This window comes from Rhizobium cerradonense (genome assembly GCF_030182455.1).
Classification (GTDB): Bacteria; Pseudomonadota; Alphaproteobacteria; order Rhizobiales; family Rhizobiaceae; genus Rhizobium.
The window spans coordinates 511627-566508 of sequence record NZ_JAQJCK010000004.1 but is presented as its reverse complement, the minus strand read 5'-3'; the positions used below and the strand labels follow the sequence as shown (position 1 = coordinate 566508).

The 54882-nt window shown below is 60.7% G+C and carries 59 protein-coding genes and 1 tRNA gene (2 of these 60 cut by a window edge); 31 read left to right on the top strand and 29 right to left on the bottom strand.

Annotated elements, in window-relative coordinates; genetic code table 11:
* From PH547_RS13405 to ubiG, 4 genes are all read left to right on the top strand, one after another.
* A protein-coding gene (locus tag PH547_RS13405) for a TetR/AcrR family transcriptional regulator (protein ID WP_285168430.1) crosses the window boundary here: on the top strand, positions 1-406 show its 3' portion. 212 nt of this gene lie to the left of the window's left edge; 406 of the gene's 618 nt are visible here — the last part of the coding sequence; the start codon falls outside the window, past its left edge; its stop codon occupies positions 404-406.
* 82 nt (positions 407-488) lie between these two features.
* Complete coding sequence (locus tag PH547_RS13400) at positions 489-1733, top strand: YbfB/YjiJ family MFS transporter (protein ID WP_285168429.1); 1245 nt, start codon at positions 489-491, stop codon at positions 1731-1733.
* Between the two features lie 87 nt (positions 1734-1820).
* A complete protein-coding gene (locus PH547_RS13395; RefSeq protein ID WP_285168428.1) occupies positions 1821-2318 on the top strand; it encodes a cytochrome b in 498 nt (165 codons plus the stop codon).
* 134 nt (positions 2319-2452) lie between these two features.
* Positions 2453-3199 (top strand): bifunctional 2-polyprenyl-6-hydroxyphenol methylase/3-demethylubiquinol 3-O-methyltransferase UbiG, encoded by a 747-nt coding sequence (ubiG, locus tag PH547_RS13390; protein WP_283047632.1) that lies wholly within the window; start codon positions 2453-2455, stop codon positions 3197-3199.
* A gap of 34 nt (positions 3200-3233) precedes the next feature.
* On the opposite strand, the gene PH547_RS13385 is transcribed toward ubiG, so the two are convergent.
* From PH547_RS13385 to PH547_RS13365, 5 genes are read right to left on the bottom strand one after another with little or no spacing between them, the layout of a single operon-like run.
* Entirely contained in the window at positions 3234-3818 is a 585-nt protein-coding gene (locus PH547_RS13385) for a DUF3291 domain-containing protein (protein WP_285168427.1), read from the bottom strand.
* On the bottom strand, positions 3818-4246 hold the full coding sequence (locus PH547_RS13380) for a DUF1178 family protein (RefSeq protein WP_104824482.1): 429 nt from the start codon (positions 4244-4246) through the stop codon (positions 3818-3820). The genes PH547_RS13385 and PH547_RS13380 overlap by 1 nt, the downstream gene beginning before the upstream one ends.
* Positions 4243-5100, bottom strand: a complete 858-nt coding sequence (locus tag PH547_RS13375; protein ID WP_104824483.1) for a carbon-nitrogen hydrolase family protein — start codon at positions 5098-5100, stop codon at positions 4243-4245. Before PH547_RS13375 ends, PH547_RS13380 begins: the two co-directional genes overlap by 4 nt.
* A gap of 23 nt (positions 5101-5123) precedes the next feature.
* A complete protein-coding gene (gene grxC, locus PH547_RS13370) occupies positions 5124-5381 on the bottom strand; it encodes a glutaredoxin 3 (RefSeq protein ID WP_104824484.1) in 258 nt (85 codons plus the stop codon).
* A 31-nt stretch (positions 5382-5412) separates the two neighbouring features.
* Positions 5413-6189 (bottom strand): ComF family protein, encoded by a 777-nt coding sequence (locus PH547_RS13365; protein WP_104824485.1) that lies wholly within the window; start codon positions 6187-6189, stop codon positions 5413-5415.
* A gap of 96 nt (positions 6190-6285) precedes the next feature.
* Between PH547_RS13365 and PH547_RS13360 the strand changes: the two genes are divergently transcribed.
* Positions 6286-7170: a class I SAM-dependent methyltransferase gene (locus PH547_RS13360; protein ID WP_104824486.1), complete on the top strand. Its 885-nt coding sequence runs from the start codon at positions 6286-6288 to the stop codon at positions 7168-7170.
* 37 nt (positions 7171-7207) lie between these two features.
* On the opposite strand, the gene PH547_RS13355 is transcribed toward PH547_RS13360, so the two are convergent.
* From PH547_RS13355 to PH547_RS13330, 6 genes are all read right to left on the bottom strand, one after another.
* Positions 7208-7384: a Flp family type IVb pilin gene (locus tag PH547_RS13355; RefSeq protein WP_104824487.1), complete on the bottom strand. Its 177-nt coding sequence runs from the start codon at positions 7382-7384 to the stop codon at positions 7208-7210.
* A gap of 77 nt (positions 7385-7461) precedes the next feature.
* A complete protein-coding gene (locus tag PH547_RS13350) occupies positions 7462-7776 on the bottom strand; it encodes a hypothetical protein (protein WP_028754944.1) in 315 nt (104 codons plus the stop codon).
* 396 nt (positions 7777-8172) lie between these two features.
* Positions 8173-8586: an 8-oxo-dGTP diphosphatase MutT gene (mutT, locus tag PH547_RS13345; protein ID WP_104824488.1), complete on the bottom strand. Its 414-nt coding sequence runs from the start codon at positions 8584-8586 to the stop codon at positions 8173-8175.
* A complete protein-coding gene (locus PH547_RS13340; RefSeq protein ID WP_104824489.1) occupies positions 8583-9392 on the bottom strand; it encodes a GNAT family N-acetyltransferase in 810 nt (269 codons plus the stop codon). Before PH547_RS13340 ends, mutT begins: the two co-directional genes overlap by 4 nt.
* Positions 9373-10614: a bifunctional glutamate N-acetyltransferase/amino-acid acetyltransferase ArgJ gene (argJ, locus tag PH547_RS13335; RefSeq protein WP_104824490.1), complete on the bottom strand. Its 1242-nt coding sequence runs from the start codon at positions 10612-10614 to the stop codon at positions 9373-9375. The genes PH547_RS13340 and argJ overlap by 20 nt, the downstream gene beginning before the upstream one ends.
* Positions 10615-10777: 163 nt before the next feature.
* The gene (locus PH547_RS13330; protein ID WP_104824491.1) at positions 10778-11680 is read right to left on the bottom strand and encodes a peptidylprolyl isomerase; all 903 of its coding nucleotides are present in this window, start codon (positions 11678-11680) and stop codon (positions 10778-10780) included.
* A 244-nt stretch (positions 11681-11924) separates the two neighbouring features.
* On the opposite strand from PH547_RS13330, the gene secA reads away from it, so the two are divergent.
* Positions 11925-14645: a preprotein translocase subunit SecA gene (gene secA / locus PH547_RS13325; protein WP_104824492.1), complete on the top strand. Its 2721-nt coding sequence runs from the start codon at positions 11925-11927 to the stop codon at positions 14643-14645.
* An 86-nt stretch (positions 14646-14731) separates the two neighbouring features.
* Here secA and PH547_RS13320 read toward each other — a convergent pair whose 3' ends face one another.
* A complete protein-coding gene (locus tag PH547_RS13320) occupies positions 14732-15625 on the bottom strand; it encodes a LysR family transcriptional regulator (protein ID WP_285168424.1) in 894 nt (297 codons plus the stop codon).
* A gap of 124 nt (positions 15626-15749) precedes the next feature.
* On the opposite strand from PH547_RS13320, the gene PH547_RS13315 reads away from it, so the two are divergent.
* The 3 genes from PH547_RS13315 to PH547_RS13305 all read left to right on the top strand — a co-directional run bounded on the left by PH547_RS13315 (position 15750) and on the right by PH547_RS13305 (position 18833).
* A complete protein-coding gene (locus PH547_RS13315) occupies positions 15750-15959 on the top strand; it encodes a 4-oxalocrotonate tautomerase (protein ID WP_104824494.1) in 210 nt (69 codons plus the stop codon).
* 184 nt (positions 15960-16143) lie between these two features.
* Positions 16144-17559 (top strand): lipopolysaccharide biosynthesis protein, encoded by a 1416-nt coding sequence (locus tag PH547_RS13310; protein ID WP_104824495.1) that lies wholly within the window; start codon positions 16144-16146, stop codon positions 17557-17559.
* Between the two features lie 2 nt (positions 17560-17561).
* Complete coding sequence (locus PH547_RS13305) at positions 17562-18833, top strand: GNAT family N-acetyltransferase (protein WP_285168422.1); 1272 nt, start codon at positions 17562-17564, stop codon at positions 18831-18833.
* A 29-nt stretch (positions 18834-18862) separates the two neighbouring features.
* Here the strand turns inward: PH547_RS13305 and PH547_RS13300 are convergent, their stop codons facing one another.
* Both PH547_RS13300 and lepB read right to left on the bottom strand, forming a co-directional pair.
* Entirely contained in the window at positions 18863-20509 is a 1647-nt protein-coding gene (locus tag PH547_RS13300) for an AMP-binding protein (protein ID WP_104824497.1), read from the bottom strand.
* Between the two features lie 105 nt (positions 20510-20614).
* A complete protein-coding gene (gene lepB, locus PH547_RS13295) occupies positions 20615-21559 on the bottom strand; it encodes a signal peptidase I (RefSeq protein ID WP_104824498.1) in 945 nt (314 codons plus the stop codon).
* A 241-nt stretch (positions 21560-21800) separates the two neighbouring features.
* Here lepB and PH547_RS13290 point away from each other — a divergent pair, with 241 nt between their 5' ends.
* Complete coding sequence (locus PH547_RS13290; RefSeq protein WP_104824499.1) at positions 21801-22781, top strand: aldo/keto reductase; 981 nt, start codon at positions 21801-21803, stop codon at positions 22779-22781.
* Positions 22782-22858: 77 nt separating this feature from the next.
* Here PH547_RS13290 and PH547_RS13285 read toward each other — a convergent pair whose 3' ends face one another.
* Positions 22859-24532, bottom strand: coding sequence for an arylsulfatase (locus tag PH547_RS13285; RefSeq protein ID WP_104824500.1), 1674 nt, complete (start codon positions 24530-24532; stop codon positions 22859-22861).
* 334 nt (positions 24533-24866) lie between these two features.
* Between PH547_RS13285 and PH547_RS13280 the strand changes: the two genes are divergently transcribed.
* Entirely contained in the window at positions 24867-25661 is a 795-nt protein-coding gene (locus PH547_RS13280; protein ID WP_104824501.1) for a class I SAM-dependent methyltransferase, read from the top strand.
* Between the two features lie 14 nt (positions 25662-25675).
* Here PH547_RS13280 and PH547_RS13275 read toward each other — a convergent pair whose 3' ends face one another.
* Positions 25676-26245 carry a TetR/AcrR family transcriptional regulator gene (locus PH547_RS13275; RefSeq protein ID WP_104824502.1) on the bottom strand — a complete coding sequence of 190 codons (570 nt, stop codon included), beginning with the start codon at positions 26243-26245 and terminating at the stop codon, positions 25676-25678.
* 235 nt (positions 26246-26480) lie between these two features.
* On the opposite strand from PH547_RS13275, the gene PH547_RS13270 reads away from it, so the two are divergent.
* Both PH547_RS13270 and PH547_RS13265 read left to right on the top strand, forming a co-directional pair.
* Positions 26481-27779 carry an MFS transporter gene (locus tag PH547_RS13270; protein WP_104824503.1) on the top strand — a complete coding sequence of 433 codons (1299 nt, stop codon included), beginning with the start codon at positions 26481-26483 and terminating at the stop codon, positions 27777-27779.
* Positions 27780-27939: 160 nt separating this feature from the next.
* A tRNA-Leu gene (locus PH547_RS13265) sits at positions 27940-28024 on the top strand.
* Between the two features lie 64 nt (positions 28025-28088).
* Here the strand turns inward: PH547_RS13265 and PH547_RS13260 are convergent.
* Positions 28089-28532: a YbjQ family protein gene (locus PH547_RS13260; RefSeq protein WP_245463902.1), complete on the bottom strand. Its 444-nt coding sequence runs from the start codon at positions 28530-28532 to the stop codon at positions 28089-28091.
* A gap of 229 nt (positions 28533-28761) precedes the next feature.
* Here PH547_RS13260 and PH547_RS13255 point away from each other — a divergent pair, with 229 nt between their 5' ends.
* A complete protein-coding gene (locus PH547_RS13255) occupies positions 28762-29355 on the top strand; it encodes a YqaA family protein (RefSeq protein ID WP_104824505.1) in 594 nt (197 codons plus the stop codon).
* A 15-nt stretch (positions 29356-29370) separates the two neighbouring features.
* Positions 29371-29880 (top strand): disulfide bond formation protein B, encoded by a 510-nt coding sequence (locus PH547_RS13250; RefSeq protein ID WP_104824506.1) that lies wholly within the window; start codon positions 29371-29373, stop codon positions 29878-29880.
* Between the two features lie 103 nt (positions 29881-29983).
* On the opposite strand, the gene PH547_RS13245 is transcribed toward PH547_RS13250, so the two are convergent.
* Entirely contained in the window at positions 29984-30541 is a 558-nt protein-coding gene (locus PH547_RS13245) for an HNH endonuclease (RefSeq protein ID WP_104824507.1), read from the bottom strand.
* A gap of 111 nt (positions 30542-30652) precedes the next feature.
* The gene (locus tag PH547_RS13240; protein WP_104824508.1) at positions 30653-31297 is read right to left on the bottom strand and encodes a DNA-3-methyladenine glycosylase family protein; all 645 of its coding nucleotides are present in this window, start codon (positions 31295-31297) and stop codon (positions 30653-30655) included.
* Between the two features lie 43 nt (positions 31298-31340).
* On the opposite strand from PH547_RS13240, the gene gluQRS reads away from it, so the two are divergent.
* Positions 31341-32222 carry a tRNA glutamyl-Q(34) synthetase GluQRS gene (gene gluQRS, locus PH547_RS13235; RefSeq protein ID WP_104824509.1) on the top strand — a complete coding sequence of 294 codons (882 nt, stop codon included), beginning with the start codon at positions 31341-31343 and terminating at the stop codon, positions 32220-32222.
* Here gluQRS and PH547_RS13230 read toward each other — a convergent pair.
* Positions 32187-33119: a YihY/virulence factor BrkB family protein gene (locus PH547_RS13230; protein ID WP_104824510.1), complete on the bottom strand. Its 933-nt coding sequence runs from the start codon at positions 33117-33119 to the stop codon at positions 32187-32189. The genes gluQRS and PH547_RS13230 overlap by 36 nt on opposite strands.
* A 98-nt stretch (positions 33120-33217) precedes the next feature.
* On the opposite strand from PH547_RS13230, the gene PH547_RS13225 reads away from it, so the two are divergent.
* From PH547_RS13225 to PH547_RS13215, 3 genes are read left to right on the top strand one after another with little or no spacing between them, the layout of a single operon-like run.
* On the top strand, positions 33218-34051 hold the full coding sequence (locus PH547_RS13225) for an SDR family oxidoreductase (RefSeq protein WP_285168419.1): 834 nt from the start codon (positions 33218-33220) through the stop codon (positions 34049-34051).
* A 19-nt stretch (positions 34052-34070) separates the two neighbouring features.
* Positions 34071-34274, top strand: coding sequence for a twin transmembrane helix small protein (locus PH547_RS13220; protein WP_283047667.1), 204 nt, complete (start codon positions 34071-34073; stop codon positions 34272-34274).
* 13 nt (positions 34275-34287) lie between these two features.
* A complete protein-coding gene (locus PH547_RS13215; protein ID WP_285168417.1) occupies positions 34288-34866 on the top strand; it encodes a cob(I)yrinic acid a,c-diamide adenosyltransferase in 579 nt (192 codons plus the stop codon).
* A 64-nt stretch (positions 34867-34930) separates the two neighbouring features.
* On the opposite strand, the gene PH547_RS13210 is transcribed toward PH547_RS13215, so the two are convergent.
* Complete coding sequence (locus PH547_RS13210; RefSeq protein WP_285168414.1) at positions 34931-35065, bottom strand: hypothetical protein; 135 nt, start codon at positions 35063-35065, stop codon at positions 34931-34933.
* Here PH547_RS13210 and PH547_RS13205 point away from each other — a divergent pair.
* The 3 genes from PH547_RS13205 to PH547_RS13195 all read left to right on the top strand — a co-directional run bounded on the left by PH547_RS13205 (position 35064) and on the right by PH547_RS13195 (position 37804).
* Positions 35064-35813 carry an electron transfer flavoprotein subunit beta/FixA family protein gene (locus tag PH547_RS13205; RefSeq protein ID WP_285168412.1) on the top strand — a complete coding sequence of 250 codons (750 nt, stop codon included), beginning with the start codon at positions 35064-35066 and terminating at the stop codon, positions 35811-35813. The genes PH547_RS13210 and PH547_RS13205 overlap by 2 nt on opposite strands.
* 22 nt (positions 35814-35835) lie before the next feature.
* Positions 35836-36777, top strand: a complete 942-nt coding sequence (locus PH547_RS13200) for an electron transfer flavoprotein subunit alpha/FixB family protein (protein WP_285168411.1) — start codon at positions 35836-35838, stop codon at positions 36775-36777.
* A gap of 148 nt (positions 36778-36925) precedes the next feature.
* Positions 36926-37804 carry a 3-hydroxybutyryl-CoA dehydrogenase gene (locus PH547_RS13195; RefSeq protein WP_104824516.1) on the top strand — a complete coding sequence of 293 codons (879 nt, stop codon included), beginning with the start codon at positions 36926-36928 and terminating at the stop codon, positions 37802-37804.
* Positions 37805-37979: 175 nt separating this feature from the next.
* On the opposite strand, the gene PH547_RS13190 is transcribed toward PH547_RS13195, so the two are convergent.
* Together PH547_RS13190 and tlpA are read right to left on the bottom strand one after the other, a co-directional pair.
* Entirely contained in the window at positions 37980-39833 is a 1854-nt protein-coding gene (locus PH547_RS13190; RefSeq protein WP_285168410.1) for a tetratricopeptide repeat protein, read from the bottom strand.
* A gap of 121 nt (positions 39834-39954) precedes the next feature.
* Complete coding sequence (gene tlpA / locus PH547_RS13185) at positions 39955-40620, bottom strand: thiol:disulfide interchange protein TlpA (protein WP_104824518.1); 666 nt, start codon at positions 40618-40620, stop codon at positions 39955-39957.
* A 23-nt stretch (positions 40621-40643) separates the two neighbouring features.
* On the opposite strand from tlpA, the gene argH reads away from it, so the two are divergent.
* From argH to PH547_RS13165, 4 genes are all read left to right on the top strand, one after another.
* The gene (argH, locus tag PH547_RS13180) at positions 40644-42044 is read left to right on the top strand and encodes an argininosuccinate lyase (RefSeq protein ID WP_104824519.1); all 1401 of its coding nucleotides are present in this window, start codon (positions 40644-40646) and stop codon (positions 42042-42044) included.
* A 100-nt stretch (positions 42045-42144) separates the two neighbouring features.
* On the top strand, positions 42145-42339 hold the full coding sequence (lptM, locus tag PH547_RS13175) for an LPS translocon maturation chaperone LptM (RefSeq protein ID WP_028754825.1): 195 nt from the start codon (positions 42145-42147) through the stop codon (positions 42337-42339).
* Between the two features lie 13 nt (positions 42340-42352).
* Positions 42353-43624, top strand: coding sequence for a diaminopimelate decarboxylase (gene lysA, locus PH547_RS13170; RefSeq protein ID WP_104824520.1), 1272 nt, complete (start codon positions 42353-42355; stop codon positions 43622-43624).
* A gap of 250 nt (positions 43625-43874) precedes the next feature.
* Positions 43875-46646, top strand: coding sequence for a TIGR02302 family protein (locus tag PH547_RS13165; protein ID WP_104824521.1), 2772 nt, complete (start codon positions 43875-43877; stop codon positions 46644-46646).
* Positions 46647-46704: 58 nt separating this feature from the next.
* Here the strand turns inward: PH547_RS13165 and PH547_RS13160 are convergent, their stop codons facing one another.
* The 3 genes from PH547_RS13160 to PH547_RS13150 all read right to left on the bottom strand — a co-directional run bounded on the left by PH547_RS13160 (position 46705) and on the right by PH547_RS13150 (position 48546).
* Positions 46705-47064 (bottom strand): response regulator, encoded by a 360-nt coding sequence (locus PH547_RS13160; protein ID WP_104824522.1) that lies wholly within the window; start codon positions 47062-47064, stop codon positions 46705-46707.
* Positions 47065-47250: 186 nt separating this feature from the next.
* Positions 47251-47793, bottom strand: coding sequence for a hypoxanthine phosphoribosyltransferase (hpt, locus tag PH547_RS13155; RefSeq protein ID WP_104824523.1), 543 nt, complete (start codon positions 47791-47793; stop codon positions 47251-47253).
* A gap of 87 nt (positions 47794-47880) precedes the next feature.
* Positions 47881-48546, bottom strand: coding sequence for a hypothetical protein (locus PH547_RS13150; RefSeq protein ID WP_104824524.1), 666 nt, complete (start codon positions 48544-48546; stop codon positions 47881-47883).
* Positions 48547-48756: 210 nt separating this feature from the next.
* On the opposite strand from PH547_RS13150, the gene ftsE reads away from it, so the two are divergent.
* The 4 genes from ftsE (at position 48757) to PH547_RS13130 (ending at position 52147) form a co-directional block, all read left to right on the top strand.
* Positions 48757-49416: a cell division ATP-binding protein FtsE gene (gene ftsE, locus PH547_RS13145; RefSeq protein WP_199773495.1), complete on the top strand. Its 660-nt coding sequence runs from the start codon at positions 48757-48759 to the stop codon at positions 49414-49416.
* Positions 49409-50455 (top strand): cell division protein FtsX, encoded by a 1047-nt coding sequence (locus PH547_RS13140; protein ID WP_483315542.1) that lies wholly within the window; start codon positions 49409-49411, stop codon positions 50453-50455. The genes ftsE and PH547_RS13140 overlap by 8 nt, the downstream gene beginning before the upstream one ends.
* A 69-nt stretch (positions 50456-50524) precedes the next feature.
* Complete coding sequence (locus PH547_RS13135) at positions 50525-51247, top strand: YdcF family protein (RefSeq protein ID WP_104824527.1); 723 nt, start codon at positions 50525-50527, stop codon at positions 51245-51247.
* Between the two features lie 99 nt (positions 51248-51346).
* Positions 51347-52147 carry a lysophospholipid acyltransferase family protein gene (locus tag PH547_RS13130; protein ID WP_104825232.1) on the top strand — a complete coding sequence of 267 codons (801 nt, stop codon included), beginning with the start codon at positions 51347-51349 and terminating at the stop codon, positions 52145-52147.
* Here PH547_RS13130 and PH547_RS13125 read toward each other — a convergent pair.
* Positions 52144-52677 (bottom strand): gamma-glutamylcyclotransferase, encoded by a 534-nt coding sequence (locus tag PH547_RS13125; protein ID WP_104824528.1) that lies wholly within the window; start codon positions 52675-52677, stop codon positions 52144-52146. The two genes, PH547_RS13130 and PH547_RS13125, sit on opposite strands and share 4 nt — an antisense overlap.
* 51 nt (positions 52678-52728) lie before the next feature.
* Between PH547_RS13125 and PH547_RS13120 the strand changes: the two genes are divergently transcribed.
* Entirely contained in the window at positions 52729-53742 is a 1014-nt protein-coding gene (locus tag PH547_RS13120; RefSeq protein ID WP_104824529.1) for a DUF2125 domain-containing protein, read from the top strand.
* 44 nt (positions 53743-53786) lie between these two features.
* On the opposite strand, the gene PH547_RS13115 is transcribed toward PH547_RS13120, so the two are convergent.
* Positions 53787-54716, bottom strand: coding sequence for a prephenate/arogenate dehydrogenase family protein (locus PH547_RS13115; protein WP_104824530.1), 930 nt, complete (start codon positions 54714-54716; stop codon positions 53787-53789).
* Positions 54713-54882 carry the end of a histidinol-phosphate transaminase gene (gene hisC / locus PH547_RS13110; protein WP_104824531.1) on the bottom strand. Its footprint extends 940 nt past the window's final position, so the window shows 170 of its 1110 coding nt (coding positions 941-1110); its start codon lies beyond the right edge, outside the window; its stop codon occupies positions 54713-54715. The genes PH547_RS13115 and hisC overlap by 4 nt, the downstream gene beginning before the upstream one ends.

Sequence of the window (54882 nt, the reverse complement as noted above, 5' to 3'; positions counted from 1 at the left end):
CGCACGGATGGAGGCAGCCTATTCGCCGGGCCTTAGCATTGTCGGCTACTTCCAGGAAGTCGTCGAGCGTTCCCTGGCCGATACCGAACATCGCGGCTGCATGCTGGTCAACACGACCCTGGAGGCGCGTTCCGACGATCCGGAAATGCGGCGTGTCGTTGCCGACGAGACGGCCGTGATCGAAGCCTTTTTCCTTCGTTCAATCATCGCCGCCCAGAAAAACGGTGAAATTCCCGCAAACCTGCCACCGGAGGACGTCGCCAAATTGCTGCTCTCCGTACAGTTCGGTTTGCGCGCCCTTGTCCGCGTCCGTCCCGAGCGCGAATTGCTGGACGGCATCCTGCGGCCGGCAATGGCCATGCTGACCTTGCCCTGGCCGCTGCCTGGAAGCAATCCGGATGGATAAGCCTCCTCCATAACCCCTCTCTTTAGGAAACATCGAAACCGGAGGCGGCAAAGCCCGCTCCGAACAGGGAAGCTTTTGCGCCATGTCCGCCCCCTCACGTCATTCGAGCCAGTCTCTTTCCACTACCGAGCCAGCGTCCCTTACCGCAGGCGCCTGGTATGCCACTATCGCCGGCCTCTGCGGCAGCCTCGTCGCCATCGGTCTTGCCCGCTTCGCCTATACGCCGCTCATCCCGCCGCTCATTAGCGCGCACTGGTTTTCGGCTGGCGATACGGTGACGCTGGGCGCTGCCAATTTTGCCGGATACCTCGCCGGTGCGTTGCTCGGGCGGCCGTTGGCTGCCGGCCTTGGTAATCGTCTGGCGCTACGGCTGCTGATGGTCGCCGCGACCGCCGCCTTTTTCGCCTGCGCCTTCCCAGTTTCCGTCACCTGGTTCTTTGCCTGGCGCTTCCTCTCCGGTCTTGCCGGCGGCGCCATCATGGTGTTGGTCGCGACCAGCATCCTGCCGCACATCCCGGTCGCCCGCCGCGGCTTTGTCAGCGGCATAATTTTCCTCGGCCTCGGTCTCGGCATCGCCGCCTCGGGTACCCTGGTGCCCGCATTGCTGCGTCTCGGTCTTCGCGAAACCTGGATCGGCCTGGGCGTCCTTTCGCTCATCCTGACCGCCGTCAGTTGGTTCGGTTGGCCTGCGACCAATCCGCCGCTGCCGGCTTCACATGCTGCGACCCACCATCATCCCGCCGCAAAGACTGAATGGTCGCTGCGCATCCTCTATGGCCAATATGCCGCCAATGCCCTCGGCCTCGTGCCCGTCATGGTTCTGCTGGTCGACTATATCGCCCGCGGTCTCGGCCGCGGCGCCGATATCGGAGCGGCCTGCTGGGTGCTCTACGGTGTCGCCGCCATCACCGGTCCGGTATTGACCGGCTATGCTGCCGACCGCATCGGCTTCGCCTCCGCCTATCGCGGCGCTCTGCTGCTTCAGGCGGTCGGCGATGCTATTCTGGCGACATCCGGCAATCCCTGGCTGGTCGGCTTTGCCACGGTGCTGCTCGGCGTCTTTACGCCAGGCATCGTACCCTTGGTGCTCGGTCGTATCCACGAAATCCTGCCGCACAGCCATGTCGCCCAACGCGCAGCCTGGAGCCGAGCAACGACGGCTTTCGCTCTTTGCCAGGCGCTCGGCGGCTATGGCTATTCCTATCTCTTCATCCATACCGGCGAAGATTACAGCATCATCTTCCTTTGCGGTGCGGTAGCACTCGTCCTTGCTTTGCTGGCTGACGTCTTGAACAGCGTGAAACGTCGCAAAAACCGGGCACAATGAAAAATTGAACCTGGCAATGCCTGCTTCAGGCCCATGTCAGACAGGAAAAGGATAGTCCGCGCACGTTAACTTCAGAGAGCAACCCTCATGACTTCAAATCGTGCCCTTGGCTATTCCACCATTCAAATCTCATTGCATTGGATCATTGCCGCATTGGTTCTGTTTCAGCTCCTGTTTGGAGAGAGCATGACCACGGTAGTCGATGCGCAGGCAACGGGTGCCAAAGTTTCGTCGGCGGACATGTCGATGGGTACGGCGCATTATTGGGTGGGAATCACAGTTCTATTGCTCGTTCTTCTGCGCCTTGTCTTGCGCGTCGCATTCGGAACGCCCAAGCCTGCCGGCGCCTCCGCACTGTTGGTAAAGCTTGCCGCTGCGGCGCATTGGCTATTCTACGCGCTTCTGCTGCTCGTTCCCCTGACCGGCCTGCTGGCCTATTATTTCTCCGATCCCTTTGGCGATATTCATGGCCTGGGCAAGCCCGCATTCATCATCCTCATCGGCCTGCATGCCGCCGGCGCCCTCTACCATCAGTTTCTGCTGAAAGATGGAACGCTGCGCCGCATGCTCGTTCCAGCGCGCTGACGATAGCGGCCCATAGCCGCTGAGACAGTCCGACCCTTGACATCGGCTTCCGATCGTCCGACTTCACATCTACCAGGGTGTCACCTGCATAATTGTGCAGGCAGGTGACGCAGCGTAGACCAAGGAGCGAGACCATGACCGAAGCGGCGAAAAGCACGATCGACCAGAGCGAAGTGGATCGCTTTTCCGCAATGGCGGCGGAATGGTGGAGCCCGACCGGCAAGTTCAAGCCGCTGCACAAGTTCAATCCGGTGCGGCTCGCCTATATCCGCGACCATGCCTGCGAGAATTTCGGCCGCGACCCGAAGAGCGCTCGGCCGCTGGAGGGCCTGCGCGTGCTCGATATCGGCTGCGGCGGCGGATTGCTCTCGGAGCCCGTGGCACGCATGGGCGCCTCGGTCGTCGGCGCCGACCCTTCCGAAAAGAACATCGGCATCGCCTCAACACATGCGAAAGCCTCCGGCGTTCCCGTCGACTATCGCGCCGTCACCGCCGAACAACTGGCCGAAGCCGACGAGACCTTCGATATCGTGCTGAACATGGAAGTGGTCGAGCATGTTGCCGATGTCGAATTTTTTCTCTCGACCTGCGCCAAGATGGTGCGCCCCGGCGGCCTGATGTTCGTTGCCACCATCAACCGAACCATGAAGGCGGCGGCGCTCGCCATCTTCGCTGCCGAAAACGTCCTGCGCTGGCTGCCGCGCGGCACGCATCAATATGAGAAGCTTGTCCGCCCCGAAGAGATCGAAAAACCGCTCGCCGCAAACGGACTCGACATCATCGCCCGCACCGGCGTCTTCTATTCGCCGCTGCAGGACCGATGGAACCTGTCGAAGGACATGGATGTGAACTACATGCTGCTGGCGAAGCGGGCGGGGTGAAATCGTCTTCTCGCCGGAAGCTGGGAGTTTTGCGTTAGGCTTTCAGCGCCAGGACATGCGCCAGCAAATCACCCTGGCGCTCAGCATTTTTCGCCGCGATCTCCTTTACCCTGCCGCGGTCGATCGCCGCCGGCCGACCGTCAGCAACAAAGGGCTGCTTGAACGAAAAGGCGGCCGCACTCGGCCCTTCGTCGTGAAGCCGCTCCAGCCGCTCGACTCCATCCTTCCATTCCGGAACGACGTCGGCATCCACCCACCATAGAACCAGCGGCGGCCAATCTTGTTTCACGTTCCAGTACCGCGCATGCTTCAGCGCATCGGCGTGGACGCCGTTATAGCTGAAAGCCATCAGGGATTCGATATCGGTCCAAAGAGACAGGGAAGACGGGGCTGTCGCAAAGCCACTGCCTTCGATGAAGCGTGGGAAAACCTGCCTGCCCCAGCATGCCGGTCCCGGGTCGCCATCGTAACCGGAGCGGCCGATAAAGCCATGGGCGCGGGCGGCAGCCTCAAAGTTTGCCGCTTCCCGCAGGCGAAATCCTTCGACCGCGGGGCTGTTATAGGGCGCGACATGCAGCCCGAAATTATACATTGCGAGATGTTTGCCGTGCTGCGGCATCAGTTGATATCGTCCGGCAATACCGGGATAGCGGCGATCTCGATGCCCTCTTCGACCAGCGACTGCGCCTCGTCCGGCGTCGCCTTGCCGATGATGCCCCTCGCATCCGCCTCGCCGTAGTGGATCTTGCGGGCCTCTTCCGGGAACTTCGTGCCGACGTCCTCGGCATTCGCCTTGATGGCGTCGACGGCCTCCTTGAGTTTGTTCAAGGCTTCCTTGCGCGCAGTGTCCATGGCAAGCGTCTGCAGCTCCTCCTTCTTGCGCGCGGTGGAAACCGACGGCGCCATCAGAAGTTTGGAGATCGCACCTGAATTGCAGACGGGGCAGGTCAGGAAACCGCTTGCAACCTGCCGGTCGAAGTCGGCGCTTTCCGAAAACCAGCCCTCGAACTCATGGGCACTGTCACATCTCAGCGAATAACGGATCAAGCAGCGACGCCTCCAGCCGCCGGCGTCGCGATCTTCTCCAGCGAGAATTCGCGCGCATTCTTAAGATTGGGGATTTTGTCGTGGGCGGATTTGACAGCGGCGACGTCGATCTCGGCGATGACAACTGCCTCGCCCGTGCCTCCAGCCGATGCCAGTATCTTGCCCCAGGGGTCGATGATCATCGAGTGACCAAAGGTCTCGCGGCCATCCTCATGCAATCCCGCCTGGGCGGCGGCAATGACGAACATGCCGTTTTCGATAGCGCGCGCCCTAAGCAGGATTTCCCAATGCGCCTCGCCTGTCTGTCTGGTGAAGGCGGCCGGCACCGTCATCACTTCGGCGCCTGCAACGGCCTGGGCGCGGAAGAGCTGCGGGAAGCGCACGTCGTAGCAGATGGAGAAACCGAGCTCGGCAAAGGGCAGCGACACGATGCGCGCCTCGGAGCCGGGACGATAGACCGCGCTTTCGCGCCAGCTCTCGCCATTGTCGAGATCGACGTCGAACATGTGGATCTTGTCGTAACGGCTGAGCAGCTTGCCATCGGGGCCGAAGAGAAAGCCGCGATTGGCGATCTTGCCATCATCGAGCGCGATCGCGGTCGAGCCGACATGCACGTAGATGCCAAGCTCCTGGGCCAGCTCCGCGGCCGTCTTGACGATAATATCATTGGCTTCGTCACGCAGCACCGCCCGCAGGCCCGGCCGATCCTTCTGCACCGCCCCGGTCATTTCCGGCGTCTGCACATAGACGGCGCCTTTTGCCGCTGCCTCGCGGACCAGCCGCGCCATGTCGGCGGCGTTCCTCACCGGATCGACACCGGAGCACATCTGAATGGCGGCGGCTTTGAAGGTCATCATTTTCTCCCGTTTGACTTGGTTCAGGCAGCGAGCAGCGGATCGAGCTTGCCGGCCCGGTCGAGCGCATGAATATCGTCGCATCCGCCGACATGCTCGCCATTGATGAAGATCTGCGGAAAGGTCGACCGACCCTTGGCCTTCGAAATCATCTCCTGGCGCAGCTCGGGCGAATAGGTGGCATTGTGCTCGACATAATCGACGCCCTTGGAGTCGAGCAGCGATTTTGCCCGGGCGCAATAGCCGCAGAATTCACGCGTATAGATGACAACGGATGCCATGCTTCACTCCAGAAAAAAGACAGGTTTACTGTCATATAAGATCACCGACAGCCCTTGCAAAGGTCAAAACCGTAACGTCAGCCGCACCGGCTTTTTTCAGCACTTTCGTCGCCGCCGCAACCGTTGCGCCGGTCGTATAGACGTCATCGATCAGCACGATGCGACGACCGAAGACATCGCCGGCACGGCCGTCGGGGATGGCGAAAGCGCCACGCACATTGTCCTGGCGCGCCCTCGCCCCGAGGCCGACTTGCTGGGTCGTCCGCTTGATGCGCAACAGCGTCGCGGCAAGGAGCGGCTTGCCGGAAAGCCGCGCCAAGTGGCGGGCAAGTTCCGCCGCCTGATTATATTTGCGCGAGAAGAGCCGTGCCCGATGCAGCGGCACCGCAATGATGGCATCACAGGCGGCGACCGTGCCGTCGCTGGCGCGCAGCATCCAACCGGCCATCATCGGCGCCAGATCGGTGCGGTCGCGATATTTCAATCCGAGCACAAGATCGCGAACCACCCCGTCGTGAATGGCGGCCGAGCGCAACCGATCGAACACCGGCGGATCTGCGATCGCCTCGGCGCTCAGGATTCCCGTACCGAGATCATGGGAAAACGGACTGCCCAGCACTTCGCAATAGGGCCGCTCGATGAAGCGGATGCCGGACCAGCAGGCGGGGCAAAGGCTACGATGTGCGCCCGTCGAAACGCCACAGCCGGCGCAAGCCGGCGGATAGACGAGATCGGCCAGCGCCGACCACGGCTTCATCAAGCCGGCCCGCAACATCGATACCGTGATTTCGCGTCCCATCATCCCCATATGGTTGACACTAGCTTTTTCCTGACGCCTTTGCGAAGGAAAACACGCGTGGCCGCCAGGCTCCATCAAATGAAATAGTGATCGCAGGAAATCGCCATGGAAATCGTGTTCGACCAATCGTTGCTCGCCGCCCGCAGGCGTCGCGCGCTTGCCCAGGGGGACCAGAAGGCGGCTTTCCTGCTGGAGATCGCCGCCCGCGAACTGGCGGAACGGCTTGCCGTCATCGAACGGCATTTCAACGAGGCGGTCGAACTGCACGGCGCAACCGGGATTGCCGCGCGTGAAGCCTTGGCGACCGGCAAGATCGGCCATATCAGGCGCATCGAAAGCGAGACGGGCTTTGCTGCCCATGGCGAAGAGCTGATCCAAGCACCATTGGAGGAAGTGCCGCTGGAGGCGGACTCGGTAAACCTCGTGCTATCGCCGCTCAGCCTGCATATCACCAACGATACGCCGGGCGTCTTCATCCAAATCCGCCGCGCGCTGAAGGCCGACGGCCTGTTTCTGGCCGCGATCCCAGGCTTCGGCACATTGCGGGAACTGCGCGACGTGCTGCTCGCGACCGAGATCGAGCTGACCGGCGGCGCCAGCCCACGCGTCATTCCCTTTGCCGAGGTTCGCGATGTCGGTGGGCTGCTGCAGCGCGCAGGGTTTACCCTGCCTGTGATCGACGCCGAAACCTATACAGTGCGCTACGACAATCTCTTTGCGCTGATGCGCGATTTGCGTGCCATGGGCATGACCAATCCGCTGGCCGACCGCAGCCGCAAGCCGCTGACGCGCGCCTTCTTCCTGCGCGCCGCCGAACTTTATGCCGAACGCTATTCCGATCCCGACGGGAGAATACGGGCGACCTTCTCGATCATCTACGCATCCGGCTGGACGCCGCATGAAAGCCAGCAGAAACCGCTGCAGCCCGGCTCAGCCAAGGCACGGCTTGCCGACGCGCTAAGGGTCGAGGAGCACAAACTGAAACAGTGATCGGATGAGAGCCGGTTCGCTTACCCAGGCGACCCCGTCAATTAGCCGGCGAATTAGTGACCGTGTTGGAGATGTAATTGAACATCGTCGACAGGCTGCCGCCGAAAGCGCCGACGCCGCTGATGATCGCCACCGACATCAGCGCGACGATCAGGCCATATTCGATGACCGTGGCACCGGTCTTGTCACGAAAAAAACGCCGTACGGAACGCATACGCTTCAAACTCCCAACATCTGAAAACGAGCGTATCCGGCGCCTTCATGCACCCAATAGGCTTTACCAGTATAATGTCAGCAACCGCTGTCGGCGCCATAGCCTTGAACGATGCAGACTGAACCGGGCTCCTGCTGCAGCACGCTGCGACGGATCGTGTAACGCTTGCCATTTTCCGTCTGCGGGATGGAGCCGGTAGTAATATTGTCGAAATCGGGCGCACTGGCGAGCACGCTAGACTTGGATTTGTCGGAAAGCATCGGCGTCAGGATAAGCGAAAGCGCGACCGCCGCCGTTCCGAACAGCAAGGCGATATTCAACGCGCCCGTCTTGCGCGACGAGGAATAGGACTGTTCTTTTTCCTGAACAGCTTTCCAGAAATCGTCGTCCATAATGTCAAGCCTTCTTTAACGCACACACCAACCGCTTGATTGAGATCATTCAATGCCAGAAGGTCATAAACGATCCCTTAATATCCACATGTAAATTAGATATGCGTTGAGTCGCAGGGCAAGGCTTGACGGGAACCAACTAATTGATATCGCGAAATTAATTTCAATTAACCACGTTTGGTTGGTTGTGATTTTGCAAACAGCAACTGCGGTAACGATCCCGTTATGGGATGAGATCCGCCACGGCTTCCCCCATACCCGCCTTTAGCGTGCCCATGCGAGGGCTTTCGCTACCCTAGCTCACAAAGCTCTTCACACGCGATTTGCAGTCGCCGGAATACACTGAGACAGGTTTATAGGCAGAGGCGCCAGAGCGCGCCATCGCTCAGGAAGGCTTTAGAGAAGATCCTGCAGGAACGGGATCAATGGCTCGTCGGCCGGCGGCATCGGGTAGTCGCGCAGCGCCTGTGGCCGCACCCATTTGATCGCCTGGCCCTCGCGGCCATGCGCAATGCCCTCATAGCGCCGGCAGATATAAAGAGGCATCAGCAGATGGAAGGTTTCGTAGGTATGGCTGGCAAAGGTCAGCGGCGCCAGGCAGGCGATCTTCGTCTGGATGCCGAGCTCTTCCTCGAGTTCACGCACGAGCGTCTCTTCGGGCGTCTCGCCTGCCTCGACCTTGCCGCCGGGGAACTCCCAAAGGCCTGCGAGCGATTTTCCCTCCGGCCGCTGCGCCAGAAGAATGCGGCCGTCGGTGTCGATCAGCGCGCAGGCAGCGACGAGAATGATCTTGCGGCCCGCCTCGCTCATGCTTCCCCCGGAGAGCGCCAGTAGCAGTAGCGATAGGCCTCGCGGAAACCAAATCGGGCATAAAGCGCCAGCGCCGGTTCGTTGGAGGCGCCGACCTGAAGCCAGGCAGTCCGGGCGCTGCGCATGCGCGCCCAACGAAGCGCCGACGTCAGGATCTCGATCGCCAATCCCTTGCGCCGGTGCTCGGCCGCCACCGACACCGACATGATGCCGGCGAGGTCGTTATCCTGCACGCAAAGCGTCGTCGCCACCGGTCCGGCCTCGTCATTCTCGATGACGAAAAGGCCCGACGGCGGCTTGATCCCGCTGACCACCTCGGCCAAGGCAGGCTTGAGAGCGAGATCGGCTTTATCCACCAAAAGGCTCGCGTCGACATAGCGGCCGACATCATGGCTCGGCAGATGATCCAGCGTATCCGGCAGTTCGAGATCGATGAGATCGGCGGTCATGACAATGGTTTCTTCGAACCGCGTCCAGCCCTGGCGCAGCAACAGCTCGATCAGCATCGGCGAGGCGAGCGGCGTCTCGCGCACCACCATCGGCCGGCCATAGGCTTCGAACTTGCGCTGCGCCTTCGTCAGCCGGATGTCCAGATCGCGGCAGTCGGAGGGATCGAGCGGCACGACGCAGTTCAGCCGCTTCGACGGATGGCCCGCCGTCAACCGCACCTGCCAACTGCCATCATACTGCACGGACGAGGCAGGCCATGCCCGGAAGCCAACGGCTTCGAGCCTGCGCACCAAAGGCAGCTTGTTCATCGTGGACTGCGCATGCATGGGAAGGATATCAGCTCCGGTAGTCGCCATTGATGGCAACATATTCCTTGGTGAGGTCGCAGGTCCAGACCGTCGCCCGGCCATTGCCAAGCCCAAGGTCGACTTTCACAGGAATATCCTGCTGCTTCATCACGTTGGAGGCTGCTTCCTCGGAATAGGAGGCATCGCGTTCGCCATTGACGGCAACACGGACATCGCCAAACCAGATGGCGAGCCTGTCGCGGTCGGCCAATTCGCCGGCCTTGCCGACGGCCATGACGACACGGCCCCAATTGGCGTCCTCGCCGGCAGCCGCGGTCTTGACCAGCGGCGAATTGGCAATCGAGAGCGCAATGCGCTTGGCGGCGGCGTCATTCTCGGCGCCGGTCACGGTGATCTCGAGCATCTTGGTGGCGCCTTCACCGTCGCGAACGACCTGGATGGCGAGATCCTTCAAAAGCTCGTTCAGTGCCGTGCGGAAAGCGGCAAGCTTGGGATCGTCGGCGCGCTCGATCCGTGCTTGGCCGTCAGCGGCGGCAGCACCGGTGGCGAACAGCATCAGCGTGTCCGATGTCGAGGTGTCGCTGTCCACCGTCATCGAATTGAAGCTCGGATCAACACCTTCGGAAAGCAGCGTCTGCAGCGCGGCGGAGGAAATATCGGCGTCGGTGACGACGAAGGAGAGCATCGTCGCCATGTCGGGCGCGATCATGCCGGCACCCTTGGCGATACCGTTGATGGTGACCTTGACGCCGCCGATCTCGGCACTGCGGGTTGCGACCTTCGGATAGGTATCCGTCGTCATGATCGCTTTTGCGGCCTCGAACCAGAAATCGCTGGTCGCATCCTTCGCCATGGTGTCGAGCACGCCGGCAAATTTGGTCGCGTCCAACGGCTCGCCGATCACGCCCGTCGAGGCAAGGTAAACTTCGTTTTCGCCGCAACCGACGGCAGCGGCCGCCGACTTGGCGGTGAGTTCGGTCGCCTGACGACCCTTGAGGCCGGTGAAAGCATTGGCATTGCCGGAATTGACGACGACGGCGCGGGCGCTGCCGTGCGGCAGGTTCGAGCGGCAGAAATCGACGGGGGCCGAAGGGCACTTAGAGCGGGTGAAGACACCCGCGACGGCAGCCGGCTTGTCGAAAACCATGAGAAGGACGTCTGTCCGGTTCTTGTATTTGATACCGGCGGATGCCGTGGTCATGCGCACGCCACGCAAGGCCGGCATGGACACGAAGGATTTGGGAGCGAGCGGAGAGACGGAACCGGACATGAGACCACCTGAACGAGCATGATGCCGAAAAGTAGGCGGTTTTCGGATGACATCATGTTTGATTCTGGAGCGGATTCAGATTTTGGGTCGATACGACCTAAAATCATCCGGCTCCAGTGAAAGGCCCGGAAAAACCGGGCCTTGATGATTTGACTGCTGCGACTTACTGCTGCGGCTGAGCGTCAGGGGCGACTGCGTCGTCTGCCGGCGCCTGGTCCTGCTGCTTCTGCGCATCATCATAGGCCTTGCTCAGCGCCGGGTCATTGATGACGACCTTCGATTCCTGCTTGGCCTTGTTCAGGAGCTCAAGATACTTGTCGCGCATGACGAGCTGACGAACCTGATCCTTCACTTGGTCGAACGGCGGCGGCGGAGCGACGCGCTTGTCTTCGACCTTGATGACGTGCCAGCCGAAATCGGACTTCACCGGGGTCTTGGTGTAGGTGCCGACCGGCAGCGCGAAGGCTGCGTCTTCGAATTCCTTGACCATGCGGCCACGGGCGAAATAGCCGAGATCGCCGCCGTCGGCCTTGTTCGGGTCGGTCGACTTTTCCTTGGCAAGTTCGGCAAAATCCTTGCCGGCGTCGAGTTCCTTGATGATTGCCTTGGCTTCATCTTCGGTCTTCACCAGGATGTGGCGTGCGTGGACCTCTTCCTGCTTCGGCAGGGCGGCGACTTCCTTGTCGTAGCGAGCCTTGACCTCATCGTCCTTGATCGCGTCGGCGACATGGGCCTTAAAATAGGCGTTGTGCAGCTCGCGATCGCGCAGATAGGCCATGTGCGACTGGAAGTCCGGCGTCTGGTCGAGTTTTTCGGCAGCCGCGTCCTTGGCGAGCAGCTTGACATCGATCGAAGCCGAAAGTGCCGCGACCTTCTTCTGCTCGTCGGGAAGCTGGCCAAGCTGCGGGTCGAGATTGGCGATCGCCAGATCAAGCTCGGATTGATGGATTTCAACATCGCCGACCTTGGCGACAACTGGGTCCTTGGCATCCGCCGCAAAGACCGGCGCCTGGAAGGTAACGATTGTTGCAAAGGCAACCGCAGCAAGTTTGTTGTAACTCAGCATAAAATAACCTTTCGGTGGTCTTGACCGGCTCACAGTAATGAATCCGGTAGGAAAAGCCTTCAGCAGGAGAATGTGGCCTTTCTGTATCGGCCAATTCCCGTTGACATCAATCGACCCCCCTCTTATCTGTCACGCAACCTCGCGTCCAGAACAGTTTCCGGGCGTTTTGTGCTATACTCCCGATTTTTTCAGGGACGGATGAAGCAGAAAACGACAGGATGAAATCTCAGAAAGGACCAGTCATATGGTCAGCATAGGTGGAATTGCCCGCAAGTTGTTTGGCTCGTCCAACGACCGCCGCGTTAAGTCATTCCAGCCGAATGTCGTTGCGATCAACGCGCTCGAAGAAAAGATGCGCGCCTTGTCTGACGAAGCTTTGGCCGCCAAGACGGTAGAGTTCCGCCAGCAGCTTGCCGACGGCAAGACGCTGGACGACCTTCTCGTACCCGCATTTGCCGTCGTGCGCGAGGCTTCGCGGCGCGTTCTCGGTATGCGACCTTTTGACGTACAGCTCATCGGCGGCATGATCCTGCATTCGAATGCGATCGCCGAGATGAAGACGGGCGAAGGCAAGACGCTGGTCGCGACCCTGCCTGTCTACTTGAATGCGCTTGCCGGCAAGGGCGTTCATGTCGTCACCGTCAACGACTACCTGGCACAGCGCGACAGCGGCAATATGGGCCGCATCTATGGCTTTCTCGGCCTGACCACTGGCGTCATCATTCACGGCCTGTCGGATGAGGAGCGCCGTGACGCTTATGCCTGCGACATTACCTATGGCACCAACAACGAACTCGGCTTCGACTATCTGCGCGACAATATGAAATACGATCGTGGCCAGATGGTGCAGCGCGGTCATAATTTCGCGATCGTCGACGAAGTGGACTCGATCCTCGTCGATGAGGCGCGCACGCCGCTCATCATTTCCGGCCCGCTCGACGACCGCTCCGATCTCTATACGACGATCGACGCCTTCATTCCGCGCCTGTCGAAGGACGATTACGAGATCGACGAAAAGCAGCGCTCGGCCAACTTCTCCGAAGACGGCACCGAAAAGCTGGAAAACATGCTGCGTGACGCCGGCTTGCTGAAGGCTGAATCGCTCTACGACGTCGAAAACGTCGCGATCGTCCACCACGTCAACAACGCGCTCAAGGCCCACAAGCTCTTCCAGCGCGACAAGGACTATATCGTCCGCAACGGCGAAGTCGTCATCATCGACGAATTCACCGGCCGCATGATGCCGGGCCGCCGCTATTCGGACGGCCAGCACCAGGCATTGGAAGCCAAGGAACGGGTACAGATCCAGCCGGAAAACCAGACCTTGGCGCAGATCACCTTCCAGAATTATTTCCGCATGTACGGCAAGCTCGCCGGCATGACCGGCACGGCATCGACGGAAGCGGAAGAATTCGGCAACATCTATGGCCTCGACGTAGTCGAAGTGCCGACCAACCTGCCGATCCAGCGTCTCGACGAGGACGACGAGGTCTATCGTACGCACGACGAGAAGTATAAGGCGATCATCACCGAGATTTTGGACGCCCACAAGCGCGGCCAGCCGGTGCTCGTCGGTACCACCTCGATCGAAAAGTCCGAGCTTCTTGCCGACCGCATGCGCAAGCAGGGCTTCAGCAACTTCCAGGTTCTGAACGCCCGCTACCATGAGCAGGAAGCTTATATCGTCGCGCAGGCCGGCGTTCCCGGCGCCGTGACGATCGCTACCAACATGGCTGGCCGCGGTACCGACATTCAGCTCGGCGGCAACCTCGAAATGCGCGTCGAACGCGATTTGGACGAGATGGAGCCCGGTCCGGAGCGCGATGCGGCTGTCGCCAAGATCGCCGAAGAGATCAAGGAGCTCAAGCAGCAGGCTTTGACCGCCGGCGGTCTCTACGTCATCGCCACCGAACGCCATGAAAGCCGCCGCATCGACAATCAGTTGCGCGGTCGTTCCGGCCGTCAGGGCGACCCCGGCCGTTCGAAATTCTACCTGTCGCTTCAGGACGACCTGATGCGTATCTTCGGCTCCGACCGCATGGACGGCATGCTGCAGAAGCTCGGCCTCAAGGAAGGCGAAGCGATCGTCCATCCCTGGATCAACAAGGCCCTCGAACGCGCCCAGAAGAAGGTCGAAGCCCGCAACTTCGATATCCGCAAGAACGTTCTGAAGTACGACGACGTGCTGAACGATCAGCGCAAGGTCATCTTCGAACAGCGTGTCGAGCTCATGGATGCAACGGATCTTTCCGAAACCGTCGGCGATATGCGCCACGAGGTCATCGAAGATCTGGTTTCCAAGCACATCCCCGAGCGCGCCTATGCCGAGCAGTGGGATGCCGACGGCCTGAAGGCCGGCGTCGCCAACTTCTTCGACATGGACATGCCGGTGCATGACTGGGTCAAGGAAGAAGGTATCGGCGAAGACGATATCCGCGCCCGTCTGACGGAAGCCGCCGACAAGGCCGCTGCGGAAAAGGCCGAGCGCTTCGGTCCGGAAATCATGACCTATGTCGAGCGCTCCATTGTGCTGCAGACGCTGGACAATCTCTGGCGCGAGCACATCGTCAACCTCGACCATCTGCGCTCCGTCATTGGCTTCCGCGGTTATGCCCAGCGCGATCCGCTGCAGGAATACAAGGCCGAGGCCTTCGAACTCTTCCAGTCGCTTCTGAACAACCTGCGCCAGGCCGTCACCGGTCAGTTGTCGCGCGTCGAACTGGTGCAGCAGCCGGCCGAGCCGCAGACGCTGCCTATGCAGGCGCGCCATATCGATGCCACGACCGGCGAAGACGAATTCGCGCCGCTCAGCCTCGTCAACGAAAACGTCGTCGCCCCGGAAAACCGCGATCCGCAAAATCCGGCAACCTGGGGCCGCGTCGGCCGCAACGAAACCTGCCCCTGCGGTTCCGGCAAGAAATACAAGCATTGCCACGGGGCGTTCGAGAGCAGCGAAGTGGTTTGAGATTTCGCAATCTCTCGGCAATGATCAAAATGCCGCCTTCGGGCGGCATTTTTTATGCGCGATTTTTGCCGGATGCGCAGAGATCGCTATTTTGCAGATGCGCCAAAGCGTTTCAGCAGGAAATCGATCATGCTGCGCAGTTTCGCGGTGGGCAGACGGTCCAGCGCATAGAGCATGTACATCGGCGAAGCGATGGGCGTCCATTCGGGCAGAACCTGCACAAGGCGACCTCTAGCAAGATCATCGGCGAGCATGACTTCCGGCTGCAGGACGATACCCGCGCCATTCAAGGCCGCGACTCGCAGCGCATCGCCATTGTCGGCGGATAATCGTCCTCTCACATCCGGCCGCCATTCGCCATCCGGACCGAACAAATACCATTGGTCGCGCCGGCGCCAATAGGAGAGGCCGAGGCAGTCATGCGAGGATAGATCCCTGGGGTGCATCGGCCTCCCCCGCCGCTCCAGATAGGCGGCAGATGCAGCCATTATTCTTCGATAGGGCTGCAGAGGGCGCGCCACCAGATCAGCCTCGGCGACCTCGCCGATCCGAATTCCGAGTTCGCACCCTTCTCGCGACAGGTCCGGCACCCCATTGTCCAGCACGACGTCCACGCTCACTGCCGGATACATGGCGAGATAATCGGAAAGTGCCGGCATCAGGCGATGACTTCCGAATGTGACGGGAGAGACGATGCGCAGGAGGCCACGAGGCTCGGCCTGCAGCTCGCTCGCGCTTGCGTCAGCCAGTTGCACATCGGCCAACACCTGCTTGCAGCGTTCGTAATAGAGACGGCCGATTTCGGTTAGCTGCTGGCGGCGGGTGGTTCGATGCAGTAGGCGGGCTCCCAGGCGCTCCTCTATGGCCCGCACCTGCTTGCCCGCCATGGTGGGGGTCACTCCGGCAGCGTCGGCGGCGGCGCTAAAGCTGCCGTGTTCGACCACCCGCACAAACATCGTCATGGCGGATAATTTGTCCATATTATAAACCTGCCGGTTCTAAATGAATGAACGTAGAGCATGTTTATCCGGGCGAAGCTAGCGGCCATAGTTCCTTTGCCTCAGCCATCTCAATTCGAGAGGGCAGCGAAACAGGAGCTTTCCAATGCCAACAATTCACCTCGAAATGCATCCAGGTCGAACCCTCGAACAAAAGCGCGATTTCGTCCGCAAGGTCACTCAGGTTACCGCTGAGACGCTTGCCTGCCCGACGGATAGCGTGGACGTGTTGATCAGCGAGATTTCTCGCGAACACTGGGCCAAGGGCGGCCAACTCGTATCGGATAAGGGCGCGCCTCAGACAGTCGCACGATGACGCGGCTCCAAGGCTTCGCATTCCTTCCTATCGATCCACAAGATGCCGCCTTCGGGCGGCATTTTTGTTGATCAGCCGTCCCTGCCACTGGCCATTTTTCGTTTACGCGGGGAACCGATTTTTAACCCCCCTCTGCGAAAACTATCGCTAGGTTAGTTGATGTTTTAAGTATTGCGTATCGATCATGGCGGTGTTTCAAACAGCAGAAAAAATGCTGCCGTCCGGGCTGCGGACCGTGCTGTCGCCATATCTGCGCAAACTCGCCTCCCTCTTCACCGGTAAGGACGAAAAGGCCGTCTCGCAGCGCATGGCGCTGGTCGCTTTCGCCATCCGCATCGCCGGCGCCGGCCTTGCCTTCGTTTCACAGATTGCTCTGGCCCGGATGATGGGCCGCTTCGAATATGGCGTCTTCGTCTTCGTCTGGGTGCTGATGATCCTGTTTGGCAATCTCGCCTGCCTCGGTTTCCCGACCGCCATCATCCGCTTCCTGCCGCAATATGATGCGAGCGGCGATCACGATGCCATTCGCGGTGTGACCGCCACGGCGCGCCGTTTCGTCTTGGGGGTTGCCGGCGGCTTGGCGCTGATCGGCATGGCGGCGCTCTATGCCTTCAGCGGCTTGGTCGAAAACTATTACGTCATGCCGATCTTTCTCGGACTGATCGCCGTGCCGATGATCGCGCTTGGCGATGTGCTGGACGGAACGGCGCGCGCCAACCACTGGCCGGTCATGGCGCTGAGCCCGACCTTCCTCATCCGCCCGACGCTGATCCTGCTGTTCATGTTGGCCGCCATCCTTTCCGGCGCGGCCCATAGTGCAGTGACGGCGATGGCGGCTGCCCTTGCCGCCGCTTTCGTCACCGTCTGCTGCCAATATCTCGCCGTCACCTTCCGGCTGCGCCGCCACTATCCCGACGGTCCGAAAAAGGTCGAATTCCACACCTGGCTTGCCGTCGCTTTTCCGGTCTTTCTGGTTGAGGGTGTCGGCTATCTCCTGACCAATTCCGATGTCGTCGTAGTCGGCATTTTCCTCGACCCCGCCGAGGTCGCCGTCTATTTCGCCGCTGCCAAGATCATGGCGCTGGTGCATTTCGTCTATTTCGCCGTCAAAGCCGCCATCGGCCCGCGTTTTGCCGCCATCATTGCCGAAAACGACCCGGCAAAACTCGCAGCCTTCGCCACGGAGGCCGCGCGCTGGACCTTCTTCCCGGCCCTTGCCGTCGGTCTTGGCGTATTCGCGGCCGGGCAATTTTTGCTCTCGCTCTTTGGCGCGTCCTTTACCGAAGGCCAGGTGGTCATCGCTATCCTGCTTGCCGGCGTTCTCGCCAAGGCGCTCGTCGGCCCGGCCGAGGTGCTGCTGCTGATGGCGGATCGGCAAATGCTCTGCGTCTATCTCTATGCCGCTGCGCTGATCGCCAATATCGGCCTCAACGTCGCGCTCATTCCGTATTTCGGCATCGAAGGCGCGGCCATTGCTGCGGCAAGCGCCATGACGATCGAGGCCGCGTTGCTGCATATCGCCGTCCGCCGCGCGTTCGGCATCGTGCTCTTCGCCCTTGTCCGTCGGCCGACGACGACAGCAACGAGGGGGGCACTCTGACCATGGCGCGCCCTCCTTTTACCGAAAGCACCGACAGCCAAGTGAACGCTCTGACGCACACGCTCGCAGCGCTGCATTTCGATCCACCCAAGGCCGAGGCGCGCGTCGAGGTCGGCCGGCCTGGCCGCGATCTCAGCCTTTATCCAGGCAAGCTCGGCTACGAGCTGCAGGACGAACTGGACTTTCTCTCCAATCGCGCTATGGAGCCGAATGTCTTCTTCTCCGGTCGCTTCCTGGCGCCTGCCATGCCGCGCCTGGAGGACCGGCAGATCCGCCTCGCCCTGATGCGTGACGACAACGGCTCCCGCAGCCGCATGCGCCTCTTGATGCCCTTTACCGTCGACAAGCCGGGTTTTGCGATCGGTCCTTCGATCATCCGCGTCTGGTCGAATTCCTTCGGTCCGCTCGGCACGCCGCTGGTGGACGCCGAAGAGGCCGGCGAGACGCTCGACAATCTCTTCGAGGCGCTGACCCGGCGCGAACTGCACCTGCCGACCACGCTGGTGCTGCCGGATATCCGATTGAACGGCCGTTTCGCCCAGATGGCAAAGGCAGTCGCCATCGGCCGCAACCTGCCCCTCACCGTCGCCAATCCCTATCAGCGGCCAATGCTTGACAGCAGCAAGGATGCGCTCGCCTATCTGAAGCGAACGATCTCGAACTCGCATCTGCGCGAAATGCGCCGCCAATGGCGCCTTTTGGAAAATCAGGGCGATGTCGTCTATAGCGTTGCCCGCCAGCCTCGCGACATTCATGTGCGCATGGAAGAATTTCTGGCCTTGGAAGCGAGCGGCTGGAAGGGCAAGAAGCGCAGCGCCTTGGTCACGGACCGTCACCATGCTGCCTTCGCCCGCGAAGCCATCTCCAATCTCGCTGCCGTTGACGCCGTGCGCATACACACCATCGACCTCAACGGCCGGGCAATCGCCTCGATGATCGTGCTGATAATGGGCGGCGAGGCCTATACCTGGAAGACCGCCTATAACGAGGATTACGCCCGCTATTCGCCTGGCAAATTGCTGATGGGCGAGCTGACCGAATGGCATCTCGACGACGCCAATATTGTCCGCTCCGATTCCTGCGCCGTGCCGGATCATCCGATCATGAGCCGCTTCTGGCAGGAGCGCGAAGACATGGGCACGCTGATCATCGGCCTGACGCAGAACGGCGACCGCGACGTCCGGCAGGTGGCAGCGCAACTGCATATGTACCGCAGCACCCGCAACATGGCGAAACTGCTGCGCGAGAAGATATTGTCGCTGACGAAGCGCTAGAGCCCTTATAGTCTCCGTAGCGCGGCGCTCTATTCTTTCGAGTCCAGAGTCTCGGCCACCGCGCGGTCGCGCAGCAATCTGCGGATGACCTTGCCCGATGTCGTCAGCGGCAGGGCGTCGACAAACTCGATCTCGCGTGGATATTCATGCATGGAAAGCCGCGTTTTCACCCAATCGCGGATTTCAGCCGCCAGCGCCTCGCTCGGCTCGAAGCCGGGCACAAGAACCACATAGGCCTTGACGATCTCCGTGCGCACCGCATCCGGCTTGCCGACGGCGGCGGCGAGTTGCACGGCCAGATGACCGCCGAGACAGTCCTCGATTTCGCTCGGGCCGATGCGATAGCCCGAGGAGGTGATGACATCGTCATCGCGGCCGATAAAGGAAATATAGCCATCCGCATTCTGCCGGCCGAGATCGCCGGTCAGCAGCCAGTCGCCGGCGAATTTCGCCTCCGTCGCCTTTTCGTCCTGCCAATAGCCGAGAAACATCACCGGATCGGGCCGTCGAATGGCGATCTGCCCGCTCTCGCCGACCGGCATCTCCCTGCCATCCGCATCGACGATCGCTACGCGATGGCCGGGCACCGGCTTACCGGTCGACCCGCCACGGCTCACGCCGAAGGCAGCGCTGGAGGACAGAACGAAATTGCACTCGGTCTGGCCGAAGAATTCGTTGACGGTGACCCCGAGGGCGGACCGCGCCCATTCATAGGTCTCCCGCCCGAGCGCCTCGCCGGCCGAGCCGATGGTGCGCAGCTTGAGATCATAAAGCGCCCGGGGATTGCTGACCGATTTCAGCAGCCGCAGTGCCGTCGGCGGAATGAAGGCATTGCGCACGCCCATCTCGGCCATGATGCGGAAAGCCATATGCGCGTCGAACTTCTGCGCAGGCGAGGAGACGACGGGCACGCCGAGCATCAGGCTCGGCAGCAGCGCGTTCAGCAGCCCGCCCGCCCAGGCCCAATCCGACGGCGTCCAGAGCTTGTCGCCCGCCTGTGGAAAACCTTCATGGGCGAACTGCATGCCGGGAATATGCCCCGGCAAAACGCGATGGCCGTGCAGCGCCCCCTTCGGCGGCCCGGTGGTACCCGAGGTGAAAATCATCAGCGCCGGATCGTCCGGCCCGGTATCGGCCACTTCGAAAAGCGGCGGATGGGCGGCGACCAGCTCGGCAAAACCGGCGACACCCTCCTCGCCGCCATCGATGCTGATCACATGCGCGAGATCCGGCAGGCGATCCCGGATCGGCCGCAGCCGTGAAAGACCGAACTGATTGGTAACGATCGCCGAGGTGCCCGAAATCGCCAGCCGGTATTCCAATGCCTCAGCGCCGAACAGCAGCGCCAGCGGCAGGGCAATCGCTCCCATCTTGTAGATAGCGACATGCGCGATGACGGTCTCGAAACTCTGCGGCAAAAGCAGCGCCACCCGATCGCCCGGCCGCACGCCGAGCGCCGTCAACGCATTGGCAAAAGCGGCGGAACGATCCCGCAGCGCACCATAGGTCATCGCCAGATGATTTCCGTCCGGGCTGAAATGCTCAAGGCAGACCCGGTCCGGCTCCCGCTCGGCCCAATCGTCGCAGACCGCGCGTCCGATGTTGAATTTCGCCGGAATCTCCCAGAGAAAATCGCGATAAAGGACTTCATAAGTGTCGCGCGGGGGCAGTTTCATACTAAAAATCCAGGAAAAATGCTGCGGTGCAGCTAACACCTGTCGCCCCCGGGATTCAAGGAAACATTTAAGTTGCGGCTACTCGCCCTCTCTGGCCGCAAGTATCTAGTGCACGAAGGACCATCCTCCTTCGGGGCGAAACACTAGCCAGAACTTACCGTATATATTCGCCTCCGGCACAAAGCCGACATCGAAACGGCTATCATTGGAATTGTCGCGATTGTCACCCAAGACGAAGTAGTAACCCTCGGGCACCGAGTACTCGCGCGTGTTGTCGCCTCGCGAGTTTGGCAATTCGTCCAAGGTCTGGTAGCGAACCCCATTGTCCAATACTTCGCCGAAAACGGGGAATTCGCCAGGGTCTAAACTATAGTGTGACACGATAGTACCTTCGGCATCGCGCGGTACGGACTGTCCATTGATGAAAACAATGCCGTTTTTCATCTGGACGCGGTCACCGGGTAACCCGATGACACGCTTCGCGTAGTCCACATTTGGCGTTGTGGGAGGCACCAGCATGACAACATCTCCGCGCTGCGGCTTGGACCCGAACAATTTCGGCGGCACCCAATTGGGCCGAAACGAGAAGGAGTAGCGACCGTAGCCATAATTAAACTTCGTCACGAAAGCATAGCTGCCGGGCATCAGCGTAGGCATCATCGAGCCGGAGGGGATCGAAAACGGTTGGATAATGAATGTGCGAATGGTGAACGCAACGACGAGGGGTAAAAGCCAGAAAAGCAAGGCTATATTATACCAACGCGAGAACCAGCGATGCTGCCAGGCAACAGCTCCTCGTCGCATCAGCCAATAGCCATGAATGCAGCCGATCAAATTAAAGGGAACCGCTACCAAACCGGCAACCGTAACCAATGCAAGCTGAGGCATGGCAAGCACCGCCAGAGCACCAACAAGATTGGTCAAAAGCAGATAGGATATCGCTATACGCCCCCTGCCGAGATAGGCCATGACAACGGCAGGTCCCAGAAGTAGACCAATGATAATGACGGCAAGCGGACGGCGGTCTCGGAAGAAGCGGAAAAAGCGCATGGGAAGCCTCGAACTGATCGGACCGCCATCGTTACACAACCAGTAAATGCATTTGAATTGACAGGATATGACAATCCCCAGCCTGGGCTAGGATCGAGTCTTCCCGTGACTTCTAAATCAATCGCAAATTATTGAATTAATCGGCGACCACTCGCTCTGCTAGTCTGCGTTTTGATGCTCATCCGCTTGCACTCCCATGAGCGGAACCTATCGAATATCCAAAACAGGATGGAGACTATCGATGGATTTCATAAAGCTTGGCAAAACCGGCCTTGAAGTGTCCCGCATCTGTCTGGGCTGCATGACCTATGGCGATCCCGGCAAGGGCACGCATGCCTGGTCGCTGAAGGAAGAGGACAGCCGCCCGCTGCTCAAGCAGGCGATCGAGGCCGGCATCAACTTCCTCGACACGGCGAACACCTATTCCAACGGCTCGTCGGAGGAGATCGTCGGCCGCGCCATCAAGGATTTTGCGCGCCGCGAGGATATCGTTCTGGCAACGAAGGTATTCAACCGCATGCGTCCCGGCCCGAATGGCGCCGGCCTGTCGCGCAAGGCGATTTTCGATGAGATCGACAACAGCCTGCGCCGCCTCGGTACTGACTATGTCGATCTCTACCAGATCCACCGCTGGGACTATACGACGCCGATCGAGGAAACACTGGAAGCGCTGCACGATATCGTCAAGGCCGGCAAGGCCCGCTATATCGGCGCCTCCTCCATGTATTCCTGGCAATTCGCCAAGGCGCTCTACACTTCGCGCCTCAACGGCTGGACCGAATTCGTCAGCATGCAGAACCACGTGAACCTGCTCTATCGCGAGGAAGAGCGCGAAATGCTGCCCTTCTGCGAAGATCAGAAGATCGCGGTCATTCCCTGGAGCCCGCTTGCCCGCGGCCGTCTCACCCGCGACTGGGACGAGGCGACAGCGCGCACGCAAAGCGACGAATTCGGCAAGACGCTCTACACACAGGCGATCGAGGCCGATCGTAAGGTCGTCGAAGCCGTCGGTGCCGTCGCCAAGGCCCGGGGCATCGCCCGCGCCCAGGTCGCCACCGCCTGGATCCTGCAGAAGAGCGCCGTCACCGCCCCGATCATCGGCGCCTCCAAGCCAGGCCATATCGCCGACGCCGTCGCTGCACTGTCGGTCAAGCTGACGCCGGAGGAGATCGAAGCACTGGAATCGCCCTATATCCCGCATGCGGTTGCGGGATTTAAATAAGCATCCCGAATGGGTCAGGCGCGCGTTCCATGACTGCACGCCTGACCCAATGGCGGGACTGGGAATGACAGTCAGCTTTATTGCGGCATCAAGCTTTCCAGTTCACTGAGCCGTTTCATAGCCGCCTGCTGGCGCAACATTGCATAGTTGATCTCTCCCGCATTGAGCGAACTGCCGGATTGAGAGGGGAACTGATCGAAATCGGCGAAGAACTCCTTGATCTTCCCCTGGATCGGCACGAGCAGCCAGATGTTTCGCGCCAGAAATTCGATCGCCCCGCCTCCTTCCTCTAGCCCTCGTTCGTAGGGATCCATCCGCAGATTGGCGATCAGGGCCCAGGCCGGCGTCTCGCGCACGCCGGTTGCAATATTCCCGTGCGCCACCGCAAAACTCAGCTTCCAATCATTCCACCTGATGGCGTTGAGATTTCCGCCCTGGTCGAAATAGTAGACCGTATCCCTCGGCGTTTTTTCCGACTCGCCTTTCAGGAGGGACGTCAGATCGTAGCCGTCGAGATGAACCTTGAAGTTCTTCGCCCCAGCGGAGAATCCGGTCTTCATCTTTTCCTTGATATCGGGAACGCCCGCTGCCGCGGTCAAAGTCGGCATCCAGTCCATCAGCGTGACGATGTCGTTGATCTGCGTCCCAGGCTTCACGACGCCTGGCCAGCGCACCATCATCGGAATGCGGAAACCGCCTTCCCATGTCGTGCCCTTCTCGCCGTGGAACGAGGTCATGGCACCATCCGGCCATAGAGCGATCTCTGCGCCGTTATCGGTCGTGTAGAGCACGATGGTATTGTCGGCGATGCCGAGATCGTCGAGCTGCTTGAGCAGTTCGCCGACCATGCCGTCATGCTCGACCATGCCATCCGCATGGATACCTTTGCCGGTCTTACCCAGCGATTCCTTCTTGAGGTGGGTGAAAACATGCATCCGGGTCGAGTTGAACCAGACGAAGAAGGGTGTATTGGCCTTATGCTGGCGATCGATGAAATCCTTTGCTGCGGAAAGGAACTCTGCGTCGATTGTTTCCATGCGTTTTATCGTGAGCGGACCTGTGTCTTCGATCTTGCCGTCGGCCTTTGAGTGAATGACACCGCGCGGGCCGAATCTCTTCCGAAACTCCGGATCCTTCGGATAGAAGTAACCCTCGGGTTCTTCCTCGGCATTGAGGTGATAAAGGTTTCCGAAAAACTCGTCGAAACCGTGATTGGTCGGCAAATGTTCGTCATGGTCGCCGAGATGGTTCTTGCCAAACTGACCCGTCGCGTAGCCCTGGGTTTTCAAGACATCGGCAATGGTCGGCATCCAATCCTGAATGCCATGCGGATCGCCGGGCATGCCGATTGTCAGCAGGCCGGTGCGGAAAGGTTCCTGGCCAAGAATGAACGATGCCCGTCCGGCGGTGCAACTCTGTTGACCGTAGGAATCCGTAAAAATCGCCCCTTCGGCAGCGATCCGATCGATATTCGGCGTGCGGTAGCCCATAAGCCCCATGGTATAGGCACTGATCTGCGGAACACCGATATCATCGCCAAAGATCACCAGGATGTTCGGCTTCGTGTCGGATGATGCTGCCGTCTGGTTGTTTGAGGGCGTCGTCGTCTGGGCGTTGGCCGTTGTGGAACCGACCATGTTCGCCACCGTGGCTGCACCGGCGGCAAGCGCTGTCGATCCGATCAGCAGATTGCGTCGCGTGATGCTGTTGAGGTCGATGGATGATGATTTCTCGCGGTCGTCGTAAGCCATGTTATGTGTCTCCCGTCGAACGTTGAACCAATATCGCGCGGTGCTGAGATGCACCGCGGAAGCTCGATCGAGGCACAAAGATCGCGAATGTGTAAGTACGTTACTGTAAAACTCGCGGTAAAATCGTAGGCGGCAATTTGCGAGCGCCGCTCTGGCCGCCAAGGGTAGTTTGGGCGGCAGTCGGCACCCTTGTTCCGCCCTTCGCTGTGGCGTTGCGTCGCAGACAATGCCGAAGCTTTCGAGCCTGCGGGAAATCGCGCAAAAGTTACTTCACTAGTCGGTCGCAGTTGAGGCTTAACAGGTCAAGGTTCCTTAGCCCCGAGGATGACAATCCATGATCACAGTCCCTTTCAACGCGCGGCGCTTCCAGTCCACCGCGGCCTATTACCTGCGCTATCGCATCCCCTATCCGGATACGCTTATCGCCCGCGTCGCCGAGCGCAGCGGCCTGAAGGCTGGCGATCATGTGCTGGACCTCGGCTGCGGCCCCGGCCAGCTCGGCATCGCCTTTGCGCGGCTAGAGGGCGCGACCGTGACTGCCATGGACCCGGAACCGGAAATGCTCGCCGCCGCCGAAGAGGGCGCCAGCAGCGCCGGCGTCGAGATCACCGTGCGTCAGGGTTCGTCCTATGATCTCGGGCCGGATATCGGCAAGCTGCATCTCTGCGTCATGGGCCGCTCCTTCCATTGGATGGATCGCCCAGCGACACTCGCTGCCCTCGACAGGCTGATCGAGCCCGGTGGCGCGGTCGTGCTGTTCCACGATCGACAGGTGCTGGCGACCCCGGATTGGCGCAGCATTGTCGACAAGCTGACGGAAACTTTTGCGCCGGAGCGCCATCAAGAGCGTCTATTGCGCAAGGGCAAGGCCTGGGCGCCGCATGAGGCCATGCTGCTTGCCTCGCCCTTTCGCAACCTCGAGCGCATCGGCATCGTCAACCAATATCAGAGGGATATCGACGATATTGTCGGCCGCGTCTTCTCGATGTCGTCCACCTCGCCGCAGGCGCTTGGCGACAAGCTTGCCGATTTCGAGGCGGCGTTGCGCGCCGAGCTGCTGGAAGTGGCTCCCGACGGCAAGATCACGGAGATCGTCGAATCCCAGGGCCTGCTCGCCTTCCGTGGCTGATCGAAGCAGCCGCCTCAGCGCGAAGCGAGCTCCTGCCGGGTTGCGGCCAGAAGCTCCTCGGAAAGCGCAGGCGTATCCATGGCGCGGGCGAGGATGACCGCGCCGACCATGGTGGAGAGATCGGCAAGCGCCTTGCGCCGCCGCTCCTCCTGCGTTCCTCCGGGCGTGATCTCTTCGAGGATTGCCGCCATTCCCATCAGGCCGTTGGTGAAGGTGGACTGCATTTCGGGACCATAGCGGCTGACCTCCTGCGTCAGGGCCGCGAAGACGCAGCCGGTGCCATGCTCAACGACATTGCGATGCGAGAGATAATGCGCGAGCAATGCGTCGCGCGGCGCCTCCGACGCCCCCTCGACCACCCCTTGCCAACGCTCCTGCGCACGCGCCACCAGCGCCTTGCTGGCTTCGCAAGCCAGCTCGTCCTTCGATTCGAAATGGCCGTAAAAGCCGCCATGCGTCAGCCCGGCCGCCTTCATGATGTCGGCGACGCCGATGCCGTCAAAACCCTTCTCGCGGAAAAGCTCCCCTGCGACGGCAAGGATCTTCTCGCGATTCTCCGCGAATTTCTCCCGGCTCACTCTCATCAAAAAACTCCATCAGAGCATCAATAATTCTGTATTGACAATTTATATGACGACCATCATCAATACGCAACAAATATGATCGCAATCATCTAAATGCCTTTACACAAACGTTCAAGCCGGGAGAACGGCAGGGCGCTAAACGTGGCTACGGCACCCTTGGCCGTCCGCGATCGAGCGCCTTTGCAGCCCTCCCGATCCTGATGGCAAGACACGCAACTTTATCGGAACGCTCCTCATGGTCTCCACAGTCCTTGCTTCGACGCTTGCCCGGCGCAACATTCACTATGGATGGGTCGTCGTCGGCGCCACCTTCCTCACCATGCTCGTCACCGCCGGCGCCATGGGCGCGCCCGGCGTGCTCATCAAGCCGCTGGAAGACGAGTTCGGCTGGAGCACCTCGTCCATCTCCTCCGCGCTTGCCGTTCGCCTCGTGCTCTTCGGCCTCATGGGTCCCTTCGCCGCCGCCTTCATGAATCATTTCGGTGTCCGCAAGGTCATCGTCTTCGCGCTGATCACCATCTGCGTCGGCTTCATCGGCTCGCTGTTTATGACGCAGGTCTGGCAGTTGCTGCTCTGCTGGGGCATCATCATCGGCTTCGGCACCGGGCTGACCGCCATGGTGCTCGCCGCCACGGTGTCGACGCGCTGGTTCACCAAGCATCGCGGCCTCGTCGTCGGCATGCTCTCGGCAAGCTCGGCCACCGGCCAGCTCGTTTTCCTGCCGCTGATGGCGGAGCTGACGGAACGCTATGGCTGGCGCACCACCGTGCTCTTCGTCTGCGGCATGATCGTCGTCGCAGCCCTGGTCGTGCTGCTGCTGATGCGAGACCGGCCGGCCGACGTCAATCTGCCGCTCGTCGGTGAAATCCACGTCTCGCCGACGCCGCCCGCCACCAAGAACCTCAAGGCAGCCCTGGCCTCGCCCCTCCTCATCCTGAAGGAAGTGTCCACCAGCTCCACCTTCTGGATCCTCGCCGCCACCTTCTTCATCTGCGGCCTTTCGACCAACGGCCTGATCCAGACGCATTTCGTGACGCTCTGCGGCGATTTCGGCATCGTGCCGGTGGCCGCCGCCAGCGTGCTCGCCGTCATGGGCATCTTCGATTTCTTCGGCACGATCGGCTCCGGCTGGCTCTCCGACCGTTTCGACAATCGCTGGCTGCTCTTCTGGTACTACGGGCTGCGCGGCCTGTCGCTCGTCTATCTGCCCTTCAGCAATTTCACCTTCTACGGCCTGTCGATCTTCGCCGTCTTCTACGGCCTCGATTGGATCGCCACCGTGCCGCCGACCGTCAAGATCGCCGCCGACCGCTTCGGCCGCGAAAAAGCCGGCCTCGTCTTCGGCTGGGTCTTCGCCGCCCACCAGCTCGGCGCCGCCACAGCGGCCTATGGCGCCGGCCTGTCGCGCACCGAACTCAGCACCTACCTGCCCGCCTTCTTCATCGCCGGCGCCTTCTGCGTGCTCGCCGCAATCCTGGCGCTGACGATCAGCCGCTCCACCTCGACGGACAAGGCCCCGGCAATGGCGCACTGAGGCCAGCCCCTTGAAAGACAAACGGCCCATGGCGTCCGCTGCCGCCATGGGCCGCCATGGGTCGAATGACAAGTCCCGGAAAACAAGACGCATTCCTTCGCAACCCGTCTTGCGCGTCCGGCCAATCACATGTTAGACACCCGCCTCGTCAGGATCCGTTGCCCCATTGGCGGAATTGGTAGACGCGCTCGACTCAAAATCGAGTTTCGAAAGAAGTGCTGGTTCGACTCCGGCATGGGGCACCACTCTCGAAACCTAAAGATTTTGATAATGTGACTCTAAGCCCGGGCTACTAACGAAAGCGACAAATTAGCTTTTGAGTTTTACTGCCGTTCCGCTAGCTGTCACAAATAAAATGCCCCCACCGCTTCCTGTGGATGCCTCGTTGTAATCCAGATCCACAGCAATGACCGCATCGGCTCCGAGTTCAAGCGCTTCCTGTCTTAGTTCGGCCAAACAAGAGTTCCGGGCTTGCTTAAGTGTATTCTGTACGTTGCCGCTTCGCCCACCCACAATATCTCTAATACTATTGCCAATATCTTTGAGAAAATTTTGACCTATAGCGGCCTCAGAGGCAACTATTCCAAGAATATTCTCGATATCTCTATTCGGCACGTCTACAGATGTCGTCAATATTATACCTTGAAGCCTCTGCTCCCTCTCCTGCTTCCTGACAATACCTTCACAGTCTCCACAGTATCCATCACGCGAAGCGATGAAAACGTCTTGCCCGCATCTATTACACTTTGGCACGTTCGCCCTCCTAAGCCGCCAACCACCATACGTTGTGGAGACTGACATATAGGGAGAAAACTAAACCATCTTTAAGATGGAGTGCCCTCATCTCAGCAATAAATTCGGCACCCTTCGAAATCCAACCATCACGAAAATTTTTGATTTTGTTCCACTTCCGTCATCCCCCGACCATTTACAGCCATAATCCTCCCCCCTAAAGGTGTGCAACGCAGCAAAAGGGGGCAGAATGCTTCGTAGACTTTACGACTGGACCATGTCGCTCGCCCGTCGCAAATCGGCGGAAGTTTGGTTGGCCATTATCGCCTTCGTTGAAAGCTCGATCTTCCTCGTGCCCGCCGACGTCCTGTTCCTGCCGATGTCGCTTGCCAAGCCCGAACGCGCCTGGCGCTATGCGCTGACGGCGACGGTTGCCTCCGTGCTCGGCGGCATTGCGGGCTGGGCGTTCGGTTATTACGCCTTCGAGACCATCGCCAAGCCGATCCTGATCTTCTACGGCAAGCTCGACGCCTTCAACCAGATGAGCGCCGGCGTCACCTACGGATGGGTCGTTCTGCTGCTCGTCACCTCGGGGCTGGCGCATCTGCCGCCGATCAAGGTGGTGACCATCCTTTCCGGCGTCGCCCATATCGATCTCGGCCTGTTCATCATCTCGGCCATCGTCGCCCGTGGCGCCCGCTTCTTCTTCCTGGCCTTTCTGCTCCGCCGCTATGGCGAATCGATCCGGCATTTCATCGAGAAGCGTCTCGGCCAGATCACCATGGCGGCGGCCGCCGTCCTCATTCTTCTCTACATTCTCTTCCATTATGTCCTGGCGCACTGAGCACGGAGCCCTTGCATGTCTAAGACTTTGACTTCTCGCGCCGGCCTCACCTATTCCGCGCTGCTTGCCATCGGCATGATCATCGTCATCGGCTCGGCGCTCGGCTTCCAATATATCGGCGGCTATATTCCCTGCGCGCTCTGCCTTGAGCAGCGCCAGCCCTATTATTATGGCATTCCCGTCGCGATCGCTGCCGCTCTGACGGCAGCCCTCGGCCTGCCCTCCTGGATCACCCGCGCGCTGCTGGCCATTGCCGGCATCATGATGGTGGTCGGCGGTGGCATCGGCGTCTATCACGCCGGCGTCGAATGGCACTTCTGGGCCGGCCCGACGACCTGCTCTACATCCGCCAGCAGCATGACGCAGAACGCCGGCGACCTGCTGAACGAACTCAGCACCATCAAAGGTCCGTCCTGCACCGAAGCCGCACTCCGCGTCCTCGGCTTGTCGATGGCCGGGTGGAATGTAATCGCCAGCGTCATTCTGGCGGCGATCGCGTTTATGGGCGTGAAGAAGGCCGGTTGATTGAACTGAGATCTGTCAGGCGAGCGAACGGCTGCCGCAGCTACGTGCCGTGCATATAAGCGCGGCAAAGCGGAACTCGCCCGAGCTTCCCAGGCAATCAATTTTACGGCTGCAGTTCCGTATCCCAGTAGAGATAGTCGAGCCAGCTATCGTGCAGATAGTTCGGCGGGAACAGGCGGCCGTTATTGTGCAGGTCCTGCACGGTCGGCTGATAAGGCTTCTGCGCCGGGAACATGCCCGCCTGCTTCGGCAGCTTGCTGCCCTTGCGCAGGTTGCAGGGCGAGCACGCGGCCACCACGTTTTCCCAGGTCGTTTCGCCGCCATGGGCGCGCGGGATGACGTGGTCGAAGGTCAGATCGTCATGAGCGCCGCAATATTGGCATTCGAACCGGTCGCGCAGGAAGACGTTGAACCGGGTGAAAGCAGGGTTGCGGGAGGGCTGGACGTAGGTCTTGAGGCAGACGACGCTTGGCAGCCGCATCGAGAAGCTGGGCGACGATACCGACTGATCGTATTCAGCGATGATGTTTACACGGTCAAGGAAAACCGCCTTGATCGCGTCCTGCCAGGACCAGAGCGACAAGGGGTAATAACTCAGCGGCCGATAGTCAGCGTTCAGCACGAGCGCTGGCAAGGACTGCGGTGAGACTGCAATCGTCAAGGAACCCTCCTGATCGATTCGGCATCTGTATCTGTATATTAGGCCGGTTGTTACAGGATTGTGAAGTCCAATAAATTCAGTGCATAGCGGCCAATCTATGAGGGCAGTCGATCAATCGATGGGCAGCGCGTCGCGGCGGGTTTTGACGGCGTAATAGGCCCAGAAGAGCCGGGCCGCGACCGAGCGCCAGGGCATCCAGACCGCCGCTTCCCGGGCCAAAGCCTTGGGCAGGGGCCTGACATCATGCCCAAACGCCATGCCGACGGCTGCCTGCAAGGCAACGTCGCCGACCGGAAACACATCTGTGTGACCACAGCAGAACATCAGATAGACCTCCGCCGTCCAGGGACCAATTCCCTTGATGGCAGTAAGCTCGGAAAGCGCCTTTTCCGGGCTTTCGGCACTCAGCGAATGAAGATCGAGGCTGCCGCCAGCAACTGCTTCGGCAACGCGGTGAAGCGTCTCGTGCTTGATTCGCGAGAGGCCGAAGGTTCGCCATGCCTCCAGCGCCAGGCCGACATAGCCCTCGGCGGTCACCCGACCCATCCCAGCGATCATCTTCCCCCAGATCGCATCGGCGCTCGCCCGCGACACGACCTGCGACACGATGATATGGGCAAGTCCCTCGAAGCCCGGCTCGCGCAGGCGCAGCGGCACGGGTCCCGCCTCGGAGACAATCTGCCGCAGGCGCGGATCGAGCTCGACCAGCGCCGCCAGCCCCTGCCTGATATCGTCTTCAGCGCGGATGATGTGCATGGCTTCTCGTAGTCCGGGATTAAAATTCGTGGCAGAAGAAAGCATGATCGCGATTCCCCGTCAAAAGCCGATATTCCGTTTCGCGCCGAGCCCGAATGGCCCGCTGCATCTCGGCCATGCGCTGTCGGCGATCCTCAATCACGACATGGCGAGAGAGGTCGGCGGCCGTTTCCTGCTGCGCATCGAAGACATAGATCAGGCCCGTTGCACACCCGAATTCGAAGCGGGCATATTTGCCGATCTCGCCTGGCTCGGCCTCACCTGGGAAGAACCGGTGCGCCGGCAATCCCTGCATTTTCCGGCCTACCAGACCGCCCTGCAGTCGCTCATCGCCCGCGGCCTCGTCTATCCCGCCTTTCAGACGCGCGGCGAGGTGAAGGCACGGGTTGCAGCCGGTGAAGCTCGGGGAGACCCATGGCCACGCGATCCGGACGGCACGCCGCTCTATCCCCCCGACGACCGCCTGCGCAGCGACACAGAGAGAAAGCGCCTGCTCGACGCCGGCCTTAAGCACGCCTGGCGGCTCGACATGGAAAAAGCCATCGCCGCCGTCGGGGCGCCGCTTCATTGGCATGAAAACGGCGATGGCGAGACGGGCGAAATCCCCGCCGATCCCGGCGCCTGGGGCGACGTCGTGCTGTCGCGCTCCGATGCGCCGTCGAGCTATCACTTGTCCGTGGTCGTCGACGATGCCGCGCAGGGCGTCACCCATGTCGTGCGCGGTCTCGACCTTTTTCACGCCACCTCGGTCCACCGCCTGCTGCAGGCTCTGCTCGATCTGCCGCAGCCGCTCTACCATCACCATCGGCTGGTTCTTGGCGAAGACGGCAAGAAGCTCTCCAAGAGCCAGGGCGATACCGGCATTGCCGAATGGCGCCGGCAGGGCTGGTCATCGGCGGAGCTTCGTCGCCGCATCGGCCTCTGATTGTTTGTCTGCCTCTTGTCTAATCGCTTCGGGGGCACCCGCTCCCTTGCCGAAGAGCATGCGCCGCACCTTGAACTTCATCAGCGCCGCATTGAACTCCGCGCCGAGGATGAAGATCACCGCGAGCATGTAGAGGAAGACGAGCACAATCATCACCGAGGCCAGACCGGCATAGGTGGCCGTGTAGTTGGCGAAAGTCGCAAGGTAATAGGCGAAGATTAGCGCGCCGAGCGACCAGAAGAGCAAGGTCAGGAACACGCCGGGGATGACATCGAACAGCCGCCGCCGCCCCGCCGCCAGCCACAGATGCAGGATCAGCAGTCCGGCGAGCAACAGGAAGACGGTGCCGTAGATGCGCCAACTGAAGACCACATCCAGGATATCGGCAAGCCGCGGCACCCACTCGCGCGTATAGTTCAGCACCAGCGGCACGGCGACCAGCATGATGCTGAGCATGGCAAAGATCAAAACCGCCATCAGCACATAGCCGAGGCTTGCGAGACGGTTGAAATACCAGGGCCGGTTTTCCGGCACGCGATAGGCCCGGTTGAGCGAGATGCGCAATGCCTCGACGCCGTTGGAAGCGAAATAGGCCGCCGCCAGCACGGAGATTGTCAGCAGCCCGCCGCGCGGAATGGTCAGAACCTGCACCACCTGATCCGCCACCGGCTTGGCGATCGCCTCCGGCCAGGTATCGAAAATCAGGTGCACCGCCGTCGAGGAAAACTGGCTCGCGCCGAGGAAGCTCGCAAGCGCAGTGCCGAAGATCAGAAACGGAAAAACGGCCAGCAGCGTCGAAAGCGCCACATGGCTTGCCATCGCGAAACCGTCATCCTCGACGAAATGGAACACCGCGTCGTAGACGACCCTATAGAGCGTACGAACGAATGTCGGCATTCCATCTCCGCTTGAGCCCGGTTCTCGTCCGCCGGTTGTCGATTGTGTCGGGTCCTTGAATATGGGAAACGTCTCCGCGTTTGTACAGGAATCATTCCATGGCAGATCAACGCACCATCATCGTCACGGGTTGCTCTTCCGGCATCGGCGCTTTCTGCGCCCGGGCGCTGAAGGCCGACGGCTGGCGGGTTTTCGCGACCGTGCGCAAGGAGGCGGACCGCGCCTCCCTCGAGGCCGAGGGGATCGAAACGCTGCTGATGGATTATACCCAGCCGGAAACGATCTCGGCTCTGGTCGCAACCGTGCGCGAACGGACCGGCGACCGCATCGACGCTTTGTTCAACAACGGCGCCTATGGCCAGCCGGGCGCGGTCGAGGACCTTTCCACAGATGTGCTTCGCGAACAATTCGAGACGAATTTCTTCGGCTGGCACGAGCTGACGCGGCAGGTAATCCCGCTGATGCGCAGGCGGGGCCATGGCCGCATCGTCAATGTCTCCTCCATTCTCGGCCTGATCCCCTATCGTTTCCGCGGCGCCTACACGGCCTCGAAATTCGCGCTGGAGGGCTTGACGATCACGCTCAGGATGGAGCTGCAGGGCAGTGGCATCCATGTCAGCCTGATCGAGCCCGGGCCGATCGCCACGCGCTTTACCGCCAATGCGCTCGCCAAGATCAAGGAGCATATCGATCTCGAACATTCGGTTCATGCGGTCGAATACCAACGGCAATTGGCGCGGCTGAATGGCACAGGCCCGGTCAACCGGCACAAATTGGGACCCGAAGCGGTCTATGACGTGTTAAAATCTGCGTTGAACGCCAAAAATCCCCGCCCGCATTATCTTGTGACCACCCCTGCAAAACAGGGCGTTCTTCTGAAAAGGCTGTTGCCGGCTAACCTTTTCTATCGTCTGATGCGCCGGTTGGATTGAAAGACGAAGGCCCGAAGCAATGTCTACCGTTACCTATATCGCCGCCATTATCGTCATGGGCCTGGTCGCAATCGTCCTCATTCGCGGCCTGCTCAACATGATGAAGGGCGACAATCCGAATCTCTCCAACCGGTTGATGCAGCTTCGCGTGCTGCTGCAGGCGATCGCGGTCATCCTGATCATGCTGACGCTGTGGCTGACCGGCGGCGGCCGTCCGACCTGAGGGCGGGATCACAATGGTCAAGCTCAACAAGATCTACACTAAGACCGGCGATGACGGCACGACCGGCCTCGTTGCCGGTCCCCGCCGGCTGAAGCATGATTTGCGCGTCGAGGCCTACGGCACGATCGACGAAACCAACTCCATCATCGGCGTCGCCAGGCTGCACACCGCCGATATGCCTGAACTCGACGCCATGCTGATGCGCATCCAGAACGATCTGTTCGACCTCGGCGCCGATCTCTCGACGCCGGAAACGGACGAACCGCTCTCCTACGAGCCGCTGCGTATCATTGACGGCCAGGTCCAGCGCATCGAACAGGATATAGATGCGCTCAACGCCGGTCTCCAACCGCTGAGTTCCTTCATTCTGCCTGCCGGCAGCCCCGCTTCCGCGCATCTCCACCTTGCCCGCACGGTCGCGCGGCGCGCCGAGCGGCTGATGGTGGCGCTTTCACGCAGCGAAGGCGAACGCGTTACCCCCGCGGCTTTGAAATACATCAACCGCCTCTCGGATTTCCTGTTCGTCGCTGCCCGCCATGCAAATGATCAGGGGCGCGCCGATGTGCTGTGGGTTCCGGGGAAGAATCGATAGTGACTCAAATTAGTTGAACAGCATTCAACGATATTGACGTTGACGTAAGCGTCATTTATGTCCCTCAGGCAATTTGCCATTCTGCGGCATGGAAGCGTTGAAATTGGGGGAAAAACGCGTATCCATGTCGCCATTCGACAAACGGAGCGGCGCTGAACAGGCCATGTTCTTGAGCGCAGTGTTGAAGGAAGGATTCCATGAAGATTCTCGTCCCGGTGAAGCGGGTGGTTGATTACAACGTGAAGATCCGTGTGAAGGCGGATGGCACGGGTGTCGAGCTTGCGAATGTGAAGATGTCGATGAACCCGTTCGACGAGATCTCGGTCGAGGAAGCGCTGCGGCTGAAGGAGGCCGGCAAGGCCGAGGAGGTGGTGGTGGTGTCGATCGGCCCGGCCAAGGCCGAGGAGACGCTGAGGACGGCGCTGGCCATGGGGGCGGATCGTGCGGTGCTGGTCGAGACCGACGATCAAGTCGAGCCGCTGGCAGTGGCGAAGATCCTGAAAGGCGTGGCCGAGGCCGAACAGCCCGGCCTGATCATCGTCGGCAAGCAGGCGATCGATGATGACAGCAATCAGACCGGCCAGATGCTGGCGGCCCTCTTGGGCTCGGCGCAGGCAACCTTCGCCTCGAAGATCGAGATCGGTGAGGGAAGCGCCAAGGTCACCCGCGAAGTGGATGGCGGCCTGCAGACGATCGAGGTCAAGCTGCCGGCGGTGGTCACGACGGACCTGCGCCTCAACGAACCGCGTTATGCCTCGCTGCCGAACATCATGAAGGCGAAGAAGAAGCCGCTCGACAAGAAGAGCCCGGCCGATTTCAGCGTCTCCACCGAGCCGCGCCTGAAGGTGTTGAAGACCGAAGAGCCGTCGGGCCGCAAGGCGGGCGTCAAGGTCAAGTCGGTGGCCGAGCTGGTCGAAAAACTCAAGACCGAAGCCGGCGTGCTTTAAAGACAGGAAAGGATAAGACACCATGGCCATTCTTCTTCTGGCTGATCATGACAGCAACCACCTTTCCGACCAGACCGCCAAGGCGCTGACGGCGGCGACACAGATTGCCCAGGGAACGGGAAGCGACGTGCACATCCTCGTCGCCGGCAGGGACGCTAGGCCGGCTGCCGAGCAGGCAGCGAAACTTGCCGGCGTCTCCAAGGTGTTGATTGCCGACGATGCCAGCCTCGCCAACAATCTGGCAGAACCGCTTGCCGATCTGATCGTGGCGCTCGCCGGCTCCTATGACACCATCCTGACGGCTGCCACCTCGGTCGGCAAGAACGTGCTGCCGCGTGTTGCCGCTTTGCTCGATGTCGCCCAGGTCTCGGAAATCATCGAAGTCGTCTCCGCCGATACCTTCAAGCGGCCGATCTATGCCGGCAATGCCATTCAGACGGTGCAGTCGACCGATGCCAGACGCGTGATTACCGTGCGCACCGCTTCCTTCGCCTCTGCCGCAGACGGTGGTTCGGCCACGATCGAAGCAATCCCGGCGGTCGCCAATCCCGGCCTGTCCAGCTTCGTCGCCGATGCGCTGTCGACCTCGGACCGTCCGGAACTCACGTCTGCCAAGATCATCATCTCCGGTGGCCGCGCGCTCGGTTCGGCAGAAAAGTTCAAGGAAGTCATCCTTCCCGTCGCCGACAAGCTTGGGGCTGCCGTCGGCGCATCCCGCGCTGCCGTCGATGCCGGCTATGCGCCGAACGACTGGCAGGTCGGCCAGACCGGCAAGGTGGTGGCACCACAGCTCTATATCGCCTGCGGCATCTCCGGTGCCATCCAGCATCTCGCCGGCATGAAGGATAGTAAGGTCATCGTCGCCATCAACAAGGACGAAGAGGCCCCGATCTTCCAGATCGCCGACTACGGCCTCGTCGCCGATCTCTTCGAGGCCCTGCCGGAACTCGAAAAGGCGCTGTGATCGCGCCGATCGGTCTTTTCGCAGTTGCGAAAGACTGGAAAATTGTCCTTTATAGAGCTATCAATCTTGCCGGGCTAGGAATAGTCCGGCAAATTTATGATGAAGAGCATGGCGCGCCACCAAGAACGCGCCGCCGGGGAGTTGGGCAATGAGTTCGCTGAAGACGATCGGTATTATCGGCGCGGGCCAAATGGGCTGCGGTATCGCCCATGTATCCGCCATGGCCGGCTACAAGGTTCACATCTACGATCTGTCGCAGGATCGCATCGAGAGCGGCCTTGCCACCATCAACGGCAACCTCGCCCGCCACGTCGCCTCCGGCAAGATGAGCGACGAGGACCGCAAGGCGGCGCTGTCGCGCATCACCGGTTCCTCCGATCTCAACGACCTCGCCCAGGTCGATCTCGCCATCGAGGCAGCAACCGAGGACGAGACCGTGAAGCGCAAGATCTACGCGCAGGTCTGTCCGATCCTGAAGCCCGAAGCGATCCTCGCCACCAACACATCATCGCTGTCGATCACCCGGCTCGCTTCGGCGACCGATCGGCCGGAGCGCTTCATGGGCATTCACTTCATGAACCCCGTGCCGGTGATGAAGTTGGTCGAGCTGGTGCGCGGCATAGCTACCGAGGAATCGACCTTCTCCGCCGCAAAGGAATTCGTCACCTCGCTGGAAAAGACGATCACCGTGGCCGAAGACTTTCCGGCCTTCATCGTCAACCGCATCCTGCTGCCGATGATCAACGAGGCGATCTATACGCTTTACGAGGGCGTCGGCACCGTCGATGCCATCGACACCGCCATGCGGCTCGGCGCCAACCATCCGATGGGACCGCTGCAGCTCGCCGATTTCATCGGCCTCGACACCTGCCTGTCGATCATGCAGGTGCTGCATGACGGCCTGGCGGATTCGAAATATCGCCCCTGCCCGCTGCTGGTGAAATATGTAGAAGCCGGCTGGCTCGGCCGCAAATCCGGCCGCGGCTTCTATGATTACCGCGGCGAGACGCCCGTTCCGACGCGCTGATCTTTTCGGCAGCCTGGGGGCCGACCTTAATCCTTCGAGGCTTCGGCCTTTGGTCTGCGCACCTCAGAATGAGGTCGGAGTAGGCTATGTCGGGTGAAGATGATCAGTCCTCATGGTGAGGAGGCCCGCAGGGCCGTCTCGAACCACGAGGGCGGGTGGTGAGCCGGTAACTGACTCAGAGATTATTCGATAGCGCGCCGGCTGCGGAAACCGATGCGCGGTACTCGCGCGCTCGCCGCTCCAGAAGCAGCTCAAACGCTTGTTTGATTCTCTTCACATGCGGCGTCTTATACTCAAAGCGCTCATTGTGAAGGTGAATCAGCATCGACGCGTTGACCTCGAAAATTACTACCCTGCCCTCTGAATCGAGTGAACAGTCGATACCAAAATAATCAAGGCCGATCTGGCGGCGGATGGCATCGAGGGCGACCATGCCCTCTGGCCCGAAGACGCTGCCGGGGTCGTTGAGAAAGGCCTCTTCCTCCTTGCGCATCCATTCGACGTCGGCCATGCGCGTCGAGACATGATGCACCTTCCAGCCATCGCCGATGGCCAGGTGATAAGGAAGTATCTCATCTCCCACGAAGACGAAGCGGTACTTGCGGAAAAGCCCGTCGGGTGAACTGTAGTTGACGAAATCCGTCAGATAGAGGGTCTGCTCTCCGGCCGCCTCGGCAAAGCCCAGCAGGGCATCGGCATCCTCCACCAGTTCCATCATATCGCCGCCATGTTTGCCCGTATGGCGCACGATTATTGGAAAGGCGCCGGTATCGCCGTCGCGCACCCGGCGCCGCAGGTCTTTGGCCTCGATACGAATCGTCGCCGGCATGACCGCGTTCGCGACGGCACTCAGACGCCGCGAGATGGATTCGCGATCCGTCGCCAGCATCAGCCGCGGGTGATTGACGACCGGCCGCTGCAGGGAATCGGCGACATCGATGGCCGATGCCATCACATCAAGCCCAAAGTCGGTTTCCGAAACGAGATTGACGACGACATCTACTTTATCGCTGCGGACCCGCGGGTCATTGCGATAACCACGCAAGACGAAGATCACTTCCGTGTCGAAGCAACTGTCTCTGATCAGATCCTCATAAGGCGTATTGCCAGATTCGGGTGAGAAGAGCAGGAGCACGCGAAACTTTGCAGGCTTCTTCGCCGCCGGATAGTTGCGGACCACGCCCATCTCGGCGACCGCCAGAAAACAAATATGCGCAGCCGCCGGATTTCCGAGCTTGAGCTCAAACTTTCCGCAAAGCATCAGCGCTTCGCGATCGGTCGGATCGACACGCAGCGCCCGTTGAGCCGTGGCCAGGCCCTCACGCCAGCGTCCGGTCGCCTCCAGCGCCTGCGCCTTGTTGCAAAGGCAGCGAAAGTCCTCGGGGAAACGCGCCAATCCTTTGTCATAGGCTGCTATTGCCCGATCGAAATCGCCGGATTTCTGAAGAAGATCTCCAAGCCGTGCCCATGATGTCGGGTCCTCTGGCGACTGATGGCAGTTGCGCAAAGCTTCTTGCATGGCATCCGGCACATTGCGCAGCGACTCGAGAACCTGGCTGCGCTTGGAAAGAGCCAGACCGTAGTCACCCTTGAGGGAGATTGCCCGCTCGAGACTTGAAAGAGCTTCGATCGATCGGCCTAGCTCCTGAAGCACGACTCCCTGATGATACCAGGAGACCGCATCGCCCGGCTGCGCGGCAACCACTCGCTCGTAACACGACAGCGCCCGTGCAAAATCGCCGGCGTCCTGACATGCTATGCCAAGGCCGGACATCGCATGCACATAATCGGGTTTGAGGCTGAGTGCTGTTTCGAACCACAAGATGGCATCCTGGGGCCTATCGACTTTCAGCAGCAAAAAACCCAGCGTGTTGCACGCGATCGGTTCACGGCTGACAAGCTCGCCAGCCGAGAGGAACACATTGATTGCATCCTCATAACGACCGGCATCCATCAAGGTCGCAGCCTGGACCAGGATGGAGGGCAGCGCTGATGCATCGGACAGGGCGCAGGCTGAAGATTGGGTCATCGGGATCGATTTTCAAACAGAGAATCGGCTGGGCGATTATTCCAGCCTCTCATCTCAGCCTTGCCCGAGGATGACCCCGTATTCGCTCAGTTCCAAATCTCGGGTTTCACGCAAACGGCCCTCACAACGCGACCGCAGCCTTCACCAAATTCTTCGCGTCGTCACTGTCCCAGGCCGCCGGGCCATTCATGGCCGAGATGAGACAGCCCTTGCCGTCGATCAGCAGGGTTACCGGCAGGCCGAAGGCGAGACCTTGCTTTTTCAACGCATTGAAGACGCCCATGGTGTTGTCGCGATAGTAGCCGAGCTTGTCTATGCCGTAATCGTTGCGGAACGCCTTCGGCTTTTCGTCGTCACCCGTGTCGATATTGACGGCCACGACCTCGAACTTGTCGCTGCCCACGCTCTTCTCCAGCGCGTTCAATGCCGGCATCTCCTCGCGGCAGGGCACGCACCACGTCGCCCAGACATTAAGCAGCAAGGTCTTGCCGGAGAAATTGCCCACCGAGAGCGACTGACCGTCCGGACCCTTGAAGGCTACATCCTGCAGCGAGATCGGCGTCTGCGGTGCGGCCATTGCGGCGACCTGACCCTTGGCAAAGGGTGTCAGAGCCGCGGCGCGATCCTTCGCCGTTTCGCATTGTCCGGATGAGGCCATTTCAAGGACGCCATTGCCATACCCCATCTCCTTCACGTATACCGCTGCCGCACCGGCGACGACCCCGGCGACGGCGGCAAGCAGAACGAGTTTCACGGACGGCAGACCGAACGGCTTCTTTGCTGTCATTACATTCTCCAGGTAGGCATCTCATGGCTGACGGCAAGGACACCAAATCCTCCAACCAGATGTGGGGCGGACGTTTCGCCTCCGGCCCCGCGGCAATCATGGAGGAGATAAATGCATCGATCGGTTTCGACAAGAAGCTGTTTGCACAGGATATCCGCGGCTCCATCGCCCATGCCGGCATGCTCGCCCATCAGGGCATCATTTCAACCGAGGATAAAGACAAGATCGTTCACGGGCTGAACACGATTTTGTCAGAGATCGAAGCCGGCAATTTCGAATTTTCCCGCCGCCTCGAAGACATTCACATGAATGTCGAAGCGCGGCTCGCGACCCTGATCGGTCCGGCTGCCGGACGCCTGCACACCGCCCGCTCGCGAAACGACCAGGTGGCGCTCGATTTCCGCCTCTGGGTGAAAGAAGAGCTGCAGAAATGCGAGCAGGCGCTGACCGACCTGATATCAGCCTTCCTCGACCGCGCCGAAGAGCACGCTGAAACCGTCATGCCCGGCTTCACCCATCTGCAGACGGCGCAGCCGGTCACCTTCGGCCATCATTGCATGGCCTATGTCGAAATGTTCGGCCGCGACCGTTCGCGCGTGCGCCACGCTATCGAGCACATGGACGAGTCGCCGATCGGGGCCGCGGCGCTTGCCGGCACGGGCTTTCCGATTGATCGTCACATGACGGCCAAGGCGCTCGGTTTCCGCGAGCCGACCCGCAATTCGATCGACACTGTCTCCGACCGCGATTTCGCCATCGAGTTCCTGTCGATCGCCGCCATCGCCGGCATGCACTTGTCGCGGCTCGCCGAGGAAATCGTCATCTGGTCGACGCCTCAGTTCGGCTTCGTGCGCCTCTCGGATGCCTTCTCGACCGGCTCTTCCATCATGCCGCAGAAGAAGAACCCGGATGCCGCCGAGCTGGTGCGCGCCAAGACCGGCCGCATCAACGGCTCGCTGGTCGCGCTGCTGACGATCATGAAGGGTCTGCCGCTCGCCTATTCCAAGGACATGCAGGAAGACAAGGAACAGGTCTTCGACGCCGCCGAAAGCCTGGAGCTGGCCGTCGCCGCCATGACCGGCATGGTGCGCGATATGACGATCAATACCGCTCGCATGAAGGCCGCCGCCGGCTCCGGCTATTCGACCGCGACCGACCTCGCCGACTGGCTGGTGCGCGAAGCGGGCCTGCCCTTCCGTGACGCCCACCATGTCACCGGTCGCGCCGTCGCCCTCGCCGAAAGCAAGTCCTGCGATCTCGCCGAACTGTCGCTCGAAGAGCTGCAGGCGATCCACCCTGACATCACGGCCAAGATCTTCGACGTTCTGACCGTAGAGGCCTCGGTCGCAAGCCGCAAAAGCTATGGTGGCACGGCGCCGTCGGAAGTGCGCAAGCAGATCGCCTTCTGGCGCGCCCGCAACTGAGAAAATCGCCGAAACCACAACCAAACAATCAGGGTGCACAAGCCCCGGAAACTTCGCTATGAAGGACTGCTTTCCGCGTTTGCCGCCCAAGAGGATTTCGATGCAGATCAACATGCCGCATATCATCCGCCTGACCGTCGTGCTTTCGGTCATCGGCCTTGCCGTCGTCGGATGTGGCCGCAAAGGCGATCTCGATCCGCCAAGTGCAGCGGCGACCAAGGGCGGCGACGTCAACAAGCCGACGAAACAGCCGGGCACCGAGGACAAGAAGTTCCTCCTCGATCCCCTCCTCTAAACAGGCATCGACCGTGAACCATTTTCAGTATCGCGACGGCATTCTCTACGCCGAGGACGTTCCCGTTCCCGAGATCGCCAAGGCTGTCGGCACGCCTTTCTACGTCTATTCGACGGCGACGCTCGAGCGTCACTACCGCGTCTTCTCCGAAGCATTCGGCGATGTCGACGCGATGGTCTGCTACGCTATGAAGGCCAATTCCAACCAGGCGGTGCTGAAGACGCTCGGCCGGCTCGGCGCCGGCGTCGACGTCGTCTCCGTCGGCGAATTGCATCGCGCCTTGGCGGCCGGTATTCCGGCAAGCCGCATCATGTTCTCCGGCGTCGGCAAGACCGCTGAGGAGATGGACGTGGCGCTTGAAGCCGGCATCTACTGCTTCAACGTCGAATCCGAGCCGGAACTGGAAGTGCTGAACCAGCGCGCCGTCCGCGCCGGCAAGGTCGCCCCCGTCTCCTTCCGCATCAATCCGGACGTCGATGCTCGCACGCATGCGAAGATTTCGACCGGCAAGAAGGAAAACAAGTTCGGCATTTCCTGGGAACGTGCCCGCGCCGTCTATGGCCGTGCCGCCAGCCTGCCGGGCATCAAGGTCACCGGCATCGACATGCATATCGGCAGCCAGATCACCGAGCTGCAGCCTTTCGAAGACGCCTTCAAGCTGCTGCGTGATCTCGTCGAGACGCTGCGTGGCGATGGCCATGATATTCATCATGTCGATATCGGCGGCGGCCTCGGCATTCCTTACCGCGACGACAACAACCCGCCGCCGGTGCCGGAAGCCTATGCCCACATCGTCAAGAACCAATTGAGCGGTCTGAACTGCAAGATCGTCACCGAGCCCGGCCGCCTGATCGTCGGCAATGCCGGCATCCTGGTGACCGAGGTGATCTACGTGAAGGACGGCGGCAACAAGACCTTCGTTATCGTCGATGGCGCGATGAATGACCTGATCCGCCCGACGCTCTACGAGGCCTATCACGAAATCCGCGCCGTCGAGATCACCGCCGCCAACGCCCCGCGCATCAAGGCCGATGTTGTCGGCCCTGTCTGCGAGACCGGCGACTACCTGGCTCTCGATCGTGAAATGGCGATGCCGAAGCCCGGCGATCTGCTCGCCATCAGCTCCGGCGGCGCTTACGGCGCGGTCCAGGCCGGCACCTATAACAGCCGGCTTCTGGTGCCGGAAGTGTTGGTCAAGGGCGGCGGTTTCCACGTCATTCGCCCACGCAAGACCTATGAAGAGCTGATTGGCCTCGATTCCATCCCGCCCTGGCTCGACGCATAATTCGAAAATCCGAAGCGATTTTCGGATGGAATTCATGCGCCGCGCCCAACCAAGCAGCTTAATCACGTTTCGGCGAAATCCGATGAAAAAGCGGCCTTTACCGCCGCTTGCCCTCGTCTTCGCCACAAAGAATGTTATCTTCCTGTGAAAGGCGTCTCGCCGGACGCCGTAACTGCGGGCGTATGCGACGCCCCGCCGTCTCCATGGGAGAGATAGCCATCAACGTCAGAGCGGGGAGAAAACCGGACCGATGACCAGCCCCAGCAACCTCAAGAAGGGCGCTCTCGCCACCCGTCCGGCGCTGGCGCGGCTGGTTGCGGTCAAGCGTCTCTTTGCTCGGGTGGTACTGATCTCGGAACAGATCCTGCCCCTGCTGCTGGTGCCGCTTTCGATCCTGGCTCTTTTCCTCTCGGCTGCCTGGTTCGGCATTTTCCGCATCGCGCCGGATGCTCTGCGCCTCGTCCTGCTTGCGGTTTTCGCGCTCGCCTTTGCCGTCTCCGTTTTCCCCTTCCGCCGCCTGCGCTGGCCGACGGTCGCCGAAGCCGATCGGATGCTGGAGGAGCGCAACGGCCTTGCCCACCAGCCTGTCACCGTACAGGAGGACGAGCCGGCTTTTGATACACCCTTTGCCCGGGCGTTGTGGCGGGAGCATCAGGAGCGCATGGCAGCGCGGATTGCGGCTCTGGACGCCGGCCTGCCGCGTCCTGACATCGCCCGTTACGACCGCTTCGCGCTTCGCACCATTCCGGCCCTGCTGCTGGTCACTGCTTTCAGCTTCTCCATGTCCAACAGCGGCGGCGCGCTCAGCGATGCCTTCACTGCTCCGGCCGAGACGTCGATCAATCCGGACCTGCGCGTCGATGCCTGGGTAACGCCGCCCTACTATACCGGGGAAGCCCCCGTCTACCTGACGGGCAGTGCTGCTAACACGGGCGACAGCGTCAACGTACCGCAATTCTCCGAACTTACCGTGCGCGTCACCGGCGCTTCGACGGATGAGAAGGTCTTGTTTCAGGCTGCCGGCAGCGGCAGCGACACCGGCGCCGAAATCCCCGAGCAGGCGGCGGATGTGAGCAAGCAGCCGCCGGCGAACGGCAATGCCGCCACGCCTCCGGCCGTACAACCGGTGTCCAACAACGCCGCCGCTCCGGCTGGCGCCGACGCCATGGTCGCCCGCACCCATGTGCTGAAGCTCGAAAAAGGCGGCAAGCTCACCGTCAACGGCAAATCCTGGTCCTTCAAAGTGGTCACCGACAAGCCGCCGGAAATCGCCTTCGACGGTATTCCGCACGGCAACCCCAACGGCGCGCTCGAAATGGGCTTCAAAGTCAAGGACGACTACGGCATCGAGGAGGCCCATGCCGAAATCGTGCCTGTGGAGACCGATCCCAAAGCCACGCCGCTTTACGGCCTGCCGGAATACAAGCTGGAGATTTCGCGCCGGGATCGCCGTAACGGCAAAGGGCTGGCGAGCCACGACCTGACGCAGGACCCGCTTGCCGGCAGGCAGGTGCGCATTACCCTCGTCGCCCGCGACGGCGCGGGCCAGACCGGCCGCAGCGCACCCTATGAAATGACCCTGCCCTCGCGCAATTTCACCGAGCCGCTCGCTGCCGCCGTTGCCGAGGAACGCCAGGTTTTCGCGCTGGACACCCGCAAAATGCCGGAGGCGATTGAACTCAATCGGTCGCTGACGATCCGGCCGAATGAGACGATCCCGGATCTCGGCAACTACCTGCTGCTCGAATCGGCGCTGACCCGTATGAAACTCGCTCGGGGCGATATCGCGCTGAAGGATACTGCCGACTATCTGTGGCAGATCGCGCTCGGCATGGAAGACGCACAGTTGACCGATGCGGAAAAGGCGCTGCGCGACGCGCAGCAGAAGCTCTCCGAGGCCCTGCAGCGCAATGCGTCCGATGCCGAGATCAAGAAGCTGATGGACGAACTGCGCAAGGCAATGAACGACTATATGAAGGAGCTCGCCGAGCGCATGAAGAACATGCCGGCGCAGCCAAACCAGAAGTCGGCCAATATCCTGCGCCAGCAGGACCTGCAGCGGATGATGGATCAGATCGAAAATCTGGCCCGTTCCGGCAACCGCCAGGCGGCGCAGCAGATGCTGTCCGAACTGCAGCAGATGATGAACAGCCTCCAGGCCGGACGGCCGCAACGCGGTCAGAACCAGCAGCAGAACGAAGCCAACGACAAGATGCGCCAGCAGATGGACAAGCTCGGCCGCATCCTGCGCGACCAGCAGAAGCTGATGGAGCAGACCTTCAAGCTCGACCAGGCCATGCGCGACCGCATGCAGCGCGGCGATCCCAACGAAGATGGTGACGATGCGCTGAACCAGCCCATGCCGGATCTGACCGATCCGACACAGCCGGATATGGGGCAGCGGGATCAGGGGCAGCAGGATCGGCAGCAGGGCCAGGAACAGCAAGGCCAGCAGAAGGGTCAGAAGCAGCAGGGCGACAATCAGACTGATAATATGACTGCCGATCAACTGCGTGATGCGCTGAAGCAATTGCGCAAGCAGCAGGATGAACTCGGCAAGCAGCTCGGCGAACTGCAAAAGGACCTCGGTTCCATGGGCATGAAGCCGAACCAGAATTACGGCAAGGCTCAACAGGAAATGAAGGGCGCCTCCGGCGACCTCTCCCAGGGCAATGGCGAAGCCGCCGTACAGGGCCAGGGCCGCGCGCTGGACGCCCTACGCAAGGGCACGCGCGATATGATGAACCAGCTTATGGCGCAGATGCAGCAACAGCAGGGTCAGGGCCAAGGTCAGCAGCAGGGACAAGTCGGCCAGGGTAATCAGAACGGCCGCGATCCCCTCGGCCGTCAACGCAACGATGGCAACTTCTTTGATGATGCAAACGAAAACAAGATACCGAACATCATCGATCCGCAACGCGCCCGCGAAATCCTCGATGCGATCCGCGAGCGGTTAAGCAACAACCCGTCATTTTCGGAAGAACGGCGCTATCTGGAGCGCCTGCTCGATCTTGGCCAGTAAGAGAAGAGCTGACGCCACCTTCGCCGCCACGGGCGAAGGTCATGTCTGACATAACTGCTTAAGCCGCCAGCGCGCGGGCAACGGCCTTGCGAATATCCGGCAAAGCGAAAGGCTTGGCGACGACGTCGACGATCTTTTCCATGAGGTCGTCGGCGCGTTCGCGCTGCTCGGCATAGCCGGTCATTAAGAGGATTTTCATGCCAGGGCAGGTCGAGGCAGCCTGATGCGCCAGTTCGATACCGTCCATCACCGGCATGCGAATATCGGAGAGTAGCAGGTCGTAAGCCCCCTGCTTCAGCTTTTCCAGACCTTCGGCGCCATCGGCCGCCTCTTCGGTCTCGTGTCCGTCCAAGCGCAGGGCGCGCGCGACAAAGGTGCGAAGAGAATCTTCGTCTTCGGTGATCAGAATTTTTGCCATGGTCTATGCTCCGTGGTCCGTCATGTTCCGCGACCGAAATCACCAGAATTCCGTTTGCGATCGGTAAACGACGGCGGTGCGATGCGGCTCCGTGGTTAATGAGTCGTCATCGCTGGAGCATATTGGGACAGCTTGTATGAGCGTTGGATTGTCCCAAAACGGCAGCCATACTTGGCTCCCGATACGTCAGGCGTCCCCGGTTACCACGCCAACAAAGGGCAACTCGCGGAAGGCATAGGCAACGTCCATGCCGTAACCGACGACGAAATAATCGGGGCATTCGAAGCCGACATAGTCGGCCTCCAGCTCTTCCTGGCGCTTCACGCTCTTGTCGAGCAGCACCGCGAGCGTGACATGGCGGGCGCCGCGCTCGTAGAGCAATTCCTTTGCGAATCGCAGCGTGCGGCCGGATTCCAGAATGTCGTCGATCAGCAGCACATCGCGATCCCTGACATCGCTGTCGATGTCCTTGACGATGCGCACGCCCTGGGAGACCGTGCCTGCGCCGTAACTCGAGAGCGTGATGAACTCGACTTCTGGCGCCAGTCCCGTCTCATGCAGCGCACGCAGCAGATCGGCGGCAAAGATGAACGAGCCCTTGAGAATGGCGATGACGAGGAGATCCTTCGTCGGTCCGCTGGCGATTTCCTTCGCCATGGCGCGATTGCGCTCGGCGATCTGCTCGGCGGTGAAAAGCGGCTCGATATTCTTCCCGCGTACGACAGGCATTGATTGGCATGCTCCATGGCTATTTTCGGCGCTTGTCCGCCGATCAAGCTCTAGCCCGTAGCACAAACCTGAGGGCCGACACACCCCCTAAGGCATGAAGGAGAGGCGAACATCCGGCATTTTTCCACCGGGATGCTGCAATCGCGTGGAAAATCCGCGGCTCTCATGCGGCCCGATACGGTTTACCGGCGGGTTCACCACCACGCTTGTCAGCAATTGACCGCCGGAGAAGATATCTGCACGGACAGGTGGCACCGAGAGCGTGGCGCCGGTCTCGTTCTCGATGATGCCGTTAACGGTGAGCACCCGCATGCCGTTCTCGTCGCGCGGCGTCAGCGTCACATGGGAAAACTGTAGCGGCTCCGAGGTGGCCTGTGCCGGCGTACCCGACAATCCCGAGAAGCCGCCGGCAAGCCCGAAGACCAGGATGGCCAGAGCAACGATGAGCGCCACGAAGCTGCGCCGCGAGGCTTGCTGCAGCCAGCCTTCGGCAAGGCGCAGGCCCGTGAGCGCATGCAGGAAAGCTCCCTTGGGAGCCGGCCGCGGCGATTGGCTGGGGCGGAAAGCCCCGTCGCGAGCGTTGCTGCCCGAGGCGGTTCTGATGCGGCTGGGAATGACCGTCACGAACTCGGCGTCGACGACATCCGGCTTCGGCCCGAAGCGGCGCGATAGTCCCGAACCCAATGCGCGTTCGGGCGGCAGCAGGTCATAGATCAATCCCGCCTGTTGTTGGCGGTGGCGAAAAGTGCCCATGACGATCTCCCTTTCCGGTGATCCACATGGTTTCAACGCCCACCTGAATTCTGGGCATTGAAACGAATCCTGCCCAGTCGTAAATTTTAATAGTTAATGCTTCGCAAAGATCGCCATGAATCGGGCGCCTTTCCAGCAAAATTTACCGGCTGTTAACGCCCTTGGTTAACAAGTCGCCTGATTGAACACTGCGGAAGAGTGGACTGCCCGTTGATTCATTTTGAGAACGTCGGTTTGCGCTATGGTATGGGTCCGGAAATCCTCCGTGACCTGACCTTCGACATTCCGCGAAAATCGTTCCAGTTCCTGACGGGACCTTCCGGCGCCGGCAAGACGACGTTGCTTCGGCTTCTCTTCATGTCGCTGCAGCCGACCCGCGGACTGATCCGCATGTTCGACCGCGAGATTTCCTCGATCCCGCGCAACGAGCTGCCGTTGCTGCGCCGCCGCGTCGGCATCGTCTTTCAGGACTTCCGGCTGCTGGAGCATCTCACGACATACGAAAACGTCGCCCTGCCGCTGCGCGTGCGCGGCAAGGAGGAAAGTTCCTATCGCACCGACGTATTGGAACTATTGAAGTGGGTCGGCCTCGGCGAACGCATCAATGTGCTGCCGCCGGTGCTGTCGGGCGGCGAGAAGCAGCGCGCCGCCATTGCCCGCGCCCTGATCGACCGCCCCGAGATCCTGCTCGCCGACGAACCGACCGGCAATGTCGATCCACCCATGGCACGGCGGCTGCTGAACCTGTTCCTCGAACTCAATCGCCTCGGCACGGCCGTCGTCATCGCCACGCACGACCTCACGCTCATGGATCAGATCGAAGCCCGGCGCATGATTTTATCGGGAGGGCATCTCGATATCTATGACTGAGCCCGCTCCCCGCAGGAAAGCCTCGAATGCCGGGGCTGCCAACAACCAGGAAAGACCCGTCGCATCTCCGCCGGAGAAGAGGCGGCCGGAAATGCGCGTGCGCCCGACCGGACCGATCGTGCCGTCCTCCAATATCCAAGGCAATGCGCTGATCGTCGTTATCGCCATCATGGCTTTCCTTGCCTGCCTGACGCTCGGCGCCGTCAGCATGGTGCGCTCGACGGCGGCAAGCTGGGAGAGCCAGATTTCCCGCGAGATCACCATCCAGATCAAGCCGGACGACAATCTCGATATGGACAAGGCGCTGGCCAGCGCCCGCGACATCGCGCTTGGTTTCGTCGGCACCAAGTCCGGCCAGATCGTCGACGAGGCGGCGACCGCTCGCTTGCTCGAACCCTGGCTCGGCGCCGGCCTCGACCTCAAGGAGCTGCCCGTCCCGCGCCTGGTGATCATCACGATCGACGAAACGCATCCCCCCGACTTCGAGGCGATGCGCAACCTCCTCAAGGATCAGATTCCGCAGGCGACGCTGGATGATCACCGCACCTGGGTCGATCGGCTCGTCTCGATGGCGCACACCACCGTTCTCATCGGCACCGGCGTCCTGCTCCTGGTTTTCACCGCCATGGTGCTGACCGTGGTGTTTGCCACGCGCGGCGCGCTCTCGAGCAATCGCCACATCGTCGAGGTGCTCCATTTCGTCGGCGCCGAGAGCACCTTTGTTGCCACCGAATTCCAGAAGCATTTCCTGAAGATCAGCCTGAAGGGTTCGGCTGCCGGCAGCGCGCTCGCCGCCCTGTTTTTCGCCAGCGCCGGCTTTCTGCAAAGCCGCACGATCGCGACGCCGCAGACCGACCAGGCAACCGCCCTGTTCGGCACATTCTCGGTCGGCGCGCTCGGCTATCTCGGCATCCTCGCCACCATGATCATCATTGCCCTGCTCACCACGGTCACGGCGCGCTTCACCGTCATGCGCACCATTTACGAGATCGATTTGATCCGCTCCGACCCCGGAAGAACCGAAACTGTGCAAAATTGACGCTAGGGCGATGATTTTTTTCGATCTAATGGTCTGTTCCTTGCCGCAATTGGCGCATAATAGCGAATCATGAGCATGGACCTGACGACTCGCAAGACCGTGAGTTCGCAGACGTTGCGAGAGCAATCCCGCAGCGACCGGCCTGTGCGGCGCAGCCTCTTCCGAAGGTTTTTGCGCTGGGGCGGCTTCGGCTTCATCATCCTTGTCGCCGTTGTCTTCGGCGGCTTCCTGCATTTCGCCGATTCGATCACCACGCTGAAGCCGCCGCCGGAACCGAAGGCGGATGCCATTGTCGTGCTGACTGGCGGCTATCAGCGCATAGGCCAGGCCGTGGAACTGCTGCGCACCGGCGCCGGCAACAGGTTGTTGATTTCCGGCGTCCATCCGACCACGACGCCGTCGCAAATCCGCAGGCTGACCCAAAGCCCCGTCAGTCTCTTCAATTGCTGTGTCGATGTCGGTTATGACGCCCTCGACACCATCGGCAATGCCCGCGAAGCCGCGAAATGGATCCATGCCAGAGGCTACAAGAGCATACTGGTGGTGACGAACAACTATCACATGCCGCGCAGCCTGGCCGAGCTGAAATATGTCGATCCGGCCACGGATTTCATTCCCTATCCGGTGGTCAATTCCGATCTCAAGACCAAGAACTGGTTCACCGACCCCAATGCGCTGCGCACCATGCTCTCCGAATATGCCAAGGTTCTTCTCGCCGGCGCCCGCAATCTCACGGGTCTCGGACGCCCGCTCGGCCTGCGCTCGCGGGAGACGGACGATGATCCGGACTAAGATACTTGGCGACACATGGACCGACTTTTTATTGACAGCGTAATCGTGTAGGCAAAGCTTCAGATGCTGGCGAAAGCCGGCGTGTTGGGAAAGCCTTTGATGATCACCTTGCGTTCGATCCTGTTCAATACGACCTTCTATGCCAACCTGATCATTCGCATGATCGTGCTTTCACCGATCTATTTCCTGATGCCGCGCAAGGCCGGCTACGCGATCCCCAAGGCCTGGGCGAAATCCAGCGTCTGGCTGATGGAGAAGATCGTCGGCACCACCTTCGAGATCGAGGGCTTGGAGAATATTCCCGCCGGCAGCTACATCTTCGCCCCGAAGCATCAATCCTTCTGGGATACCTTCGCACTGCTGCCCTATCTCGATGATCCGGTCTACATTCTGAAGCGCGAGCTGATGTGGATTCCGCTGTTCGGCTGGTATGCGAAGAAACAGCGCATGATCCCGGTCGACCGCAGCGCCCGCGGCAAGGTGATGTTCGACGTGCTGAAGCGCACGCGGGAAGAGCTTTCTACCGGCCGCCAGTTGATCATCTATCCCGAGGGCACTCGCCGTCCGCCGGGGGCCGAGCCGGTCTATAAGTACGGCATCGCCCGCATGTATCGTGATCTCGACATTCCCGTCGTCGCCGTGGCCATGCATCCCGGCCTGTTCTGGCCGCGCCGCACCTTCCGCAAGTATCCCGGCCATTTCAAGGTGCGCATCCTGCCGCCGATCCCGCCGGGCCTGGATCCGGACGCCTTCTTCGCGCGATTGCTTGAGGAGACGGAAAAGGCAAGCGACGAATTGCTGGTCGAAACCATCGCCAACAATCCGCATCTGCCGGTCCCGCCGACGGCCGCGCGGCGCCTGGCCGAGATCGCAAAAGCGAAGATGGCGACCGCGGTTTAAGACGCCTCCCGCATCCGCTCGATCTCGCCCGCCACCTGCTCCAGCCATTGGTCGCGAATGCCCATCTCGCGCAGATGCGTCAGCGTATTGAAGACATAGGCATCGTTCGGTCCGGACTGTCCGACGGCGGAATCGACAATATGGGCCGCCTCTATGGCGTCGAGCGTGCCGGCATATTGCTGATGATTACGGTCGACAATATAGGCGACGGCAGCTACCCTTCGGCCATCCGCGAGACGAATGGGCAGCGTCCTTTCCAGATAGACGTTGGTGACCAACTCCCGCTCGCGTAGATAGCTCAGCACTTCGTCCCGCTCGGCGGCTGCTATGCTGAATGCCATGCCGCGGCAGGAGCCGCCGTGATCGAGGCCGAGCACCAGGCCCGGACTTGCCTCCGTGCCGCGATGGACCCAGGAATGGACGCAAAGGGAGCGGCGGTAGCCGAAAATCAAGGCCTCTGCTTTTTCAACATAGCTAAACCCCGGATTCCACATGAGTGATCCGTAGCCAAATACCCAAAATTCGTCCATATCCAACGCCAAATCATTGTGAACACATAGGTTCAACCATTGGAGAACAACATGGCAGCGTCAAGCCAGAGCGTAGCATCCGGCAGAGGCAAACGCATGTGGCTCATCGGGCTGGGGCTGATCGTGATCCTTGCCGGGCTTTATACCGGCGGTTGGTTTTATGCGACCACGATGGTGAAGACGACCGTGCTGAAGGCGCTCGGCGAGCAGAAAGACGCAGGCATTTCGGGCGAATGCAGCGACATGGCCTTCAGCGGCTTTCCCTTCTCCATCGGCCTCTCCTGCGCCAAGGTGACCGTCGACGATCATGTGAAGGGCGTTTCCGCCTCCTTCGACAACCTCCATGCCTCGGCGCCGGTCTATCAGCCGAACCATGTCGGCTGGAGCCTGAGATCGCCGGCCGAGATCCGCACCGCGCAGGGTTTGACGGTGTCGGCCGAATGGACGGATCTGCAATCGAATCTCATCGCCAAGGGCCGTGGCGTGGCGCAGAGCGAGACCGTCATCGATGGGCTAAAGGCTGGCATCGTCTCCTCGTTCACCGGCCAGAGCGCCGACGTGACCGCCGCGCACACCGAAATGCACGCGCGCCAGAACGGCGACGACCTGGAACTGGCGATCGGCATCGAAAATGCCAATGCCGTCATCAAGGATTTTCCGCAGACGCTGCCGACGGCATCGACAAGCGCCGATATCACCTTGACCGGCAAGGCAGGCTTGCTCGACGGCAGCGACGGACACGGCCTTTATGGTGCTGCAGGCGTTCTTCGCAAGGTGGTGATCGATATCGGCGACGGCCGCGTCATGACCCTTTCCGGCCCCTTCAATTTCGACGATCAGGGCTTTCTGTCCGGTCAGTTCAAACTGGAGATCAATCAGATCGGACCATGGGGCGACAGCCTGAAAGCAACGATCCCAGCCGCCAAAAACATGATCGACACCGCCACCAAGCTTCTGAAGTCGCTCGCGGCCGGCGGTGACAAGGTCTCCGTCGATCTCACCGCCGATCGCGGCCGCCTCTCGCTCAGCGGCTTCATTCCGCTCGGCAAGATCCCGCCGATCTGAGAATCACCACCTGCGCCTCAGCGGGGCGAAGGTTATGTCGATACCTACTTCTTCACATCCAGCGCGTGACGCCCGAAATCCGGGGCGTCGACGTCCTGGCCAGCCTCGACGATCGAGCGGCGGATGGCGCGTGTGCGGGTGAAGAGATCGAAAATCTTGTCGCCCTCTCCCCAGCGGATTGCCCGCTGCAGATAGGCAAGATCTTCCGAGAAACGCGCCAGCATTTCCAGAATGGCATCGCGATTGTGCAGGCAGACGTCGCGCCACATTGTCGGGTCGGACGCGGCGAGACGGGTGAAATCGCGGAAGCCGGAGGCGGAATATTTGATCACTTCCGATTCCGTCACCGTCTCCAGATCATCAGCCGTGCCGACGATGTTATAGGCGATGAGATGCGGCAGATGCGAAACGATCGCCAGCACCTTGTCGTGATGGGTGGCATCCATCTCATCGACGCGCGAGCCGAGCGCTTCCCAGAAATGGCGAAGCCTTTTGACGGCGGCCTCGTCGGTGCCGGGGATCGGCGTGAAGATGCACCAGCGCCCTTCGAACAGCCCGGCAAACCCGGCGTCAGGCCCGGACTTCTCCGTGCCCGCAATGGGGTGGCCGGGAATGAAATGCACATTGCTCGGCATATGCGGCTGCATCTGCGCGATGACGGACGCCTTGGTCGAGCCGACGTCGGTGACGATGGCGCCGGGCTTCAGATGCGCGGAGATTTCCGCCGCAACGCTTCCCGATGCGCCGACCGGCACGGAGACGATGACGAGATCGGCATCCCCAACGGCTTCGGCCGACGATTGCGTATAGCGGTCGCCGAGTTCGAGTTCTTCGGCACGCTTCAGCGTCTCGGCGCTTCGCGTCGAGATCACTACTTCCTTGGCGAGGCCGAGCCGCTTGATGTCATAGGCGATCGACGAGCCGATCAGGCCGATGCCGATCAGCGCGATACGGTCGAACTGCATGCTGCTCATGCCTTGCGCCCCATGAATTCGGTCAGGGCATCGATGACGCCCAGATTAGCCTCTTCCGTGCCGATGCTCATGCGCAGCGAATTCGGGAAGCCGTAGGCACGCACCGCACGCAGGATATAGCCGCGGCTGGTCAGGAACTCGTCGGCATCGGCAGCACGCTTGCCCT

What these genes read in the sequence shown, in the direction of transcription:
- PH547_RS13275 (WP_104824502.1), bottom strand. Translation starts at nt 26,245, where the DNA reads ATGAGAGTGAGCCGGGAGAAATTCGCGGAGAATCGCGAGAAGATCCTT.
- PH547_RS13315 (WP_104824494.1), top strand. Translation starts at nt 15,750, where the DNA reads ATGCCAACAATTCACCTCGAAATGCATCCAGGTCGAACCCTCGAACAA.
- PH547_RS13385 (WP_285168427.1), bottom strand. Translation starts at nt 3,818, where the DNA reads ATGCCGCAGCACGGCAAACATCTCGCAATGTATAATTTCGGGCTGCAT.
- PH547_RS13395 (WP_285168428.1), top strand. Translation starts at nt 1,821, where the DNA reads ATGACTTCAAATCGTGCCCTTGGCTATTCCACCATTCAAATCTCATTG.
- hpt (WP_104824523.1), bottom strand. Translation starts at nt 47,793, where the DNA reads ATGCCTGTCGTACGCGGGAAGAATATCGAGCCGCTTTTCACCGCCGAG.
- PH547_RS13360 (WP_104824486.1), top strand. Translation starts at nt 6,286, where the DNA reads ATGGAAATCGTGTTCGACCAATCGTTGCTCGCCGCCCGCAGGCGTCGC.
- lepB (WP_104824498.1), bottom strand. Translation starts at nt 21,559, where the DNA reads ATGCGCTTTTTCCGCTTCTTCCGAGACCGCCGTCCGCTTGCCGTCATT.
- PH547_RS13200 (WP_285168411.1), top strand. Translation starts at nt 35,836, where the DNA reads ATGGCCATTCTTCTTCTGGCTGATCATGACAGCAACCACCTTTCCGAC.
- mutT (WP_104824488.1), bottom strand. Translation starts at nt 8,586, where the DNA reads ATGAGCGAGGCGGGCCGCAAGATCATTCTCGTCGCTGCCTGCGCGCTG.
- PH547_RS13400 (WP_285168429.1), top strand. Translation starts at nt 489, where the DNA reads ATGTCCGCCCCCTCACGTCATTCGAGCCAGTCTCTTTCCACTACCGAG.
- PH547_RS13290 (WP_104824499.1), top strand. Translation starts at nt 21,801, where the DNA reads ATGGATTTCATAAAGCTTGGCAAAACCGGCCTTGAAGTGTCCCGCATC.
- grxC (WP_104824484.1), bottom strand. Translation starts at nt 5,381, where the DNA reads ATGGCATCCGTTGTCATCTATACGCGTGAATTCTGCGGCTATTGCGCC.
- PH547_RS13355 (WP_104824487.1), bottom strand. Translation starts at nt 7,384, where the DNA reads ATGCGTTCCGTACGGCGTTTTTTTCGTGACAAGACCGGTGCCACGGTC.
- PH547_RS13230 (WP_104824510.1), bottom strand. Translation starts at nt 33,119, where the DNA reads ATGCCGACATTCGTTCGTACGCTCTATAGGGTCGTCTACGACGCGGTG.
- PH547_RS13210 (WP_285168414.1), bottom strand. Translation starts at nt 35,065, where the DNA reads ATGGAATCCTTCCTTCAACACTGCGCTCAAGAACATGGCCTGTTCAGC.
- PH547_RS13195 (WP_104824516.1), top strand. Translation starts at nt 36,926, where the DNA reads ATGAGTTCGCTGAAGACGATCGGTATTATCGGCGCGGGCCAAATGGGC.
- PH547_RS13365 (WP_104824485.1), bottom strand. Translation starts at nt 6,189, where the DNA reads ATGGGGATGATGGGACGCGAAATCACGGTATCGATGTTGCGGGCCGGC.
- PH547_RS13205 (WP_285168412.1), top strand. Translation starts at nt 35,064, where the DNA reads ATGAAGATTCTCGTCCCGGTGAAGCGGGTGGTTGATTACAACGTGAAG.
- PH547_RS13135 (WP_104824527.1), top strand. Translation starts at nt 50,525, where the DNA reads ATGAGCATGGACCTGACGACTCGCAAGACCGTGAGTTCGCAGACGTTG.
- PH547_RS13150 (WP_104824524.1), bottom strand. Translation starts at nt 48,546, where the DNA reads ATGGGCACTTTTCGCCACCGCCAACAACAGGCGGGATTGATCTATGAC.
- PH547_RS13340 (WP_104824489.1), bottom strand. Translation starts at nt 9,392, where the DNA reads ATGGCGACTACCGGAGCTGATATCCTTCCCATGCATGCGCAGTCCACG.
- PH547_RS13350 (WP_028754944.1), bottom strand. Translation starts at nt 7,776, where the DNA reads ATGGACGACGATTTCTGGAAAGCTGTTCAGGAAAAAGAACAGTCCTAT.
- PH547_RS13320 (WP_285168424.1), bottom strand. Translation starts at nt 15,625, where the DNA reads ATGGACAAATTATCCGCCATGACGATGTTTGTGCGGGTGGTCGAACAC.
- PH547_RS13190 (WP_285168410.1), bottom strand. Translation starts at nt 39,833, where the DNA reads ATGACCCAATCTTCAGCCTGCGCCCTGTCCGATGCATCAGCGCTGCCC.
- PH547_RS13130 (WP_104825232.1), top strand. Translation starts at nt 51,347, where the DNA reads ATGATCACCTTGCGTTCGATCCTGTTCAATACGACCTTCTATGCCAAC.
- PH547_RS13220 (WP_283047667.1), top strand. Translation starts at nt 34,071, where the DNA reads ATGTCTACCGTTACCTATATCGCCGCCATTATCGTCATGGGCCTGGTC.
- PH547_RS13240 (WP_104824508.1), bottom strand. Translation starts at nt 31,297, where the DNA reads ATGCACATCATCCGCGCTGAAGACGATATCAGGCAGGGGCTGGCGGCG.
- PH547_RS13225 (WP_285168419.1), top strand. Translation starts at nt 33,218, where the DNA reads ATGGCAGATCAACGCACCATCATCGTCACGGGTTGCTCTTCCGGCATC.
- gluQRS (WP_104824509.1), top strand. Translation starts at nt 31,341, where the DNA reads ATGATCGCGATTCCCCGTCAAAAGCCGATATTCCGTTTCGCGCCGAGC.
- PH547_RS13305 (WP_285168422.1), top strand. Translation starts at nt 17,562, where the DNA reads ATGGCGCGCCCTCCTTTTACCGAAAGCACCGACAGCCAAGTGAACGCT.
- PH547_RS13310 (WP_104824495.1), top strand. Translation starts at nt 16,144, where the DNA reads ATGGCGGTGTTTCAAACAGCAGAAAAAATGCTGCCGTCCGGGCTGCGG.
- PH547_RS13280 (WP_104824501.1), top strand. Translation starts at nt 24,867, where the DNA reads ATGATCACAGTCCCTTTCAACGCGCGGCGCTTCCAGTCCACCGCGGCC.
- PH547_RS13120 (WP_104824529.1), top strand. Translation starts at nt 52,729, where the DNA reads ATGGCAGCGTCAAGCCAGAGCGTAGCATCCGGCAGAGGCAAACGCATG.
- tlpA (WP_104824518.1), bottom strand. Translation starts at nt 40,620, where the DNA reads ATGACAGCAAAGAAGCCGTTCGGTCTGCCGTCCGTGAAACTCGTTCTG.
- PH547_RS13300 (WP_104824497.1), bottom strand. Translation starts at nt 20,509, where the DNA reads ATGAAACTGCCCCCGCGCGACACTTATGAAGTCCTTTATCGCGATTTT.
- PH547_RS13125 (WP_104824528.1), bottom strand. Translation starts at nt 52,677, where the DNA reads ATGGACGAATTTTGGGTATTTGGCTACGGATCACTCATGTGGAATCCG.
- secA (WP_104824492.1), top strand. Translation starts at nt 11,925, where the DNA reads ATGGTCAGCATAGGTGGAATTGCCCGCAAGTTGTTTGGCTCGTCCAAC.
- PH547_RS13115 (WP_104824530.1), bottom strand. Translation starts at nt 54,716, where the DNA reads ATGAGCAGCATGCAGTTCGACCGTATCGCGCTGATCGGCATCGGCCTG.
- PH547_RS13285 (WP_104824500.1), bottom strand. Translation starts at nt 24,532, where the DNA reads ATGGCTTACGACGACCGCGAGAAATCATCATCCATCGACCTCAACAGC.
- PH547_RS13140 (WP_483315542.1), top strand. Translation starts at nt 49,409, where the DNA reads ATGACTGAGCCCGCTCCCCGCAGGAAAGCCTCGAATGCCGGGGCTGCC.
- PH547_RS13215 (WP_285168417.1), top strand. Translation starts at nt 34,288, where the DNA reads ATGGTCAAGCTCAACAAGATCTACACTAAGACCGGCGATGACGGCACG.
- PH547_RS13250 (WP_104824506.1), top strand. Translation starts at nt 29,371, where the DNA reads ATGTCTAAGACTTTGACTTCTCGCGCCGGCCTCACCTATTCCGCGCTG.
- PH547_RS13375 (WP_104824483.1), bottom strand. Translation starts at nt 5,100, where the DNA reads ATGACCTTCAAAGCCGCCGCCATTCAGATGTGCTCCGGTGTCGATCCG.
- PH547_RS13165 (WP_104824521.1), top strand. Translation starts at nt 43,875, where the DNA reads ATGACCAGCCCCAGCAACCTCAAGAAGGGCGCTCTCGCCACCCGTCCG.
- PH547_RS13330 (WP_104824491.1), bottom strand. Translation starts at nt 11,680, where the DNA reads ATGCTGAGTTACAACAAACTTGCTGCGGTTGCCTTTGCAACAATCGTT.
- argH (WP_104824519.1), top strand. Translation starts at nt 40,644, where the DNA reads ATGGCTGACGGCAAGGACACCAAATCCTCCAACCAGATGTGGGGCGGA.
- PH547_RS13255 (WP_104824505.1), top strand. Translation starts at nt 28,762, where the DNA reads ATGCTTCGTAGACTTTACGACTGGACCATGTCGCTCGCCCGTCGCAAA.
- PH547_RS13160 (WP_104824522.1), bottom strand. Translation starts at nt 47,064, where the DNA reads ATGGCAAAAATTCTGATCACCGAAGACGAAGATTCTCTTCGCACCTTT.
- argJ (WP_104824490.1), bottom strand. Translation starts at nt 10,614, where the DNA reads ATGTCCGGTTCCGTCTCTCCGCTCGCTCCCAAATCCTTCGTGTCCATG.
- ubiG (WP_283047632.1), top strand. Translation starts at nt 2,453, where the DNA reads ATGACCGAAGCGGCGAAAAGCACGATCGACCAGAGCGAAGTGGATCGC.
- lptM (WP_028754825.1), top strand. Translation starts at nt 42,145, where the DNA reads ATGCAGATCAACATGCCGCATATCATCCGCCTGACCGTCGTGCTTTCG.
- PH547_RS13270 (WP_104824503.1), top strand. Translation starts at nt 26,481, where the DNA reads ATGGTCTCCACAGTCCTTGCTTCGACGCTTGCCCGGCGCAACATTCAC.